Source organism: Kitasatospora sp. NPDC098652 (assembly GCF_044760155.1).
In the GTDB taxonomy this organism is placed as follows: Bacteria; Actinomycetota; Actinomycetes; order Streptomycetales; family Streptomycetaceae; genus Kitasatospora.
The window spans coordinates 165,627-220,378 of record NZ_JBIWAQ010000012.1; the positions used below are offsets into that span (position 1 = coordinate 165,627).

Annotated in this window: 43 protein-coding genes, 1 tRNA gene, 1 other RNA gene, 1 pseudogene and 1 riboswitch (1 of these 47 only partly in view); of the genes and pseudogenes, 10 read left to right on the forward strand and 36 right to left on the reverse strand. The window is 74.0% G+C overall.

Translation table 11 applies throughout. From position 1 onward, the window contains the following. The 4 genes from mycP to ACIQWA_RS25240 form a co-directional block, all read right to left on the reverse strand. Nucleotides 1-55, reverse strand: partial view of a type VII secretion-associated serine protease mycosin gene (mycP, locus tag ACIQWA_RS25225; RefSeq protein WP_402486058.1) — the beginning only. It extends 1,061 nt beyond the left edge of the window; the window shows 55 of its 1,116 coding nt (coding positions 1-55); the start codon lies at nucleotides 53-55; its stop codon lies off the left edge, out of view. Nucleotides 56-221: 166 nt separating this feature from the next. Beyond that, nucleotides 222-1,628, reverse strand: coding sequence for a hypothetical protein (locus ACIQWA_RS25230; RefSeq protein ID WP_402486061.1), 1,407 nt, complete (start codon nucleotides 1,626-1,628; stop codon nucleotides 222-224). Between the two features lie 29 nt (nucleotides 1,629-1,657). After that, entirely contained in the window at nucleotides 1,658-2,098 is a 441-nt protein-coding gene (locus ACIQWA_RS25235; protein WP_402486064.1) for a hypothetical protein, read from the reverse strand. A 96-nt stretch (nucleotides 2,099-2,194) separates the two neighbouring features. Continuing rightward, complete coding sequence (locus tag ACIQWA_RS25240) at nucleotides 2,195-2,893, reverse strand: endonuclease V (RefSeq protein WP_402486067.1); 699 nt, start codon at nucleotides 2,891-2,893, stop codon at nucleotides 2,195-2,197. 202 nt (nucleotides 2,894-3,095) lie between these two features. Here ACIQWA_RS25240 and ACIQWA_RS25245 point away from each other — a divergent pair, with 202 nt between their 5' ends. After that, entirely contained in the window at nucleotides 3,096-3,344 is a 249-nt protein-coding gene (locus ACIQWA_RS25245; protein ID WP_402486069.1) for a hypothetical protein, read from the forward strand. 34 nt (nucleotides 3,345-3,378) lie between these two features. Here the strand turns inward: ACIQWA_RS25245 and ACIQWA_RS25250 are convergent, their stop codons facing one another. Both ACIQWA_RS25250 and ACIQWA_RS25255 read right to left on the reverse strand, forming a co-directional pair. Continuing rightward, nucleotides 3,379-4,086 carry an RDD family protein gene (locus ACIQWA_RS25250; protein WP_402486072.1) on the reverse strand — a complete coding sequence of 236 codons (708 nt, stop codon included), beginning with the start codon at nucleotides 4,084-4,086 and terminating at the stop codon, nucleotides 3,379-3,381. Nucleotides 4,087-4,217: 131 nt separating this feature from the next. Beyond that, entirely contained in the window at nucleotides 4,218-5,687 is a 1,470-nt protein-coding gene (locus tag ACIQWA_RS25255) for an RDD family protein (RefSeq protein ID WP_402486074.1), read from the reverse strand. 486 nt (nucleotides 5,688-6,173) lie between these two features. On the opposite strand from ACIQWA_RS25255, the gene ACIQWA_RS25260 reads away from it, so the two are divergent. After that, nucleotides 6,174-6,590 (forward strand): SsgA family sporulation/cell division regulator, encoded by a 417-nt coding sequence (locus ACIQWA_RS25260; RefSeq protein WP_402486077.1) that lies wholly within the window; start codon nucleotides 6,174-6,176, stop codon nucleotides 6,588-6,590. Between the two features lie 104 nt (nucleotides 6,591-6,694). Here the strand turns inward: ACIQWA_RS25260 and ACIQWA_RS25265 are convergent, their stop codons facing one another. From ACIQWA_RS25265 to ACIQWA_RS25280, 4 genes and pseudogenes are all read right to left on the reverse strand, one after another. Then, nucleotides 6,695-8,095, reverse strand: a complete 1,401-nt coding sequence (locus ACIQWA_RS25265) for a glycosyltransferase 87 family protein (RefSeq protein ID WP_402486080.1) — start codon at nucleotides 8,093-8,095, stop codon at nucleotides 6,695-6,697. 209 nt (nucleotides 8,096-8,304) lie between these two features. Then, the gene (locus ACIQWA_RS25270; RefSeq protein ID WP_402486083.1) at nucleotides 8,305-9,900 is read right to left on the reverse strand and encodes a cellulose binding domain-containing protein; all 1,596 of its coding nucleotides are present in this window, start codon (nucleotides 9,898-9,900) and stop codon (nucleotides 8,305-8,307) included. 366 nt (nucleotides 9,901-10,266) lie between these two features. Further along, complete coding sequence (locus ACIQWA_RS25275; RefSeq protein ID WP_402486086.1) at nucleotides 10,267-11,826, reverse strand: sensor histidine kinase; 1,560 nt, start codon at nucleotides 11,824-11,826, stop codon at nucleotides 10,267-10,269. A 137-nt stretch (nucleotides 11,827-11,963) separates the two neighbouring features. Beyond that, nucleotides 11,964-12,635 (reverse strand): annotated as a pseudogene (locus ACIQWA_RS25280) (response regulator transcription factor); the annotation flags it as partial. Between the two features lie 145 nt (nucleotides 12,636-12,780). On the opposite strand from ACIQWA_RS25280, the gene ACIQWA_RS25285 reads away from it, so the two are divergent. Further along, the gene (locus ACIQWA_RS25285; protein ID WP_402486089.1) at nucleotides 12,781-13,332 is read left to right on the forward strand and encodes a hypothetical protein; all 552 of its coding nucleotides are present in this window, start codon (nucleotides 12,781-12,783) and stop codon (nucleotides 13,330-13,332) included. A 91-nt stretch (nucleotides 13,333-13,423) separates the two neighbouring features. Here the strand turns inward: ACIQWA_RS25285 and ACIQWA_RS25290 are convergent, their stop codons facing one another. After that, nucleotides 13,424-13,966: a VOC family protein gene (locus tag ACIQWA_RS25290; RefSeq protein ID WP_402486092.1), complete on the reverse strand. Its 543-nt coding sequence runs from the start codon at nucleotides 13,964-13,966 to the stop codon at nucleotides 13,424-13,426. 192 nt (nucleotides 13,967-14,158) lie between these two features. Here ACIQWA_RS25290 and ACIQWA_RS25295 point away from each other — a divergent pair, with 192 nt between their 5' ends. After that, the gene (locus tag ACIQWA_RS25295) at nucleotides 14,159-14,725 is read left to right on the forward strand and encodes an Lrp/AsnC family transcriptional regulator (protein ID WP_402486095.1); all 567 of its coding nucleotides are present in this window, start codon (nucleotides 14,159-14,161) and stop codon (nucleotides 14,723-14,725) included. Between the two features lie 114 nt (nucleotides 14,726-14,839). Here ACIQWA_RS25295 and ACIQWA_RS25300 read toward each other — a convergent pair whose 3' ends face one another. The 3 genes from ACIQWA_RS25300 to ACIQWA_RS25310 all read right to left on the reverse strand — a co-directional run bounded on the left by ACIQWA_RS25300 (nucleotide 14,840) and on the right by ACIQWA_RS25310 (nucleotide 18,549). Continuing rightward, entirely contained in the window at nucleotides 14,840-15,646 is an 807-nt protein-coding gene (locus ACIQWA_RS25300) for a S16 family serine protease (protein WP_402486098.1), read from the reverse strand. 38 nt (nucleotides 15,647-15,684) lie between these two features. Then, nucleotides 15,685-16,335: an IclR family transcriptional regulator gene (locus ACIQWA_RS25305; protein WP_030308168.1), complete on the reverse strand. Its 651-nt coding sequence runs from the start codon at nucleotides 16,333-16,335 to the stop codon at nucleotides 15,685-15,687. A 381-nt stretch (nucleotides 16,336-16,716) separates the two neighbouring features. Then, nucleotides 16,717-18,549 (reverse strand): DEAD/DEAH box helicase, encoded by a 1,833-nt coding sequence (locus tag ACIQWA_RS25310; protein WP_402486245.1) that lies wholly within the window; start codon nucleotides 18,547-18,549, stop codon nucleotides 16,717-16,719. A gap of 310 nt (nucleotides 18,550-18,859) precedes the next feature. Here ACIQWA_RS25310 and ACIQWA_RS25315 point away from each other — a divergent pair, with 310 nt between their 5' ends. Beyond that, nucleotides 18,860-19,288, forward strand: a complete 429-nt coding sequence (locus tag ACIQWA_RS25315; protein ID WP_360239052.1) for an SsgA family sporulation/cell division regulator — start codon at nucleotides 18,860-18,862, stop codon at nucleotides 19,286-19,288. Between the two features lie 101 nt (nucleotides 19,289-19,389). On the opposite strand, the gene ACIQWA_RS25320 is transcribed toward ACIQWA_RS25315, so the two are convergent. From ACIQWA_RS25320 to ACIQWA_RS25330, 3 genes are read right to left on the reverse strand one after another with little or no spacing between them, the layout of a single operon-like run. After that, nucleotides 19,390-21,990 (reverse strand): rhomboid family intramembrane serine protease, encoded by a 2,601-nt coding sequence (locus ACIQWA_RS25320; RefSeq protein ID WP_402486102.1) that lies wholly within the window; start codon nucleotides 21,988-21,990, stop codon nucleotides 19,390-19,392. Next, nucleotides 21,957-23,282, reverse strand: a complete 1,326-nt coding sequence (locus tag ACIQWA_RS25325) for an alpha/beta hydrolase-fold protein (RefSeq protein WP_402486105.1) — start codon at nucleotides 23,280-23,282, stop codon at nucleotides 21,957-21,959. Before ACIQWA_RS25325 ends, ACIQWA_RS25320 begins: the two co-directional genes overlap by 34 nt. Continuing rightward, nucleotides 23,279-23,920, reverse strand: coding sequence for a class F sortase (locus ACIQWA_RS25330; RefSeq protein WP_402486108.1), 642 nt, complete (start codon nucleotides 23,918-23,920; stop codon nucleotides 23,279-23,281). The genes ACIQWA_RS25325 and ACIQWA_RS25330 overlap by 4 nt, the downstream gene beginning before the upstream one ends. A gap of 444 nt (nucleotides 23,921-24,364) precedes the next feature. Here ACIQWA_RS25330 and ACIQWA_RS25335 point away from each other — a divergent pair, with 444 nt between their 5' ends. After that, on the forward strand, nucleotides 24,365-25,672 hold the full coding sequence (locus ACIQWA_RS25335; RefSeq protein ID WP_402486111.1) for a hypothetical protein: 1,308 nt from the start codon (nucleotides 24,365-24,367) through the stop codon (nucleotides 25,670-25,672). Nucleotides 25,673-25,679: 7 nt separating this feature from the next. On the opposite strand, the gene ACIQWA_RS25340 is transcribed toward ACIQWA_RS25335, so the two are convergent. Then, complete coding sequence (locus tag ACIQWA_RS25340) at nucleotides 25,680-27,119, reverse strand: MFS transporter (protein ID WP_402486113.1); 1,440 nt, start codon at nucleotides 27,117-27,119, stop codon at nucleotides 25,680-25,682. A gap of 95 nt (nucleotides 27,120-27,214) precedes the next feature. Continuing rightward, nucleotides 27,215-27,529 carry a DMT family transporter gene (locus ACIQWA_RS25345; protein ID WP_402486116.1) on the reverse strand — a complete coding sequence of 105 codons (315 nt, stop codon included), beginning with the start codon at nucleotides 27,527-27,529 and terminating at the stop codon, nucleotides 27,215-27,217. A 44-nt stretch (nucleotides 27,530-27,573) separates the two neighbouring features. After that, nucleotides 27,574-27,640, reverse strand: a riboswitch (guanidine-III (ykkC-III) riboswitch). Nucleotides 27,641-27,723: 83 nt separating this feature from the next. On the opposite strand from ACIQWA_RS25345, the gene ACIQWA_RS25350 reads away from it, so the two are divergent. Next, nucleotides 27,724-27,795: transfer RNA gene (locus ACIQWA_RS25350), tRNA-Cys, on the forward strand. Between the two features lie 126 nt (nucleotides 27,796-27,921). Here the strand turns inward: ACIQWA_RS25350 and ACIQWA_RS25355 are convergent. The 6 genes from ACIQWA_RS25355 to ACIQWA_RS25380 form a co-directional block, all read right to left on the reverse strand. Further along, complete coding sequence (locus tag ACIQWA_RS25355; RefSeq protein ID WP_360239073.1) at nucleotides 27,922-30,252, reverse strand: xanthine dehydrogenase family protein molybdopterin-binding subunit; 2,331 nt, start codon at nucleotides 30,250-30,252, stop codon at nucleotides 27,922-27,924. After that, entirely contained in the window at nucleotides 30,249-31,469 is a 1,221-nt protein-coding gene (locus tag ACIQWA_RS25360) for a (2Fe-2S)-binding protein (RefSeq protein ID WP_402486119.1), read from the reverse strand. The genes ACIQWA_RS25355 and ACIQWA_RS25360 overlap by 4 nt, the downstream gene beginning before the upstream one ends. Next, nucleotides 31,466-32,332 carry an FAD binding domain-containing protein gene (locus tag ACIQWA_RS25365; protein WP_360239122.1) on the reverse strand — a complete coding sequence of 289 codons (867 nt, stop codon included), beginning with the start codon at nucleotides 32,330-32,332 and terminating at the stop codon, nucleotides 31,466-31,468. Before ACIQWA_RS25365 ends, ACIQWA_RS25360 begins: the two co-directional genes overlap by 4 nt. Nucleotides 32,333-32,656: 324 nt before the next feature. Beyond that, a complete protein-coding gene (locus ACIQWA_RS25370) occupies nucleotides 32,657-34,267 on the reverse strand; it encodes a beta-N-acetylhexosaminidase (RefSeq protein WP_402486122.1) in 1,611 nt (536 codons plus the stop codon). A 91-nt stretch (nucleotides 34,268-34,358) separates the two neighbouring features. Continuing rightward, nucleotides 34,359-34,643, reverse strand: a complete 285-nt coding sequence (locus tag ACIQWA_RS25375; protein ID WP_360239079.1) for a DUF3039 domain-containing protein — start codon at nucleotides 34,641-34,643, stop codon at nucleotides 34,359-34,361. 96 nt (nucleotides 34,644-34,739) lie between these two features. Continuing rightward, the gene (locus ACIQWA_RS25380) at nucleotides 34,740-35,333 is read right to left on the reverse strand and encodes a YqgE/AlgH family protein (RefSeq protein WP_402486126.1); all 594 of its coding nucleotides are present in this window, start codon (nucleotides 35,331-35,333) and stop codon (nucleotides 34,740-34,742) included. 299 nt (nucleotides 35,334-35,632) lie between these two features. Between ACIQWA_RS25380 and murA the strand changes: the two genes are divergently transcribed. Then, a complete protein-coding gene (gene murA / locus ACIQWA_RS25385) occupies nucleotides 35,633-36,973 on the forward strand; it encodes a UDP-N-acetylglucosamine 1-carboxyvinyltransferase (protein ID WP_360239085.1) in 1,341 nt (446 codons plus the stop codon). 84 nt (nucleotides 36,974-37,057) lie between these two features. Here the strand turns inward: murA and ACIQWA_RS25390 are convergent, their stop codons facing one another. The 8 genes from ACIQWA_RS25390 to ftsE form a co-directional block, all read right to left on the reverse strand. Next, nucleotides 37,058-37,339: an HU family DNA-binding protein gene (locus tag ACIQWA_RS25390; RefSeq protein WP_188304146.1), complete on the reverse strand. Its 282-nt coding sequence runs from the start codon at nucleotides 37,337-37,339 to the stop codon at nucleotides 37,058-37,060. A 542-nt stretch (nucleotides 37,340-37,881) separates the two neighbouring features. Further along, the gene (locus ACIQWA_RS25395; protein ID WP_360239088.1) at nucleotides 37,882-39,351 is read right to left on the reverse strand and encodes an NAD-dependent malic enzyme; all 1,470 of its coding nucleotides are present in this window, start codon (nucleotides 39,349-39,351) and stop codon (nucleotides 37,882-37,884) included. 348 nt (nucleotides 39,352-39,699) lie between these two features. After that, nucleotides 39,700-42,003, reverse strand: a complete 2,304-nt coding sequence (locus ACIQWA_RS25400; RefSeq protein WP_360239091.1) for a UvrD-helicase domain-containing protein — start codon at nucleotides 42,001-42,003, stop codon at nucleotides 39,700-39,702. Between the two features lie 152 nt (nucleotides 42,004-42,155). Then, nucleotides 42,156-42,537: a transfer-messenger RNA gene (gene ssrA / locus ACIQWA_RS25405) on the reverse strand. Nucleotides 42,538-42,623: 86 nt separating this feature from the next. Further along, a complete protein-coding gene (gene smpB / locus ACIQWA_RS25410) occupies nucleotides 42,624-43,100 on the reverse strand; it encodes an SsrA-binding protein SmpB (protein WP_097237694.1) in 477 nt (158 codons plus the stop codon). A gap of 63 nt (nucleotides 43,101-43,163) precedes the next feature. Next, nucleotides 43,164-44,300: a S41 family peptidase gene (locus ACIQWA_RS25415; RefSeq protein ID WP_402486132.1), complete on the reverse strand. Its 1,137-nt coding sequence runs from the start codon at nucleotides 44,298-44,300 to the stop codon at nucleotides 43,164-43,166. 113 nt (nucleotides 44,301-44,413) lie between these two features. After that, nucleotides 44,414-45,325, reverse strand: coding sequence for a permease-like cell division protein FtsX (ftsX, locus tag ACIQWA_RS25420; RefSeq protein ID WP_350504738.1), 912 nt, complete (start codon nucleotides 45,323-45,325; stop codon nucleotides 44,414-44,416). Nucleotides 45,326-45,403: 78 nt separating this feature from the next. Beyond that, the gene (gene ftsE, locus ACIQWA_RS25425; RefSeq protein ID WP_360239098.1) at nucleotides 45,404-46,093 is read right to left on the reverse strand and encodes a cell division ATP-binding protein FtsE; all 690 of its coding nucleotides are present in this window, start codon (nucleotides 46,091-46,093) and stop codon (nucleotides 45,404-45,406) included. 368 nt (nucleotides 46,094-46,461) lie between these two features. On the opposite strand from ftsE, the gene ACIQWA_RS25430 reads away from it, so the two are divergent. Continuing rightward, on the forward strand, nucleotides 46,462-46,656 hold the full coding sequence (locus ACIQWA_RS25430; RefSeq protein WP_360239101.1) for a hypothetical protein: 195 nt from the start codon (nucleotides 46,462-46,464) through the stop codon (nucleotides 46,654-46,656). Nucleotides 46,657-46,719: 63 nt separating this feature from the next. Here ACIQWA_RS25430 and prfB read toward each other — a convergent pair whose 3' ends face one another. The 3 genes from prfB to ACIQWA_RS25445 all read right to left on the reverse strand — a co-directional run bounded on the left by prfB (nucleotide 46,720) and on the right by ACIQWA_RS25445 (nucleotide 51,311). Next, complete coding sequence (prfB, locus tag ACIQWA_RS25435; RefSeq protein WP_402486137.1) at nucleotides 46,720-47,832, reverse strand: peptide chain release factor 2; 1,113 nt, start codon at nucleotides 47,830-47,832, stop codon at nucleotides 46,720-46,722. 68 nt (nucleotides 47,833-47,900) lie between these two features. Continuing rightward, entirely contained in the window at nucleotides 47,901-49,154 is a 1,254-nt protein-coding gene (locus ACIQWA_RS25440; protein ID WP_402486140.1) for a serine/threonine-protein kinase, read from the reverse strand. A 291-nt stretch (nucleotides 49,155-49,445) separates the two neighbouring features. Further along, nucleotides 49,446-51,311: a protein kinase gene (locus ACIQWA_RS25445; RefSeq protein WP_402486143.1), complete on the reverse strand. Its 1,866-nt coding sequence runs from the start codon at nucleotides 51,309-51,311 to the stop codon at nucleotides 49,446-49,448. A gap of 352 nt (nucleotides 51,312-51,663) precedes the next feature. Here ACIQWA_RS25445 and ACIQWA_RS25450 point away from each other — a divergent pair, with 352 nt between their 5' ends. Then, entirely contained in the window at nucleotides 51,664-54,567 is a 2,904-nt protein-coding gene (locus ACIQWA_RS25450) for an FHA domain-containing protein (protein WP_402486146.1), read from the forward strand. Nucleotides 54,568-54,752 lie beyond the last annotated feature (185 nt).

The window sequence follows — 54,752 nt, forward strand, 5'->3', positions numbered from 1 at the left end:
TGGTGGCTTCGAGAGTCTGTAGCGGCCACTGCTGATCCCTGATCTGATCGGCCAACACTGCCTGTGTCGTAGTGCCCCAGACCAATGCACTGGCGGCAAGGACCACCGTATTTCGCGCCAACCAGCGGCTTGCCACTCCTGGTCACCCCACTCAACGAGGCATCCCGCAGATCACCGACCTGCGGGATGCGATCAGATCACCCGTCCGTTGCGGACCGGCCTCATTTCACCACGTTCGGATTGGCCGGCTTGTCCGACGCCCAGGTCTCCTCGTCCTCAACGAGGTAATCCGGACGCTTGCCGTCCTTTCCGCGGTCCTTCTTCCGGCCATGCGTTTCACCCATCGGGACGCCTGGAGACATAACCCCAGGACTGCGGGCACCAGGTTCAACACCCATTCGGTTTCGAACCCCCAAGCCGGATCCACCTTCTGTGAAGGCCTGCGTACCGCGTGCCCCGAGAATAGGCGGCGCTGTCTCCCGGACCACACCGCCTGGCCGGGCCAGCGACCCACCCGTTGGCTGGGCTCCGGCCCTTCCTCGGCCTCCGGCGCCGATGCCCGGGTGGACCTCGCCACCAATGCCACCAACAACCCGGCCCCCACGGGAACCTGGCCCGTCCGGGGGCATTGTGCCCGCGGGAAATCCCTTGCCCGCGGTACCGGGCCCGATCGGGGCGCCCTGCATCTGGGGGCCCACAGGATTGATCAACGTCTGCCCGCCGCTGGTCGGCCCACCCATGGGACTCGTGGGAGGCGCCATGCCCAGCCCCGACGTCTGCGTCCCTGAGGTGACGGGACTCGGCACGCTCCCGTTCGGACGGGACATCGGAGTGCCCGAAATGCCCTCCCCGGGACCACGGCCTGCCGGAGTTGATGGCTTCGATACAGCCTGTGCCGTGCCTCCCTTGATCCCGGAATCGGTCGGAACGGCCGCACTCCTGGACGGGGATCCGGCCGCAAGCGGAGGCGGCGAGGATTTGGGCCGCTGCGGCGCGGCAGCAGTCGACCGGGGCAGTGTTCCACCAGTCCCGAATGAGGTCCCCGAAACCACTGCGGCAGCCGCGGCCGCCGCCCCGCTCGGGTCATTCGAGGATCCCTTGTCAGGGTCTTCCCACTTGCTCGGCTGCTTGACTCCGGGCAGTGACGGAGCCTTCAAGGCCGGGGTCGCGATGCGGTAGTGCATGGCGAGGGTCTGCATGACGGCCGCCGCTTCGGCCTTCTTCTGGTCCGTGAGCTGGATGTGGTCGTCCTCGCTGCTGAAGAAGTCCCCGACCTTGTCCTTGAACTGGTCCCAGGTGCCCGGCTCCTCGGGCATGGTGCGCTTGGCCGTCGCCATCGCCTCGGACATGTTGTGCAGCGTGTTGGCCGCGTCGTTGGCGTACGCGGCGGCCTCGTTGATGTTGGCGGCGAGGGTCAGCATCGAGGTGTGGAAGGAGTCGCTGGTGGTGCCCTCCCAGGTGGTGGCCGCCTCGGTGCTCACGTTGGTGAGGGTCTTGCGGATCTCCTTGAGCGTGGTCGCCGCCTTGCGCCACGGGTCGCCGGCGGCCATCACCGCGCCCGGGTCGAGGGCCTGTGCCATCTTGCGGAGATCGGCATGGCTGTACTTGGTGAAGTCGGTGTAGGTCACGGGTGGTTCACCTCCGGTCGGGCGGTCGGTCAGATGGTGGCGTTGCCGCGCTGGGACGGGACCTGGTTGGCCTGGTAGGCGACCTCGCTGCTGGCCGAGGGGGCGGCCACGGACCAACCGTCACCGGACAGCTTGAGCTTCTTGCCCACGTGCTGGTCCTGCTCCTCGTAGTTGGTCGCGGTCAGCTCGGCGTTGCGCTGGGCGTCGTTGATGGCGTCCTGGAGCTGGTTCAGCACGTCCCGCAGCGCGTCCCGCATGGTGCTGTAGCGGCCGTGGATCTCGGTCGCCTCCGCGAAGGTGCCGAAGGCGGTCTTGCCGATGCCGCTGCGCCCGTGGGTGGTGCTGCCGTTGGCGTCCTTCTCGAACTCCTTCAACAGCAGCCGCACCTGCCCGGCGAACGTGCGCAGTTGCTCGACCTCGACGCGGTAGCCCTGGTTGGCCCCGCCGGTCGAGCCGGTCCCTGTTCCCATTGCGGCGCCCCCCGTGCGTCCGTTCCTGGCCTTCGGGGCCCGGGCCCCGGTGTCTCATGTCTAACACACCGGGTCGGAACCCCGCCCGGTGCACGGTCAGTTCGAGGGCGTCCTGGTGTGCAGGGCTTCGGCGAGGGCGCGGCGGCAGAGGGAGTCGGCGTGCCGGGTGGTCTCGGGTTGCCGGTAGCGGCGGGCGAGGTCGAGGGTGGTGCGGACGGCGGTGTCGAGGCCGATGCGGTGGCCGACGGAGACGTAGACGGGTTTGACGCCGGGCTGGGTGCGCACCGCGCGGCCGACCTCTTCGCCGGTGGCGGGGTCGGTGAGCGGGGTCCAGGAGCCGCGGGCCGCCTCGGGGTCGTGGTGGTCGAAGGTGAAGGGGGTCTTGGCGACGCCGAGGGTGCGCAGTCCGGTGAGGACGCCGAGGTGGCTGGCGAGGCCGAGGCGGCGGGGGTGGGCGAGGCCGTAGCCGTCGCAGACGACGGTGTCGGGGGTGCGGGTGAGGGCGGCCAGCGCGTCGAGGACGGCGGGGAGTTCGCGGAAGGCGAGCAGTCCGGGGACGTAGGGGAAGGCGATCCGGCCGACGGCGGTGGCTTCCTCGACGACGTCCAGGGTGTCCCGGTCGAGGAGGACGGCCGCGGCGGCGACGAGGTCGTGGTCGTCGTCGTAGGCGACGTCGACTCCGGCGATGAGCCGGCCGGGGGTGCCGTGGTCCTGGGCCCGGACGAGCGGCCGCAGTCGTTCCTGTTCGGCGAGCGCCTGGGCCTCGGTGGTGGGCCAGTCGGCGGGGATGGGCACGGTCGGTTCCCCCGGGTCTGCGTGGTGTCGGACGGGTCCCACCGTACCGAGGGGTGCGGACGACCCCGGGGTGAGCCCGTGCGCCCCCTGTGCCCCCGACCTCGCGGGCTAGCCTGGTCGTGCTGAACTCCCTTGCCGGGTACGACTTCTGGCACCGGCATCATTCCCGCCCGTTTCCCCCGACGTGCGAAGGACCCCCGCCATGCCACGTCCGTCCGCTGCCCAGCTCTGCCTCGGCTCGTTCACCGTCGTCGCCACCACAGTGGCGCTGCTGGCCGTTTCGGGCGCCGCGGGCGTCCTGGAGGTCGCGGTGCTGGTGGGGTTCGCGCTGGCGCTCGGCACCGTGGTGACGGTGCTCTCGATGTCGGTGTCCGCCCGTTCGGCCGCGGTCGGCGACCGGTCCGGGGCCTCCGCGGCCGCCGCCGGGCGCGAGTACGCCCGGCAGCGCTGATCCGCCGCCGGGCGCCGTCCTCCCGCTTTCGCGGTCAGATCTCGGTGGTGACCACCACGGTCTTCGCGGCCTTGTCGTGGAGGCACTGCCGGTAGGGCTTGTCGACGACGCCGAACAGGCCGTCGATGACCCACCACAGGGCGGCGCAGCAGAGCACCGCCGGGAGGATGAAGACGGCGGCCCGGGTCCACGCGGCGGACTGGGTCGGCGAGTTGCCGTCGATCAGCATGGCGACGCGGATCTTCACGGCCTTCTTGCCGAGGGTCTGGCCGTCCCGGCTGAGCATCAGCGCCTCGTAGACGAGGTAGACGGCGCAGCCGAGCCAGAAGGCCTCGGTGGTGCCCTCGCGGGTGCTGAGGTCGACGAAGGGGCCGATGACGAGGACGCCGATGGCCTGCATCAGGACGTAGTCGATGAGGCGGGCGATGATCCGCTTGGGCCAGGTGCCGATCGGCGGCATCCCGGGGACGGGTCCGCCGCTGGGGGTGCCGTACGGGGCGGAGTCGGGGCCGTGGCCGGACGGGGGCTGGTCGTAGGGCTGCCCGCCGTAGGGGTTCTGACCGGGGGTCGGCCCGCCGTAGCTGCCCTGGTAGGCGCCGGGGCCCTCCCCGGGGGCACCGGACGGGGCGGGGCGTGGCGGTTCGCCGTCCGGCGTGCCGCCGCCCGGGGTGGGGGGCTGCTTGTCGAAGGAGGGCTGACCGCCCCCCTCCGGCTGGGGGCCTGAGGGGTCGTGGGTGCTCATCCCCCGAGTAGAACATCGCAGATTCTCGGCTTTTGGGACATTTTGTCCGTTTTGCTGCCGCGCACCCGAGAGTGGACCGGAGGGTGGACCGGAGGGGACCAGCGGGTGGGCCCGGGACCGCAACGGCCGCCTCAGCTGCGGACCACCCGGGTCCGGGCCGCCCGGTCCTGCCAGCCACGCCGGGCCGGGCGGTCGAACACCGGCCAGACCAGGCCGAGCAGCAGCACCGTGCCGAGCTGGCGGACGAGCCACCGCAGCAGCGAGCGGCCGAGGCTCGGTCTGGTCCGTCCACCGGAGGCGCCGGCGTCCACGACCCGGATCCGGGCCAGCCGCTTGCCGAAGGTCTGGCCGGTCCGGGCGATCGGCAGCACCTCGTAGACGAGGCTGACGAACACCAGGATTCCGACCAGGGCGGCGAGCTTGCCCAGCACCACGTCGTCGACCAGCCAGACCTGCACGTGGCGGCGGGCGAGGGAGCTGGCCATCCTGGCCTGGTCGACCTTCTGCTGGAGGTGGTCGGAGACCGAGCTGCCGAGCGGGATCCCGGCCGCGACGGCGACCACCAGCAGCACCGCGGTGTCCACCACCCGGGCCACCAGCCGCCGACCCAGCCCGGCGGGCACCGGTGGTGCCGGGGGTGCCGACCGGCGGCGGACGGCGGACTCCCGGGCCGGCCGCGTCACCGGCAACGCGGCGGCGGCAGGGACAGCAGCGGGGACAGGCACGGGCACCGGGGCGGGAGCCGGCACCGGCACCGGCACCGGCACCGGCACCGCGGACGCCGCCGTACGAACCGGCGCCACCCCGGGCTCGGCGGCCACCTCGGCCGTCACCTGGGCCACCCCCTCGACCGCCACCTCGGCGGTCGGCGCCGTCACCTCGCGGACCGGGCCCGTCACGGCGGGCGCGACGGCCACCGCCGCTTCCACGGCAACCGCAGCGCGCTCCCCCTCCGCGCGCCCCTCTTCCTCCTCGAGCGCCCCCGGAAGCACCCCCCAGGACACCCAACGTGGCGCCCCACCGGTCTCCATCAGGCCCCGCTGCGCACGCGGATCGGCCTGCCAACCCGAGGCACCGGCAGCAGCGGCGGCAGCGGCCTCGGCGGCCCCGCCCACCCCGGGACCCTCCTCCGACGCGGGCTCGACGGTCCGGAACACCGGCCCGCCGATCACCTCGGCGACCCGCGGCCCGACCACGAAGGACGCCCCGCCCGTGGTCTGGTCGAGGTACACCGGCCCGGTGTCCCCCGCCCCCTGAGCCTCCCGCGCGGGCGACACCGGCACAGGCACAGGCACGGACGCCGGCACCGGCACGACCACCGGCACCGGCGACTCCGACCGCGCCAGCGGCACCGGCACCACCGGCGGCGGCACCGCCCGCGCGGCCGCGGTGCCAGGGCCGGGGGCGGGGCCGGGCCGCCGGGTGGCGTACCGGGGCGGCTGCAGCACCTCGCCCTCGACGGGGGCGGGCCGGCTGGTGCCCGGCACCCAGGCCGAGCCGCCCCAGTAACGGACGAACCCGGGGATGGACGGGTCGGGGTAGTAGCCGGGCTCGGGTGCGACGGCCGGGTCGCCGTCGGCGGCGAAGGGGCGGTCCGCCATGGGGGTCTTCTCTCCTGTCGGGCCTTGACGAGGGCCGTTGAGGGGCGGGCCTCGGCAGATCCAAAGTCGGCAGATCCAAAGATCGGAACGTGGTCGGAACCGGGTAGGTCCGAGCACAGGGCCACGCCGCCGCCCGCACACGCCCGCGTACGCCCGGGGGCGTACGGGGCGCTCGGGGCGTGGGGGCACCCCCGAAGGCGGACAGTCGCCGGACAGTCACAAAGGGTAGTACCTCGCCGGAGCCCCGAGGGAAAACCGACGATTCCCCGGACAGTGGAGGCCCGCCCGGGGTAAGGGCCCACCCGGGGCGCGAGCCCGCCCCACCCGCCACACCCCCGCCCGCACGCCCAGCGGCCCCACCGCCCCGCCCCCCAAAACTTCCCGAAGAAATCCCGGAAACGCGTGTAAGACCCGGCGCGAACCGCCCTCTCAAAGGTCACAGGGCCCGGAACCGGGCACGAACCGAAGGCAGAGAGGAAGACGATCATGGACCGCCCCGTCAGCGTCGTGGAGCACGAGCTGGAGCTGAACCTGGTGCTCTCCCCGGAGCACAGCGTCCCCGTCCTGGCCCGGCTGACCTACGGCAGCCACGACCCGTACGCCGTGTACATCACCTTCCACCTGGACACCGGCTCCCCGGTGACCTGGGTGTTCGCCCGCGAGCTGCTGGTCGAGGGCACCTTCCGCCCGTGCGGCCAGGGCGACGTGCGGATCTGGCCGACCCGTTCGGGCCGGCGCAGCGTGCTGTGCATGGCGCTGAGCTCCCCGGCCGGGGACGCGCTGCTGGAGGCGCCGCTGCCGGTCGTCGCGGCCTGGCTGGAGCGGGCGCACCGGCTGGTGCCGCCGGGCAGTGAGCTGGCCGCCCTCGACATGGACGGCTCGCTCGCCGAGCTGCTCGCGTAGGCGTGCGGGAGGTACGGGACGGGCGAGGCGTACGGGTCGTGCGCCGCAGCGTGCACTGGGCCGTCCAGCAGCACCGGCACAGCAGCGACGGCGCCCCCGTCGGCTCAGCGGGCCGCGGGGGCCTGCTGACGACCGCGGGTGGCGTCCGGGCCGCCGCCGTCGCGCTGTCCGGGCAGCCGGACCAGCGGGGCGCCGGCGGAGCGCCGCCGTGCCCTTATCCGGATGGCGGCGGCGAGCAGGAAGCAGAGGCCGACCCACGGATAGATCGAGGTCGGCAGCTGGTTCAGCGGTGACATGTGGAGCACGGCCGCGCCGACCGGCTTGGCGGCCCACATCGCGAAGGACAGGAAGGCCAGCAGGGTGGCCCAGAACGCGGCCCGCCAGCGCAGTCGGCGGACGCCGGCCGGGCGGGCGCGCTCGACGGAGGCCTCGGCGGCGAGCAGGACGAGCACCGGCACGCACCAGACCCAGTGGTGGGTCCAGCTGATCGGCGAGATCAGCACGGCCGTCACGGCGGTGACGCAGAAGCCCCAGGCCTCGGCCCGGGGCAGCCAGCGGCCGCTGCGGACGGCCCAGGCGGCGACGGCGAGGCCGACCACCGCGGCCAGGCCCGCCCCGAGGGTGGCGAGGAAGCCGGGGTCGGCGCTGTGCAGCAGGCGGGCGAAGGCCCCGCGCAGCGACTGGTTGTCGACGATCTCGGTCTTGCCCACCCGGGAGGAGTCGTAGAGGTACTTGGTCCAGAAGCCCCAGGTGGCGTCGGGGAGGAAGAGCGCGCCGATCAGGAAGGTGCCGAGGAAGGTGAGGGCGGCGGTGAAGGCGGCCCGGACCCGGCCGGTGACCAGCAGGTAGACGGCGAACAGGCCGGGAGTGAGCTTGATGCCGGCGGCGATGCCGATCGCGATGCCCTTGCTGCGGTGGGCGTCGGACCGGGTGAGGTCCCAGAGGATCAGGCAGCCGAGCGCGAGGTTGATCTGGCCGTACCGGAGCGTGGTGAAGACGGGTTCGAGCCAGACGCCGAGGCCGGTGATCAGGACCACGCCGATCGGCCGGAGTTCGCGGCGCGGCCAGCCGACCAGCTTGAAGGACAGGTGGGCCATCAGCGCGAGCAGCCCGAGGTTGCCGAGAGTGATCACCACGCGGAGGACGGGGATCGGCAGCCAGGTGGTCGGGACGAACAGCATGGCCGCGAACGGGGGGTACGTCGCGGGGAGGTTCCACTCGGTGACGCGCAGCGCGTAGAGGTCGGTGCCGTTGGCGACGGCGGCGCCCTCGGCCCGGTAGACGATCATGTCGACCATCGAGGTGTGGACGAAGTGGCGGACCACTGCGTACACGACCAGCGACAGCAGTGCCACGGACGAGGCGATCAGCATCGGGCGGCGGGGGGCCTCACGCAGTGCGCGCACGGGGGCACCGAGCGCGACGCGCAGCCGGTCGGACAGGGGAACGGGCGACGGGGCGGGTACCGTCCGCACCGGGCTGCGCTCGTCTTGCACCGCTGTCACTGTCCACTCCGTCCACCGCTCGGCCAACCAGCGACGATACCGGATGCGACCCATCCCGTCCTGGGCGCGATCAACTACTCACAGTGACGAAAGGGCCCCGGCCGACCGTGCTCGGCTGCGGGCTGAGCACGGGCGTCCGGGGCGACTCAGGGGGCCGGACCCGGGCTGGGGCCGGACCCGAGCTGGGGGCCGGACCCGGGCTGGGGGCCTCAGCCGGTGTAGCGGCCGAGGGCCCGGGTGAAGTCCAGCGGCTGCTGGACGATGCTGCTGCAACTGGCGTCCGCGGAGGCCTTGGCGCCGCCGGCGCAGGCCTTGTCCCGGGTGCCGGACCACATGGCCAGCCAGGCGAGGTGCTTGCCGGCCGCGAAGTCGGCCAGCTGCTCGGCGTCGGCCACCGTGAAGACCTCGCTGGCGACGTCGTTGACGCCGATCATCGGGGTGACCGCGACCTTGCGCCAGGCGGCCGCGTCGTCGAGCCCCAGCACGCCCTTGACCTGGGCCTGGGTGGCGGTGGCCGCGGCGATCGCGTACGTGCCCATCCGCCCCTGCGGGTCGGGGGCCACGCCGTCGCCGAAGTCCATGGCCATGATGTTGACGGCACCGACCGCGACACCGGCGGCCTTGGCCCCGGCGACCAGGTCGACGCCGTCCTGGGTCAGGCCGGAGGGCAGTGCGGGCAGGGTGAAGGAGACGTCGAGCGGCCTGCCCTTCGCGGCGGCCTCGCGCTGGAGCTGGGCGACGGCCTGGGCCCGCCGGGTGTTGGCGGCGGTGTCGGCGATCGCGCCACCCTCCACGTCGAAGTCGAGCCGGGTCACGCCGTACGCGTCGACCACCGTGCGGTACGCGGCGGCCAGGTCGGCGGTGGAGCCGCAGGCGAGGGCCAGCTCGCTGCCGTTGGCGCCGCCGAAGGAGACCCGGACGTCCCCGCCGATCGCGCGCAGGGCCCCGATCTGGGCGGCCACCGCGTCGGCGGACAGGTCGCTGACCCCGCCCCACTTGGGTACGCAGCCGCCGCCGGAGACCACGAAGGCGAGGTTGAACCGCTTCACCCCGGTGGCCTTGGCGGTGGCGACCAGGTCGTAGGGCGGGTAGAGCGAGGTGTCGACGTACGGGGCGAAGCCGCCCCCGGCGCCGGCCGGGGGTACCGGCACACCGGTCGCCGTGGGGGTGGCGGTCGGGGTCGCGGTCGGGGTCGGCTTCGCGGTGGCGGTCGGGCTCGGCTTCCCGGTGGCGGTGGCCGGGGCCGAGGCGGTCGCGGTGGGCGAGGCCGGGCCGGTGGGCGAGGGCGTGGGGGTGGGCGAGGGCGTGGGGGTGGTGGTCGGACGCCCGGAGGGGGTGGGCGCGGGGCCCTCGCCGGCCTTGCAGGAGGCGTTGTCGATCAGGCAGTTCCCGGGCTCGGCCTGCGCCGCGCCGGCGCCCTGGGCGACGAAGCCGACCACCACGCTCTTCCCCGGGTCCAGCCGCCTGCTCCAGGCCTCCGGCCGCACGGTGACGTGCTGCCCGGCGGCGGTGAAGGTGGCGTTCCAGAGCGAGTCGATCTTCGCGCCGGCCGGCAGGTCGAAGCTGAGCGTCCAGTCCTCGATCGGGTCGGCGGCCGGGTTGGTGACCAGGTACTGGCCGGTGTAGCCGGCGTCCCAGCTGCTGGTCCGGCTGAACACGGCGCCGAGCGGGGCGGCGCTGGCCGAGGAGGCGAGCACCACGGTCCCGCCCGCGACCAGGACGGCGGCGACCGCCGAGGCCCCGATGATCGTCCCCTTACGGCTTCGCCTGCGGCGGCCGGAACGGCGGGTGGGTCGGGTGGTCATGCGCGTTACCTCCGCGGGTGCCTGCGGTCGGCACCGTTCGCCGGTGCCTGCGGTCGGCACCGTTCGCCGGTGCCTGCGGTCGGCACCGTTCGTCGATGCCTGCGGTCGGCCGCCGTCCGGACGGGCCGCGCACGGGTGCGCGGGGACGTCCCGGGCGGCCGGCCCGGCTCGGTCGGGTGACCGGCGCGACCGACGCTAGCCGCGCCCGGAGGCCGGAAGCCGTGGGCTGAGCGAGGGGTGAAGCTCCCTTAGGCCGCAGTTAAGGAAGAGGCCCGCCCAAGGAAGAGACCCGCCCCAGGAAGAGGCCGGCCGAGCGGCGGACCACAGGGCGCAGCCCGTACGACGACCCTCCCGCCCCACCCACCGTCACTTCGGGAACAGCGCGCCCCGGGTCCGCCGCCGGCCGGCCCGGGTGGTCGGGGCCTCCGTCGGGCGGGTGCGCAGCCGCAGCCTGGTCTCCGCGCCGCCGAGCACGGCGGAGCGGCCGAGTGCCAGGTCCCCGCCGGTGGACTCGGCGAGCTTGCGCACGATGTCCAGCCCGAGGCCGGTGGAGCCCTCGCCGCCGTGGCCCTCGCCGCGCTTGAGGGCGGCGGCCGGGTCGCTGTAGCCGGGCCCGGCGTCGCCGACCAGCACGATCACCGAGGAGTCGGTGGCCAGCACGTCCACCGAGAAGGCGGTGCCGACGGCGGTGTGCCGGAAGACGTTGCCGAGCAGGGCGTCGACCGCGGCGGCCAGGTCGCCGCGCTGGACGGGGACGGGTGCGGCGCGTTCGGCACCGGCCAGTTGCCAGCGACGGCCCTCGTCCTCGGCCAGCGCGGACCAGAAGCCGACCCGTTCGCGGATCACCTCGGCGGCGTCGCAGCCGACCGCGACGGCGGGCGCGTCCTCGGGGGCGCGGCGGGCGGAGCGGATGATCTGGTCGACCTCGCGCTCCAGTTGGGCCACCGCGTGCCGGGTGGCGTCGGCCGCGTCGCCGTCGCCGAGGGAGGCGGCGTTGAGCCGCAGCACGGTCAGCGGGGTGCGCAGCCGGTGCGACAGGTCGGCGGCCAACTCGCGCTCGGCTGCCAGGAGTTGGACGACGCGGTCGGCCATGGCGTTGAACGCGTGGGCGGCCTCGCGGAGTTCCTCCGGGCTGCCGTCGACCTGCTTGCCCGCCACCGGGACGCGCACCGCGAGGTCCCCGGCGCCCAACGAGCGGGCGGCGGCGGCGAGTCGGCGGGCGGAGGCCACGAACCGGCCGCCCATCCGGTCGGCGACCAGCACCGACAGGGCGACCAGGCCGAGCGCGACGGCGGAGAGCACCAGCCAGGCGGTGGAGACGCCCCGGGTGAGGTCGCTCTCGGCGACGAACACCTCGACCACGGCGGTCCGCCCGGTGTCCACCGCGACCGGCTGGAGCAGCGCGTAGCCGCCGGGCACCGCGACGGTGAAGGCCCGGCCCTGGCCACCGGCCGTGGCCACGTCCGCCGCGGCGGCGCGCCCCTCCCCGATGGTCGGCCCGTCGGGCCCACCGGACACCCCGGCCCCACCGGACCCCGCGGGCTCCCGGGCCCCGCCGGACCCCGCAGGCGCCCCGGCTCCACCGGACCCCACAGCCACCCCGGCCCCACCGGCCCCCGCAGCCGCCCCAGCCCCGCCCGGGGCCCAGGACTCCCCCGCGGGCACCGGCAGGTGCACCGCCATCCGGCCCTGGCCCCCCGCATCGGTGCTGGCCAGCGCGCGGTTGATGGCGTCCTGGTCGGTGGTGATCGCCAGGGCCGGCCCGAGCGCCGCGGCCTGCCGCTCGGCTGCCGTGAACGCCCGGTCCCGGGCGGTCTGTTGGACCATCAGGCCGAGCGGGATGAGGAAGGCCAGCGCGACCATGGTGGTCCCGGCCACGGCGGCCTTGATCAGGGCCCAGCGCAGCGAGTGGGTGAACCGCTTCATGTCCGGTGCTCCGCAGTGCCCGCCGGGTCCGCCGGGTCCGCGGTGCCCGCCGGGTCCGCCGTGCCCCCAGCACCGGCGGCGCCCCCAGCACCGGCGTTGCCCGCAGCGCCCTCAGCACCGGCAGTGCCCGCGACCGCCTCCAGCCGGACCCCGACGCCCCGGACGGTGTGCAGGTAGCGGGGGTTGGAGGCGGTCTCGCCGAGCTTGCGGCGCAGCCAGGAGAGGTGGACGTCGATGGTCTGGTCGCCGCCGTAGGTCTGCTGCCAGACCTCGGCGAGGATCTCCTTGCGCGGCACGACCACCCCGGGCCGGGCGGCCAGGAAGGCCAGCAGGTCGAACTCGCGCCGGGTCAGGTCGAGCAGCCGCCCGTCCAGGACGGCCTCGCGCCGCTGGAGGTCGATGGCCAGTCCGCCGACCCGCAGCACCTGGGCGACGGGGGCGGCGCCGCCGCCGAGCCGGCGCAGCACGGCGGCCATCCGGGCACTCAGGTGTTCCCCGGAGAAAGGTTTCACCAGGTAGTCGTCGGCACCGTCGTTGAGCAGTCGGACGATCTCGGCCTCGTCGTCCCGCGCGGTCGAGATGATCACCGGGACGTTGGTCAGTCCCCGGATCATCTTGAGCGCCTCGCTGCCGTCCAGGTCGGGCAGGCCCAGGTCCAGGATCACCAGGTCGCAGCCGACCTGGGCGACCTCCCGCAGCGCCTCCAGGGCCGTGCCCACACTGCGGACCGCGTGACCGGTGTCGGTCAGGTGGCGGATGAGCGCGGAACGTACGAAGGGGTCGTCCTCGACCACGAGCACTGTTGCCATGGCCCTGCACGGTACGCCATCGGCAGGCAGTGGTCTGTACCTCGGGGGCGGCTCCGCACGGCCTCCGTACAGTGTGCAACTCCCCTGCCGAACACCGGGGGTACCCGTCACCACCTGCCCGGAAGTACGGCAGGATGTGCGGACGATGCGGAACGGACTGGTACAGCTCTGCGCCTGGGCGGCGGCCACCGGGGCGGCGGTGGCGCTGTCCTGGCTCGGCGTGCACGCCGTGCTCGGCGGAGCCGCGTCCGAGCGGCCCACCGCACTGCCGCTGCCCTCCCCGAAGGCCGGGAGCACACCGTACGGAGCGAGCGCCACCCCCGGCCGGACGCCGGCCGAGGACGCAGCGTCCTCGCCCGCCTCCCCGCCGGCCTCCCCGACCGCGAGCACGGCCGCCACCGCCGCGCACGCCCCGGTCACCACCGCGGCCGCCCCGCCGACCAGGAAGCCCGTGCCCGCCGCCAGCACCCCGACACCGACGGTGAAGAGCTACCCGGTCCCCGGCGGCCGGGTCGCCCTGGACATCCGCGCCGACCGGGCCTCGCTGGTCTCCGCCACCCCGGACCCGGGCTGGCAGATGCAGGTCTGGAACGGCGACCAGTGGATGCGGGTGGACTTCACCAAGGACAACCAGGCCAACTCGGTCTTCGTCTACTGGAACGGCCACCCGCCGGTCGTGGAGACGGCGGTCCGCTGACCCGCCGCCACACCCACCGCCGCGCCCGCCGCCACACCTGCCACACCCGCCGCCACACCCGCCACCCCTCCGGCCCCGGCGACCGCCCCGGTCACCACCCCGCGAAGGCCTGGTACCCCGGCAGGTACGGCCCCACGTACCCCGAGCGGTCGACCAAGGTGTGCCGGGAGCCGCCCGGCACCGCGATGGTGGCCAGCACCACCGAGCCGTACCGGTCCCGCACCTCGTACGGTTCGGCCAGCGACAGCGCGCCCCGGTCCACGGCGTAGTCGTACGCGTAGGGGACGTCCGGCACGCCGACCGCGAGGTCCAGCACCCCGTCCCCGTAGCGCTCCAGGTGTGCCGCCAGCTCCCGGCCGCGCGGGCCGATCGCCTGCACGGGCGAGGTGAGCACGATCCGCGTCCCGGGCCCGGCCAGCACGTAGGAGACCGCCTCCGGGTCGCCGGTCCCCGGCCCGGCGTACGCCGTACAGCGCAGCCCGAGCGCCGCCTGGTAGCGGCGGGCCGCCCGCTCGGCGTCGCCGACCACGAACACCACCGCGTCGGCGCGGCCGGGCGGCAGCGGGCCGGGGTCCTCCGCTCCCCCGGCCGGGCCCGCGGCGAGCAGGACGGATTCGGCGGCGGTGTCGGTCATGACGGCCCTCCCGGTAGGCGTACGGACCACCCGGCGCCCGGGGTGGGGCCCGGAGCACGGGATCGTGGCTGGAGGGTGGCGCCGGGCCGACCTACGCGCAACTGATCCGTTTCCTCCTGGTCAAGCTGCGCCCCGGAGCGGGAGAATCGGCGGCACCGCTGTACAGAATGCCCACCGGAGGACCGAGCCGCGATGCCCCCCGCCCACTCCCCGAGCGCCCCGGGCTCCCCCGACCCCGACCCGTCCACCCCCCAGGGCCCCGCGACCCCGACCGGTGGTGGCGGCGGCAACGACACCATCGACGCCCTGGACGGCCGGCTGATCCGGCTGCTCGCCGAGGAGCCCCGGATCGGCGTGCTGGAGTGCTCGCGCCGGCTCCAGGTCGCCCGGGGCACCGTGCAGGCCCGGCTGGACCGGCTGCAGGCCAAGGGGGTGATCAGCGGGTTCGGCCCGGAGGTGGACCCGGCCGCGATCGGCTACCCGGTGACGGCCTTCGCCACCCTGGAGATCTCCCAGGGCCAGGGCGCGGACGTGCGGGCGCACCTGGCGCGGGTGCCGGAGGTGCTGGAGCTGCACACGATCACCGGGATCGGCGACATGCTGGTGCGGATCGTGGCCCGCTCCAACGCGGACCTCCAGCGGGTGATCGACCGGGTGGTGGGCTTCGACGGGATCGTCCGCTCCTCCACCGCGATCGTGCTGGAGAACCCGGTGCCGTACCGGATCCTGCCCCTGGTGGACCAGGCGGCCGCCGAGTAGACCGAGGCCCGCCCAGCAGCCGGGAACGCCCAGCGCTTGGGCCCGGTCAGCACTTGGGCCCGCCCAGCAGCCGAAAGCGCCCAACAGCTGGGCCCGGTCAGCGGCCGGGAACGCTCAGCAGCTGGGAACGCTGCCGCCGCTCTTCAACGCCTCCAGCGCCTGCACCGACTCGGCGAGCGTGCCCACCGGCACCAGCCGCAGCGTCTTGGGGGTGTTCACCTTGGCGTCCGTGCACTCCTCCTTGGGCAGCAGGAACACCGTAGCGCCGTCCCGGGCCGCCGCCTGGGTCTTCAACGGGACGCCGCCGACCGGGCCGACGGTGCCGTCGTCGGCGATGGTGCCGGTGCCCGCGATCCTGAGCCCACCGGTGAGGTCGCCGCCCTTGCCGTCACCGGCGAGCTTGTCGACGATGCCCAGCGCCAGCATCTGTCCGGCGCTGGGGCCGCCCACGTCGCCCAGGTCGACCTTGACCTTCACCTGGGCCGGCGAGAGGTGGAGGTAGCCCAGCGCGGCCGCGGTGGCGCTGTCCTGGGACTCGGCCATCTGCTGGGCGGTCACCTGCTCCGCCTTGGCGGGGTCGCTCTGCGGGTACACCGTCTCGGTCGGCCGGACGGCCTCGTCCTGGTCGAACCAGGCCCGCAGCCCCCGCCAGAACGTGGTCCGCTGCCCCGGGTTGGTGGCCGAGATGGTGACCATCCGCAGCTCGCCGTCGGTGCTGCGCAGCGGCGCCCCGGTGATGGTGAGCACCGGCCGGCCCTGGTAGGTGCCCAGGGTGTCCGCGGTCAGGCCCGGCCAGGTGACGGTGTACGGCAGCGGGACGAAGGCCGCCACGCCGAACAGCGCGGCGACCAGCACCCCGCAGAGCGCGAGCGCGCGGGTCCGCGGGGACGAAAGGGCCTTGGGCAGCTTGGTGTCGGACACAAGGGGAATCCAAACACACCCGACACCCCGCGCGAGCGCTACCGCAGGGCGTCGGCCACCTCGGTGGCCGCCTCCACCACCCGGGGGCCGACCCGTTCGGGCACCAGCCCGTTGAGCATCACCACGCCGACGCTGCCCTCGATGCCGCTCAGCCCGAGCAGCGCGGCGGCGGCCCCGCTGGCCCCGGACTGCTCCTCCGCACGGGTGATGACGAAGCCCTGTTCGGGCCGGCGCTGGCTGGGGAAGGTGCGGGCCTCCAGGATCGCCCGGCCGGCCGCGCTCTCGCCGAGCGGGTGGCGCAGGCCGGTGCGGTAGGCGACGTGGAAGTCGGTCCAGCTGGGCTCGACGACGGCGACGGCCAGGGCCTCGTTGCCGTCCACCAGGGTCAGGTGGGCGGTGGCGCCGAGGTCCTCGGCGAGGCTGCGCAGGGCGGGCAGTGCGGCCTCGCGCAGCAGCGGGTGCACCCGGTGGGCCAGCCGCAGCACGCCGAGGCCGACCCGGGCCCGGCCGCCGATGTCGCGGCGGACCAGGCCGTGCTGCTCCAGGGTGGCGAGGAGCCGGTAGACCACGGTGCGGTTGACGGCCAGCCGGGCGGCCAGCTCGGTGACGGTGAGCCCGCGCTCGGAGTCGGCGAGGAGCTTGAGGACGCGGACGCCGCGGTCCAAGGTCTGGGAGGTCTCTGCTGTCACGACGGGCAGTCCTTTCCGCGGCGCTCGCGGGGCGTGCGGCGCCGGGCCAGAAGGTCGGTGTCGCGCGCAGGTGGGGGTGGCCGCGCTCGGGCCGTGCGGCGTCGTCCCTGACGACCGCACGGTCCTGCGGAGCCCGTCCCGCGGGGGTTGCCCGGCGGAAGAGCGTGGGGGAAAGGTAGTGAAGTAATTCCCGCGGCGGAAGTGGTTGTCCAAAATTCGGTCGTGATCGGCATCACCGCCGCTGGGAATTCCGGACAAATCATGCCGATCCACCGGCCCGACCAGGGCGCCAGTTCGACCCCGGTCCGATGTCCGGACACCCCGGGGGGCGGCGGTCCGGGCCCAGGACCGCCCTGGCGGCCCGGATCGCCTGCCGGACCGTTACTTCGCCCACTCCCGAATCTTGGCGATCCGCGCCTTCAACTGGTTGGCGGTGGCCTGCGCGGTCAGCGGCCCGCCGCACTGGCGGCGCAGTTCGTTGTGGACGGTGCCGTGCGGCTGGTTGGTGCGGTGGTGCCAGGCGGCGACCAGCGCGTTCAGCTCCTTGCGCAGCTCGCGCAGCTCCTGGTGGGTGACCACCGGCCGCTGCTCGGCCGGGAGCTCCAGCAGGTCGGCCTCCTCGGCGGGCTTGGTCTTGCTGCGCTGGATCTGCCGGTGCTGGCGCTTCTGCAGCAGCATCTGCACCTGGTCCGGCTCCAGCAGGCCCGGGATGCCGAGGTAGTCCTCCTCCTCCTCGCTCCCCGGGTGGGCCTGCATGCCGAACTCCATGGCGTTGTACAGCACCCGGTCGAAGACCGCCTCGGAGCCCAGCGCCTCGTAGGAGAACTCCTCGCCGCCCGCGCCGTCCGGCCCGTCGTTGGCGCGCTCGGCCTCGGCGAGCAGCCGGTCCTCCTCGTCGAAGAGGCCGTCGCCCTCCTTCTTCGGCCGGTCCAGCACGTGGTCGCGCTGGAGCTCCATCTCGTTGGCGAAGCCCAGCAGCATCGGGATGGTCGGCAGGAACACCGAGGCGGTCTCGCCGCGCTTGCGGGCGCGCACGAAGCGGCCGACGGCCTGGGCGAAGAACAGCGGGGTGGAGATCGAGGTGGCGTACACCCCGACGCACAGCCGGGGCACGTCGACGCCCTCGGACACCATGCGGACCGCGACCATCCAGCGCGAGGTGCCCGCCGCGAAGTCGGAGATCCGCTGCGAGGCCTCGGCCTCGTCGGAGAGCACCAGGGTGACCTTCTCGCCGCTGATCTCGCGCAGCATCTTGGCGTAGGCGCGGGCCACGTTCTGGTCGGTGGCGATCACCAGTCCGCCGGCGTCCGGGATCGCCTTGCGGACCTCGGTGAGCCGGCGGTCGGCGGCCTGGAGGACGGAGGGGATCCACTCGCCCTGCGGGGACAGCGCGGTGCGCCAGGCCTGGGCGATCAGGTCCTTGGTCATCGGCTCGCCGAGCCGGGCCTCCAGCTCGTCCCCGGACTTGGTGCGCCAGCGCATGTTGCCGCTGTAGCTGAGGAAGATCACCGGGCGGACGACGTGGTCGGCGAGCGCGTGCCCGTAGCCGTAGGTGTAGTCGGCGATGGACTTGCGGATGCCGTCGCTGCCCGCGTCGTAGGCCACGAAGGGGATCGGGTTGGTGTCCGAGCGGAACGGCGTCCCGGTCAGCGCCAGTCGGCGGGTGGCCGGCTCGAAGGCCTCGAAGCAGGCCTCGCCCCAGGACTTGGAGTCACCGGCGTGGTGGATCTCGTCCATGATCACGAGGGTCTTGCGGGCCTCGGTCCGGTTCCGGTGCAGCATCGGGTTGACCCCGACGCCCGCGTAGGTGACCACGATGCCGTGGTAGTCCCGGGAGAGCGGGCCGGAGGAGTACGCCGGGTCCAGCCGGATGCCTATCCGCGCGGCGGCCTCGGCCCACTGCTTCTTCAGGTGCTCGGTCGGGGCGACGACGGTCACCTGCTGCACCAGGTGGTTGTGCAGCAGGTACGAGGCCAGGGTGAGGGCGAAGGTGGTCTTGCCGGCGCCCGGGGTGGCGACCGCGAGGAAGTCCCGCGGCTGGGTCTCGATGTACTTGTCCAGCGCACCCTGCTGCCAGGCCCGCAGCTTGCCCGCGGTGCCCCAGGGGGCACGACCGGGGAAGGCCGGGGAGAGGTGGTGCGAGGCGGCGGGCGCGGCATGGCCGACGACCCGGGCGGGCTCCTGCTGCTCCGGTGCGTCGGAGAACAGCGGCATCGAGGAGGCGGCGGCAGTACTCACGGTCTCCGAGGGGGGATCATCGCAGGTCAGAGGCGGTTTTGCGGCCCCGTCCCGCGGTCGGGCGGCGATCGGACAACCCGCCCAGCCTACCGGCCCGGCGTCGCTCGGACCTCCAGGACGGGCTCCGCGCCGGGCCCGGACGGCCGGAAATCGATGTGACGCAGGTCACGTCGATTCACCCGTGGAACCGGGTAATCCCCACCGTCCCCGGCACTCTCACCAGGGTGAGGCCGCCCCAACCCCACCTGCCGTCGGGCGGCCCGCGCCGAACGAAGGGACCCACCCCTTGTACTCCGCCGTCGAAGAGACCGTCCAGGCCCGTCTGATCCTCTCCCCGCAGCGTTCCGCCCGGCTGCGCGTGGTCCTGTCGTACCTGCCGGAGGACCCGTACGCGGTCCGGATGGCCTTCCCGGCCGAGTTCTCGCTGGACGGGCCCGCGGACGAGCGGGCCGGCGAGGACATCGTCTGGGTGTTCGCCCGTCAGCTGCTCTCGGCCGGCCTGGAGCTGCCAGCCGGCGTCGGCGACGTCCACGTCCGCCCCACCCTCGACCGGCGCACCATGGTCGAGCTGCGGGCCCCGGAGGGCACCGCGCTGCTCCGGTTCGACACCGGGGACCTGCGCCGGTTCCTGTGGCGCAGCCGCCTGCTCGTCCCGGAGGGCGAGGAGCACCTGCACCTGGACGCCGACCGCGCCCTCGCCCAGCTGCTCGGCTGACGGCCGTTCGCCCGCTCGCCTCCGGGGCGGGTGGTTCAGCCGTTCAGCCGGACACCTTGCGCATCACCCGGTCCAGCCGGGCACCTTGCGCATCACCCGGTTCAGCCGGACAGCTTGCGCATCAGCCGGACCCCCTGCGCCGCCGTGAGGTGCGGCAGATAGGCCTTGCCGATCGCCCTGGTGATGCCGGGCAGCGCGGCCGGGTCGGGGTACGCCATGTACATCGGACGGTACTCCGGCTGGAACTTCGCCTTGAACGCCAGCAGCGAGCGGAAGCCGTACACCGGCTCCAGCACCCGGCCCATCCAGTCCAGCATCCGCTGCAGACCGGCGGGCTCCTCGTCCTGCCGGGCGCGGGCCAGCGGTGCCCCCGACAGCGAGAGGAAGCGGGCGCCCTCGCCCTTGAAGCCGAGCGCGGCCGAGGCGATCAGGAACTCGCTCACGCCGCGGAAGCCGTCCGAGCGCCGCCGCATGAAGTCGAGCGTCCAGCCGACCGGCACGCCGTCCTCGTACACCGGCATCCAGCTGGTGAGCCCGTGCACCACCCGGTCCTGGTCCACCGCGACCAGCACCCGCACGTCCGGGTCGTCCAGCTCCTCCAGCCCGCCGAGCGTGAAGCCCATCTCGGGCAGGCCCTTCTCGGAGACCCACTCCTCGGAGATGGCCCGGATCTGGTCGCGCAGCGCGAGCGGCGCCTCCTGGTAGGTCCACCACTCCGCGGTGATGCCCTGCTTGCCGGCCTTGTTGAGGGCGGTGCGGATGTCCTGCCACTTGCGGCCGGTGAAGGCCAGCTCCGGCAGCGGCACCACGGTGTCCTCGGCGACCTGCACCGAGCGCCAGCCCAGCTGCGCGGCCGCCGCCCTGGTCTCGGCGCAGACGCTGTAGAAGCACGGCGTCCAGCCGCGGGCGTCGCAGTAGCGGGCGAATCCGGCCACCGCCCGGGCCCGCTCCTCCGGGGCGCCGAACGGGTCGCCGGTGGTCAGCGCCACGGTGCCGACCACCCGGTAGGCGACGGCCGCGCGGCCCCCCTCGTCGAACCAGTAGTGGTTGCCCTCCCAGGTGGTGATGAAGGACAGCGTCCCGCCGCCGTGCTCGGCGAGCAGCGCCCGGGCCCGGGCGGCCGCCGCCGTGTCGGTGCGCAGCACCGGACGGCGGAACGCCGACAGCAGCGCGAGCAGCGCGACCACCCAGAACGCAAGCCCGCAGTACGTCTCCAGGAACAGCGCCATCGGGCCGACGGCTATCGGGTAGTCCGGCAGCAGGTCGTTGTACGCGGGCGGCAGGAACTGGGCGGGCAGCCCGTTCACCAGCCCGCGCACGCCCGCCCCCGGCTCGAACTGCCCGGCCACCAGCCGCCCGAGGCCCACGTACGCGGCCGCCGCCACCAGCGCGGCCCCGCCGACCACGGCGGCCAGTCGGCGCACCGCCCGGCCGGCCAGCCGCAGCCGGAACCGCTGCCGGGTGGCCAGCAGCAGGACGGTGGTCAGCAGCGGCAGCAGCATCGCCTCGACGAAGTACTGCACCGCGTCCCCGTCGACCGGCCCGGCCTCGAAGTACAGCCAGGCCAGCAGCGCGGCCCAGAGCACCTCGGTGACGACGCTGATCCGCCAGGCGAACCGCAGGCCCCGGCGCAGCCCCTCGGCGAGCACCAGCAGCAGGGCCGGGAAGAGCGCGGCCATCAGCCGGGCGGGGGTGTCGAAGATCCGCTCGACGGCGTGCGCCCGGGCGCAGTCGTGCGCCGAGGCGGCGCAGAAGTCGGCCACCTCCTCGGGGCTGAGCCGGTGCGAGAGGTACAGCTCGGAGAAGGTGTTGAACGGCCCGCTGGCGTTGTCGTACAGCGAGGCGATCAGGGGCCCGCAGGCGGCGGCGACCAGGCAGAGCGCGACCAGTACCCGGGTCTCGCCGTGCGAGGAGCGGTGGGCGCGCAGGTACGGCCGGCCGCGGCTGAGCAGGGCGCCCAGGCCGAGGCCGAACAGCGCGCCGGCGCAGCGCTGGACGCTCTGCAGGTGCCCCACGTACAGGGTCATGACCAGCGGGACGAGCAGCACCAGCAGGTGCAGCCGGCGGCGCCAGAGCACGGTGAGCCGGTAGCCGAGCACCCCGGCCACGGCGAACAGGCCGACGGCGGGCCCGACCGAGGTCTGGTCGGCCACCGAGGCGGTCCACTGCTCCCCGGCCGAGGAGCCGAAGGCGACCAGCCCGGTGCCCAGCAGGGTGCCGGCCACCTGCCCGCCGACCAGCAGCGCGAGGGTGCGCAGCCGGCCGAACCGGCGCTCGGCGGCCGGGCCGACCAGGAGCAGCAGCAGGCTGGTGAAGACGTACGAGCCGATGCCCGTGGAGAAGAGGAGCGAGCTGACCGGCGTCCACCAGCGGCCCTCGCCGAGGGTGGGCAGGCCGACGCCGACCCGGGCGAGCAGCCGCCCGGACGGCCCGCCGGACAGGCTGCCGGTCGCCGCGCCGAGGGCCCAGAGCCCGGCCAGCAGCGCCAGGGTCAGCGGCGCCGAGCGCAGCCGGTCGCCGAGCACCCGTACGGCCCGGCGGATCCGCTGCGGCCCGGCCTCCGGTGTCGGGGTGACCGGGGCCAGGTGGGCGTCCTGCGGCTGCGCGCCCTGCGCGTCCCGCCCCTCCGCGCGCTCCCGCCCCCTGGCGATGCGCGCCGCCGTCCCGATCACCGGGTCAGGCCGGTCTGCTGGGCCAGCCACGGTATCTGCCGGACGATGCCCGGGCGGAAGACGACCCAGCCGTGACCTCCCGGCATGAGCTCGAACTTCGCCTTCATACCGGCCTCCTGGGCGCGCTGGTAGACCTTCTCCATCTGCGGTCTGAACTCCCCGTCGTGTTCGCCGACGACCAGCGCGATGCTGGTGTCCGGGAACTTCCGGCGGGCCATCACATGGGCGGGGTCGACCGCCTCGAACTTCTTCCCGTCGCCGCCGAAGGCTGCCTTGACGGTCTCCTCGCGGGTGCCCAGGGTGGGCTCCTCCTGCCCGGACATGTCCAGCACGGTGCCGTACACGTCGGGCGCGTTGACCCCGAGCTGGAGGGCGCAGGTGCCGCCCATCGAGGCGCCGCCGATCGCCCAGGCCTTCGGGCCGGTGGCGGCCTGGAGGTTCTGCTGGACCCACCGGGGGACGTCCACCGCGAGGTAGGTCTGCACCTTGGCGATCTTCGAGTCCAGGCAGAGCGTGTTGGCCCAGGTCGAGCCGAGCTGGTCGGGCATCACGACGATCGGCGCCAGGCCGTGGTGCTCGGCCGCGAACGCGTCCATCGCCGCGTTGATCTGCCCGGAGAGCACCCAGTCCCCGGGCTGCCCGGGCTGGCCGGGGAGCATCACGACCACGGGCAGCAGCGGCCGCGGGGTGGCCTGGTAGGCGGGCGGGAGGTAGACGTACGCGTCCCGGGCCTTGAAGCCGGACCGCAGGCCCGGGATCGGGACCACCGAGACGGTGCCCTTGTCGGGCAGGTTCGCCGGGGGCTGCCAGACCTCCTCCAGCACCTGCTGCGGCTGGGCGGAGACGGTCTGCGCCACCTTGGCGGCGACCAGGCCCTCGGTCCGTGTCAGCCACGGCGCGAGCATCACCCGCCCGTTGGGGAACTGGCCGAAGCCGGTGTTCACCTCGGAGGCGGCCATCAGCAGGACCAGCCCGCTGAGGCCGAGCGCCAGGCCCCGGCGCGGCCAGGACAGCCGGCGCATCCGGTACCCCGCCAGGCAGAAGCCCAGCAGGGCGACGGCTATCCACCAGGTGACGTACCGGGGGGTGCCCTCCGGGAAGGGGTGCCACCAGCCGTCGACGAGGACCTCCAGCAGCAGGCTGAGCGCCGCCGCGGTGATCAGCGCGGCGGGCAGCCGGACCCGCCACCAGCTGCGGCCGCGGCCGACGGCGAGCGCGAACAGCGCGGCCCAGCCGGCCAGCAGGACGGCTTGCGGGATGGGGCCGTGGGTGAGCGGCCAGTCGATCGGGTTCCAGCGGCTGGCGAGGGTGAGCGTGGTCATGCGGCTTTGCCCGGCGGTGTGGTGTCGGCCAGGAATCCGTAGGCGACGACGTTTCCCTCGTAGCCGTGTTCCTCGCTGTACGCGCCGCCGCAGGTGATCACCCGCAGCTGAGCGTCGGCGGCCTGGCGGTAGACCCGGTCGTCCGGGAAGTCCTTTCGGTCGTGCACTTCGATGGCGTACAGCTGGTAGACGGCGGTGGCGCCGTCGGCGCGGGCGATCTCGATCCGGTCGCCCCGGTGGAGTGCTCCCAGGTGGTAGAAGACGGCCGGTCCGGCCTTGTTGTCGACGTGCCCGGCCAGGATGGCGGTGCCGCGCTGGCCGGGGCTGGCGCCGCCGCGGTACCAGCCCGCGAGGTTGCGGTCGGCCGCGGGCGGGGCCTGGAGGTGCCCGTCGGGGTCCAGTCCCAGCTCGGTGACGGGGGCGTCCAGACGGACGGCCGGGATGCGGATCCGGGTCGGGGCGGACGGGCCGAGCGGGGGGACGACGGAGACCGGGGCGAAGCCCGACAGCGACTGTCCGCTCGGCGCGGGCGGCAGTACGGGCGAGCCGCCGCCGTTCAGCAGCCAGGCGCCGAGCACCAGGGCGGCGCCGGCCGCCAGGGTGCCCGGCCAGGGGCTGCTGCTCTGCCGGTCGCCCACGGGTGCTCCCTTCTGCCGGCCCGGATCCCATTCCTGAGAGTTTGCTGGGAACTCATTCAATCGGATCGGACCCTGGGGCACGTCCTCACGACGGCCCGATCCGCACCCGCCGATCGGCAGGGATGACGGCTCCGGACCTGCACGGAGTGGGTGTGCGGCCACGGAAGGTGACCTTCCGCTTCCGCGTCCGGATGCGGCACCCCCACCCGGCCCCCACCCGTACGAACACCTTCGACGTTTCGGTCCGCCGTTTCGGTTGCGTCAATCGGGCGATCGATTGCGACCGTTCGCTGCGCCTCTACGACCGTTCCGGTCCACATGCCATCCTGACCCGGTCACGGGCTCCACCCCCTCCGGGCCGACCGGACCCCCCGCGCGCCGCACGCACCCCGCACGCCTGCCGGACTCCGCCCGCCCGTCGAACACCTCACGAACGGAGTGACCATGGACGCGCTCTCCCGCCGAACCCTGCTGGCCGCCGGAGCGGCCACCGCCGCCACCCTGGCGGCGGGCTGCGGCAGCGACCGGGCCGGCGGGGGCGGGGAGCACGCGGCCGACGGCGCCGCCCCGGCCACCGCGGCGTCCGAGGGACAGAGCGCCACCCCGGCCGCGGTCCCGCAGAAGCCGCAGACCGTCCTGCTCGGCGACGGCTCCACCTCCGACACCGGCCCCCAGCCCCGCCAGCCCGTCCCGGACCGGCTCCAGCCCGGCCAGCGCCCCCCGCAGTTCGTGGTCTTCTCCTGGGACGGCGCCGGCGAGCTCGACAACGGGCTGTTCGCCCGCTTCCGCCGGCTGGCCCAGGAGCACAACGCCTCGATGACCTTCTTCCTCAGCGGCCTCTACCTGCTGCCGGAGTCCAAGAAGGACCTGTACCGCCCGCCGCAGCACAAGGTCGGCGCCTCCGAGATCGGCTACCTGAGCGACCAGCACATCCACGACACCCTGGAGAACGTGCACGCCGCCTGGCTGGAGGGCCACGAGATCGGCACCCACTTCAACGGCCACTTCTGCGGCCCCACCGGCGTCGGCGCGTGGTCCCCGGAGGAGTGGGAGAGCGAGATCCAGCAGGCGATGGAGTTCGTGACGAGCTGGCGCACCAACACCGGCTTCACCGACCTGCCGGCCCTGCCCTTCGACTACCGCAAGGAGCTGATCGGCAGCCGCACCCCCTGCCTGGAGGGCCAGCGCAACCTGCTGCCCACCGCCGTCAAGCGCGGCTGGCGCTACGACAGCAGCGGCAACGGCACCCAGGTCTGGCCGCAGAAGATCCAGGGCGGCGCGCTCTGGGACCTCCCGCTGCAGGCCATCCCCTTCCCCGGGCACACCTTCCAGGTGCTGTCGATGGACTACAACATCATGTTCAACCAGTGCGGCCCCAACACCAAGGCCGACCCGGCGCTCTACCCGGGCTTCCAGGCCCAGGCCCGGGACTCCTACCTGATGGGCTTCGACCGCACCTACAACAGCAACCGGGCGCCGTACATCATCGGCAACCACTTCGAGGAGTGGAACGGCGGCATCTACATGAACGCCGTCGAGGACGTGCTCAAGTCGATCGCGGGCAAGCCGGAGGTCCGGCTGGTCTCCTTCCGCCAACTGGTCGACTGGCTGGACGCCCAGGACCCGGCGGTGCTGCGCAAGCTCCAGAGCCTCGGCCCGGGCCAGTCCCCGGCCGGCGGCTGGGAGGCCTTCCTCGGTACCCCGGCCGCGCCGCCGGCCGCCTCCCCCACCGCCACCGCCACCGCGTCCTGACCTCCGGTCAGGCCCGGACCCGTACCCGCCCGGCGAGCAGCGCCCCCAGCGCCGCCACCGCGGCCATCACCAGCAGGATCACCGCGAAGGCACCGGGCGAGCCGTCGGCCCCGGTGCCTTCGTGCGCCGCGACCGGCGAGCCGCCGCCCAGCGCCGCGAACAGCACCCCGGCCAGACCGGTCAGCAGCACGTTGCCCAGCGCGTCGCTCATCTGCAGCGCGGCCGAGTTCGCCCCCGCGTCCTCGGGCGCGGAGAGCTTCATCATCAGCACGCTGACGCTCGCGACCGTCAGCCCCATCCCGATGCCGCCGACGCCCCAGGCCACCGAGGCCACCCAGGCCGGCACCGCCGGGACCAGCACCAGCGCGGCGGCCGCGATCGCCACCGCCGTCAGCACGAAGCCGCCCCGGATCATCGCCTCGCGGTACCGCTCGGCCCCCGGGCGGCCCTGCAACCAGGAGCCCAGCGCCCAGGTCAGCCCGCCGCTGGTCAGGGTGAGCCCGGACAGCGTCGGCGAGAGGTCGCGCTGGGTGGTCATCATCAGCGGCACGAAGGCCTCGGCCCCGAGGAACGCCCCCGCCGCCAGCCCGCGCAGCAGGATCACCGTCGGCAGCCCGCGCCCGGCCCGCAGGGTCCGCCTCGGCAGCAGCCCCAGCACGGCCGGGGCCAGCAGCGCCGCCCCCGCGACGCCGGGGAGCAGCCCGACCAGGTCCCGGCGCTGGCCGGCGTACTGCAGCAGGCCCGCGCCGACGGCCGCCATCGCGGCCAGCAGGGTGCGGCGGCGGTCGAAGTCGGCACCCTTGGGCACCGGGTGCTCCCGCTCGGAGCGGGCCAGCGCCGGGCCCATCACTGCCAGCGGCAGCAGGATCAGCACCGGCACCGCCAGGAAGACCCAGCGCCAGCCGAGGTGCTGGGTGACGGCCCCGGAGACCAGCGGCCCGACGATCGAGGGCAGCACCCAGGCCGAGGAGAAGGCGGCGAACACCGCCGGCCGCAGCCGCTCCGGGTAGGCCCGGCCGACCACCACGTACAGCGCGACGATCACCAGCCCGCCGCCCAGCCCCTGGATCGCCCGCCCGGCCACGAACACCCACATGCCCGGCGCCGTCCCGGCCACCACCAGGCCCGCGCCGAAGACCGCGATGCCGGTGAACAGCGGCCGGAGCGGGCCGCGCCGGTCGCACCACTGGCCGGAGACGACCAGGGCGAACAGCGTGGTGGTGAAGTAGCCGGAGAAGGCGAAGGCGTACAGCCCCAGGCCGTCCAGCTCCCGGGCCGCGGTCGGCATCGCGGTGTTGACGGCGGTCGCCTCGAAGGCGATCACCAGCACCACCGACACGATGCCGAGCGTCAGGGCCCGGAAGCGGCCACTCATGACCCCGCCCCCGGGGTCGGCTCCGGAGGGTGTCGAGGGCGAGTCGACCGAGGTGGGGGAGGCAGTGGTCATGAGTGACATCGTAAGAGCCGTCCGCGTGCTTGACTCCTGACCGGAGTCCCTGGCGGGATCCGTCGAAGGGCCTAGGACCGGCCCCGGAACAGGCGTCAGTGCAGCACCTTGAGCCCCACCACACCGCAGACGATCAGCAGCAGGCAGCCGATCCGGGCCAGGGTCACCGCGTCGCCCAGGACGGCCATGCCGTAGAGCGCGGTGCCGACCGCGCCGATGCCGACCCAGACTGCGTAGCCGGTGCCGATCGGGATGGTGCGCATCGCGTACGCCAGCCCGCCCATGCTGAACAGCAGCGCGACGCCGAACACGAGGCTGGGGGTGAGGCGGGAGAAGCCCTTGGACGATTCCAGGGCCACCGCCCAGACGGTCTCCAGGAGACCCGAGACGATCAGAACGAGCCAAGCCATGACGGCCGTACCTCCGCAGTCCACAGCGGCCGGATTGCCGCTGAACTGCGCCGTCTTGTCGTCACCGGGTACGACGCGCTCGTCCGGGGTGGCGGGGGAATCAACCACCTGTTCCGACGGTAGCACACATTGCCACACAGAATTTACAGAACGTCATTGACCCCATTCGGCCGGTACGCCATCCTGAATTCACTGGCCGTGTGCCCGAGTGGCTCAGGGAATCGTCTGCAAAGCGATGTACGCGGGTTCAATTCCCGCCACGGCCTCGGAAACGGAATTGCCGGTCGACCGGAAGTCGACCGGCAATTCCGCATTTCCCGTTCCGTTTCCGGCCGCCGCGGGAGCCCGGCACGACGGCCGCCGCACCGGGCGCGGCGGCCGGGGGCACCGGCTCAGGCCGTGACGGCGTCCTCCGGGCGGATCGGCAGCCGCCCCACCGGCAGCCCGGTGGCGGCCCGGACGGCGGCGGCGACCGCCGAGGGGGCGACCACCGCGGGCACGGCGCTGACCGCCTTGGCCCCGAAGGTGGCGACCACGTCCCGCTCCTCCAGCAGCGCGGCGATCCGCACCTCCGGGGTGTCCAGCGAGGTCGGCAGCCGGTAGCCGGTGAGCGAGGGGTTGGCCATCACCCCGCCCGAGGTCTGGAGGTCCTCCATCAGCGCCAGTCCCACCCCGTGGGCCACGCCCGCCTCGATCCGGTCCTCGATCTGGCGCGGGTTCAGCGCCCGGCCGACGTCCTGGGCGACGGTCATCTCGACCACCCGGACGGACCCCAGCTCGATGTCCACGTCCACCACCGCGCGCATCGCGCAGAAGGAGATGGAGACGAAGGCGTCGCCGTGCCCGGACTCGTCCAGCGGCTCGGTCGGGTGCGGGCGGCACTGCGCGGTGGCCCAGAGCTCCTTGCCCTCCAGCGCCTCCGCGACCGGCATGCCGAGCACCCCGTCGTAGGAGGTGATCTTGCCGTCGGCGATCTGCAGCAGTTCCACCGACATCCCGAAGTCGGCCGCGATCGGCTGCAGCAACTGGTGGCGGACCATCAGCGCGGCCCGCTCGACCGCCCCGCCGGAGACCCAGGTGTGCCGGCCCCGGGCGGAGGGCCCGGCGATCGACTGGTCGCTGTCGGCCGGCGCGATGTAGACCTCGCTGACGCCCAGCACGGTCTGCACGATCTGCCGGGCCAGCGTGGCGAAGCCCTGCCCGGCGTCGACGGCCGCGCAGATCACCGTGGCGTGGTCCCCGCTGACCCGCACGGTGGCGGTGGAGACCTCGTCCTCGCCCTCGGCGCCCAGCATGTGCACCATGCCGACGGCGTAGCCGATCCCGCGCCGCACCGCGGCCGGGTCCCCGGCCCCGCCGGGACCACCCGGCAGCAGCCACTCGGCGTCCGGGTCGTCCACCGGCAGGGCCGGCAGCGGCTCGGCGGCCACCGCGTCCAGCAGCGCCTTCACCGGGGCCGGGCAGGTGACGGCCTGTCCGGTGGGCAGCGGGTCGCCGGTCGACATCGCGTTGCGGCGGCGGATCTCCACCGGGTCCACGCCCACCCGGGCGGCCAGCTGGTCCAGCTGGGACTCGTACGCGAAGCAGGCCTGGAGCGCGCCCTCGCCGCGCATCCGCCCGGCCGGCGGGTTGTTGGTGCGCACCGCCCAGGCGTCCACGAACACGTTCGGGCAGACGTACGGGCCGACCGAGAAGGCCGTCGCGGCGGCCAGCGCCTCGGCGGAGACGTCGGCGTAGGCGCCGCCGTCCAGCAGGATCTGCGCCTCCACCTTCACCAGGGTGCCGTCGGCGTCGGCGTGGTGGCGGTAGCGCAGCAGCGCGGGGTGGCGCGAGGCGTGGGTGTGGAAGGACTCCTCGCGGGTGAGGGTCATCTTCACCGGGCGGCCGGTGCGCAGCGCCAGCAGCGCCAGGGTGACCTGGAAGGAGAGGTCCTCGCGGTCGGTGGTGGCGCCGGGCACTCCGGTGACCACCAGGCGAACCCGGTCCGGCTCCAGGCCCAGGCAGGCGGCGGTGCGGTCGCGGTCGCCGTGCGGGTCGGTGGAGGACAGGTGCAGCTCGACGCCGCCGTCCGGGCGCGGCACGGCCAGGCCGGCCTCGGCGCCGAGCGGGGCCGGGTCCTGCCGGCCGACCTGGTAGAGGCCCTCGACGATGATCTCGCCGGCCGCGTCCGGGTCCCCGGTGCGCAGCGGCAGGTGGCGGAACAGGTTGCCGTCCGGGTGCAGCGCCGGCGCGGTGAAGGCCTGCTCGGGGTCGGTGACCGCTTCCAGCGGCTCGTAGTCGACCGCGATCAGGCCGACGGCCAGCCGGGCGGTGTCGGGGTGGTCGGCGGCGACCGCGGCGATCGGCTCGCCGTGGTGGCGCACCACGCCGGCGGCCAGCACCGGGCGGTCGGAGACGATCGGGCCGGCCGGGGCGCCGTCCGGCAGGCCGTCCGGGCCGGGCGGCAGGTCGGCCGCGGTGACCACGGCGTGCACCCCGGGCAGGGCGAGCGCGGCCGAGGTGTCGATGCCGCGGATCCGGGCGTGCGGGTGCGGCGAGCGCAGCACCGCGCCCCACAGCAGCCCCTCGGCCCAGAGGTCGGCCGCGTACGGGTAGATGCCGAGTGCCTTGGGCAGCGCGTCGCTGCGCAGCGGGGAGCTGCCCAGGCCGAAGGGCTCCGGTGCGGCGCCGCCCTCGCCGCCGTCCTGCTGGAGTGCTGCGCCGATGTCGGTAGGCGACGTCATGATGCGTGGTCGTCCTCGGGGAGCCGGATGCCGTGGGCGGGGGTGGCGCCGTAGGGGACGCCGGTGGTCGGGACGCCGGCCTCGGCCGGGGTGCCGTGCGGGTCCGCGTACGGGGTGCCGTGCGGGGGCGTGCCGTCGTGGACGGCGCCGGGCAGCGGGGTGCCGTGCGCGGGGGTGGGCTCGTAGACCGGGGCGTCGTAGCCGGTGTCGTAGCCGGTGTCGTAGCCGGTGTGCTGCTGGTGGCCGTCCGGGTAGCCGGCCGGCACGTAGGTGCCGTGCGCGGGGGTGGCCTGGTACGCCTGCTCGGGGTAGCCCTGGGGGTAGTACACCTGGTCGCCGACGGCCTGGGCGGGGATGCCGGGCCGCATCCCGGTCAGCGCGGAGGTGTCGTACACGCCGGTGTCGTAGCCGCCGTCACCGTACGGCTGCTCGGCGGGGGCCGGGGCCGGCAGCGGGGCCTGGGCCTCGGCGGGCACCGGGGCGGGGGCCGGCTCGACGGGCGGCTGCGGGACGTGCTCGATCCAGGCCTCGGAGTCGGCGTAGACGGGCGGTTCGACGACCGGCTCCGGCTCGGCGGCGGCCGGGGCGCCGGTCTCCGCGGCCGGGGCCGCGGTGTTCCCCTCGGCGGCCGAGGAGGCCGCGGCGGCGGCCTCCTCGGCCTCCTCGACCTCCAGGGCGCGGGCGTCCGCGACGGTCTGGACGGCGGCCAGCACCCCGCGGTAGCCGGTGCAGCGGCACAGGTTGCCGCACAGCGCCTGCCGGGCCTCGACCTCGGTGGGCCGGTGGTTGCGCTGGAGCAGGTCGTGCACGGCCATCGCCATGCCGGGGGTGCAGTAGCCGCACTGCACGGCGCCGGAGGCGGCCAGCGCCTGCTGGACGTCGCTCGCGCCGCCGCCGGCCGACAGGCCCTCGACGGTGTTGATCTCGCTGTCGGCGGCCAGCGCGGCGGGCACCAGGCAGCCGGCCACCAGCTGGCCGTCCACCTGCACCGAGCAGGCCCCGCACTCGCCCTGCTCGCAGCCGTCCTTGGCACCGGCCAGGCCGAGCCGCTCGCGCAGCACGTAGAGCAGGCTCTCACCGATCCAGGCGTCGGTGACGGGCCGTTCGAAACCGTTGACCCGCAGCGTGTAGGAGGCGCACGGGCGCAGCTCCCGGCTGACCTGCGGGGTGGAGCCGAGCGGGTCGGCGTCGAGGGTCTCGATGGGGTCTGTGGTCACTTCAGCGCCCTTCCCAGTGCCCGTCGGGCCAGCACCGATACGGTACGCCGCAGCCGGACGGCGGCCGCGGTCGGCCCCTCGGTCACGGCCTCCCAGGCCCCCTCGGCACCGTAGTTGTCGGGGACGCAGGCGGCGGCCACGTACTCGCCGAAGGCGGCGCCCGCGGCCGGGTCGATCTCCCGGCTGCCGTCCCAGTCGATGCAGCCGGCCACCCAGGCCTCGGCCTCCAGCGGGCGCAGCGGCACCGGGGCGACGGCCCCGACGGCGCAGCGCACGGCGCGCCGGGCCGGGTCGAGGACGAGCGCGACGGAGGCGGTGGCGCGGGCCGGGCCGCTGCGGCCGGTGGCCTTGAGGAAGACCTGCGGCGCGTGCAGCAGCGGGACCCGCACCCAGGTGAGCAGTTCGCCGGGGCGCACCGGGTCGAGTCCGGTGAGCAGGTGACTGACCGGCACCTCGCGGCTGCCGCCGGCCCGGGCGAGGGTGACGGTGGCCTCCAGGGCGGCGAGCACCGGGAGGGTGTCGCCGGCCGGGGCGGCGGTGACGACGTTGCCGCCGAGGGTGCCGACGTTGCGGACCTGCGGCGGGCCGGCGGTGCGGGCGGCGTCGGCGAGGGCGGGGATGAGGGCGGCGAAGTCGGGGCGGTCCATCCGGGCGTGGGTGAGTCCGGCGCCGAGCACCGCGGTGCCGCCGTCCTCGTAGCGCCAGCCGCGCAGTTCGGTGATCCGGCCGAGGCCGACCAGGGCGGCGGGGCGCAGCCGTCCGGCGTTGACGGCTTCCATGAGGTCGGTGGCTCCGGCCACCGGTACCGCGGCCGGGGCGGCGGCCAACGCGTCGACGGCCTCGTCGAGCGAGGCCGGCAGCATGATCGTCCGGTTCACCTGGGTCCCACCGTGCTCCACTTGCTCATCGATCGTCTGCCGCCCACGGCCGTGGCCGCACTGCACTGTCCGCGTCAGCAGCCCGGCCTGGCCGTAGGGTACGGGCGATCGGGCCGGGTTGGGCAACTCTGGCACACAATGCTCGATGATCATTTCGGGACCGGTGACCGGGACTGCCCGATTGGGACGGATACCGGGCGGTATCTGCCCCGGTCCGAACGGGACCGGGGCAGATGTTCATCTCTTCTTGACGTCAGATGACCGTCCATAAGTTCCCGACGGACACATCAGCGCACCGCGCGCACGACCTCAGCGCACCGGCGGCGGCCCCTCGATCGGCCGCCCCGCCACCCCGGGCCGGCGCTGCCAGGGGTGCGGCCCGTCGGCCGGGCGGTACTCGACGCCCAGCGCGTCCAGCACCGCCAGGTGGCCCCGCAGCCGCCGCTCGAAGCCGGCGTAGTCGCGCTCGGCGGGTACGGCGGGCAGCGCGGACCAGGCGACCTCGGCGAAGGCGACCAGCCGGGGGAAGGCCCGGTAGTCGATGTCCCGGGCGCTGTCCATGAACTCGCTCCACAGGTTGGCCTGGGTGCCGATCACGTGCCGGGCGGCCTCCCCGTCCAGCTGCTCGGGGACGGGCTCGAAGCGGTAGACGTCCTCCAGCGTGCGCACGAAGCCGACCGGGATCGGCTCGTCCGGCCCGTCCGCCTGCCGGTGGTCGAAGTAGACGTGCTGCTCGGGGCACATCACCACGTCGTGCCCGGCCTTCGCGGCCGCGATCCCGCCGCCGAAGCCGCGCCACGAGGAGACGGCGGCGCCGGGGGCCAGCCCGCCCTCCAGGATCTCGTCCCAGCCGATCAGCCGGCGGCCGCGCTCGGCCAGCCAGCGGTCGAAGTGCCGGATGAGGTGGCTCTGCAGCTCGTCCTCGTTGGCCAGGCCCAGCTCGCGGATCCGGGACTGGGCGGCGGGGCTCTCCTTCCACTGCTCCTTGGGGCACTCGTCGCCGCCGAGGTGGACGAACTCGGACGGGAACAGCTCCAGGACCTCCTCCAGCACCCCCTCGAAGAAGCGCAGGGTCTCCTCGGAGGCGTTGAGCACGTGGTGGCTCACCCCCCAGTCGGTCCAGACGCCGAGCGCGGCGGTGTCCACCACGTCGGTGTTGCCCAGCTCGGGGTAGGCGGCGACGGCGGCCTGGGTGTGGCCGGGCAGGTCGATCTCCGGGACGACGGTGACCCCGCGCGCGGCCGCGTAGGCGACGATCTCGCGCAGGTCGTCCTGGGTGTAGTAGCCGCCGTGCGGGCGGTCGTCCCGGCGCTGCCCGGTCCGGTAGCCGACCATCGAGCGCTCCCGCCAGGCGCCGCGCTCCGTCAGCCGCGGGTAGCGCTTGATCTCCACCCGCCAGCCCTGGTCGTCGGTCAGGTGCAGGTGCAGCACGTTGAGCTTGTGCGCGGCCAGCAGGTCGACGAAGCGCAGCAGGTCGGACTTGGGCAGGAAGTGCCGGGCGACGTCCAGCAGCGCGCCGCGCCAGCCGAACCGGGGCTCGTCCGCGATGTCCGCGCCGGGCAGCACCCAGCCCCCGGCCCGCAGCGGGGAGCGGCGGTAGGCGTCCGGCCCGAGCAGCTGCCGCAGGGTCTGGGCCGCCCACAGGGCGCCGGCCGGGCCGCCGGCGGTGAGCAGGGCGTGGCCGGGGCGCACCGCGATCCGGTACGCCTCGGCGGCCAGCATGTCGTCCAGGACCAGCTCGATGCCCGTGCCCGGCCGGCCCGGACCGAGCGGCAGCCCGGTGGCGGCGGACAGCGTGCCGCGCAGCCAGCGCTCGGCGTCGGCCAGTGCGGGCGGTGCGGTCAGCGTGGTGGCGGCGTCGAGCGGGAAGTCCCCGTCCGGGCGCCGGACGGCACTCGAAGGTGCGGGAATGAGGTCCATCCCGACATCCTGCCCAGGCCCGGAACGATTGGCACAGACCACCTCGGAAACGCGGTGCTATGCAAAACGGCGTCCTGCGGACGGCGGCGGACTACTTGCCGCCGTTGTCCCCGTCGCCGCCCTGCGGCTTGCCGATGCCGTCGTAGATCTCCTTGCACATCGGGCAGACCGGGTACTTCTTCGGGTCGCGCCCGGGCACCCACACCTTGCCGCACAGCGCCACCACCGGGGACCCGGAGAGCGCGCTCTCCATGATCTTGTCCTTCTGGACGTAGTGCGCGAAGCGCTCGTGGTCGCCGTCCCCGTGGGACACCTGCGGGACGGGCTCGACCAGGGTGCCGGTGCCGAGGCCGCGCTCGGGCTCAAGAGTGCTCATGGGTGCCAAGTCTATGGGCGCCCCGGGAAACCGGGCCAGTGTCACGCGGCGGGCCGGGTTCCACGGGCGTCGACACCGGGCCGGTCAAGACACGCCTTAGTTCATCGTCGGGTCGTCCGGGTACGTCGCCAGCAGGGCCAGCGGGCCGCGCTGGCGGCGCAGCACCGAGCGCCACAGCCGTTCCGGCTCCGGGCTGGACACGTCCCCGGGCTCGCAGTCCACCAGGTACCAGGCGCCGCTCCCCAGCTCCGACTCCAGCTGGCCGGGCGACCAGCCCGCGTACCCGGCGAAGATCCGCAGGCTGCCCAGCTCCCCGGCCAGCACCTCCGGCGGCGCCTCCAGGTCGACCAGGCCGATCGCGCCGTGCACCCGGCGCCAGCCGAGCGGCTCCCCGGTGCCCGGCTCCCCCGGCGCGACGGCCAGGCCGAGCGCCGAGTCCAGCGCCACCGGCCCGCCCTGGAACACCACCGCGGGCTGCCCGACGAGTCTGCCCCAGCCGTCCAGCACACTGCCCACCTCGACCGGCGTCGGCCGGTTGAGCACCACGCCGAGCGCCCCCTCGGCGTCGTGGTCGAGGAGCAGCACCACCGCCCGGGCGAAGTTCGGGTCGGTGAGCATGGGCGTCGCGACGAGCAGACGGCCGGTGTGCGACCGGCCTCCGTACGAATGGGCCGCCGTCATGCCACACATGATCCCGCAGAACGCCACCGGTCGGACACCGCAACACCCGAAACCCCGCCACGCCGGACGAACACCCGTACGGCCGAACCGGCGGGCGGGAGCGGGGCCGGAGAGAGCACCATCACGGGAGAGGCTCACGGGAACCACCGGGACGCCCACTACCATCTACGGATGGTGGACGCCCCTCTACGGTGCCGACTCGGATTCTCCGGGGGCCCGAACGCGCCCGTACGCCCGTACCACCGGTCCACCAGCGGTTCCGCACCGGAGCCGTTCCCACTCCTCTGGCACCCCGGATTGCGAGAACGATGACCGACGACGTCCTGCTGGTCCACGGCGGAAACCCGCTCGAAGGCGAGATCCGCGTCCGCGGTGCGAAGAACCTGGTCCCCAAGGCCATGGTCGCCGCCCTCCTCGGCCAGGGCCCCAGCAGACTGCGCAACGTCCCGGACATCCGCGACGTCAAGGTGGTCCGCGGCCTGCTGCAGCTGCACGGCGTGACCGTGCGCGCCGGCGACGAGGACGGCGAGCTGATCCTCGACCCCTCGCACGTCGAGAGCGCCAACGTCGCCGACATCGACGCCCACGCGGGCTCCTCGCGGATCCCGATCCTGTTCTGCGGCCCGCTGCTGCACCGCCTCGGCCACGCCTTCATCCCGGGCCTGGGCGGCTGCGACATCGGCGGCCGCCCGGTCGACTTCCACTTCGAGGTGCTGCGCCAGTTCGGCGCCACCATCGAGAAGCACCCGCAGGGCACCTACCTGGTCGCCCCGCAGCGGCTGCGCGGCACCAAGATCGAGCTGCCCTACCCCTCGGTCGGTGCGACCGAGCAGGTGCTGCTCACCGCCGTCCTCGCCGAGGGCGTCACCGAGCTGCGCAACGCGGCCATCGAGCCGGAGATCGTCGACCTGATCTGCGTGCTGCAGAAGATGGGCGCGATCATCACCCTGGGCACCGACCGCACCATCCTGATCACCGGTGTGGACGAGCTGAACGGCTACAACCACCGGGCCCTGCCGGACCGGCTGGAGGCCGCCTCCTGGGCCTGCGCGGCGCTGGCGACCAAGGGCGACATCTACGTCCGCGGCGCCCGCCAGCTGGAGATGATGACCTTCCTCAACACCTTCCGGAAGGTCGGCGGCGCCTTCGAGGTGGACGACGAGGGCATCCGCTTCTGGCACCCGGGCGGCGAGCTCAAGGCGATCGCCCTGGAGACCGACGTGCACCCGGGCTTCCAGACCGACTGGCAGCAGCCGCTGGTGGTCGCGCTGACCCAGGCCACCGGCCTGTCCATCGTCCACGAGACGGTGTACGAGTCGCGGCTGGGCTTCACCGGCGCACTCAACCAGATGGGCGCACACATCCAGCTCTACCGCGAGTGCCTGGGCGGCACCCCCTGCCGCTTCGGCGCGCGCAACTTCCTGCACTCCGCGGTGGTGTCCGGCCCGTCCAAGCTGATGGGCGCCGAGCTGGTCATCCCGGACCTGCGCGGCGGCTTCTCGTACCTGATCGCGGCGCTGGCGGCCGAGGGCACCTCGACCGTGCACGGCATCGACCTGATCAACCGCGGCTACGAGAACTTCATGGAGAAGCTGCGGGACCTCGGCGCCCACGTCGAGCTGCCCAGCGAGCAGCTGGTCGACGCGTAGGGACATTCACCGAGTGACCGCACGCACGGCGAGAGGCCGGGCTCCCCGCGGGGAGCCCGGCCTCTCGGGCGTTCAAGGGGTGGTTCAGACGCCCTTGGCGGCTTCCTTGAGCTTGGAGCCGGCGCTCACCTTGGCGCTGTAGCCGGCCGCGATCTGGATCGGCTCGCCGGTCTGCGGGTTGCGGGCGGTGCGGGCAGCGCGGTGGGTGCGCTCGAAGGTCAGGAAACCGGGGATGGTGACCTTCTCGTCGCCCTTGGCGACGACCTCGCCGACGATCTCGGCGAAGGCGGCCAGAACGGCGTCGGCGTCCTTGCGGGTCACCTCGGCGCGCTCGGACAGCGCGGCCACCAGCTCACTGCGGTTCATGTGTACTCCTGTGGTCTGTTCGCTTGCGGTGTACGGGGGCCCATCGGTGCTCCCACCGGGGGGCACCCGGATAGGCCGCAGGTCCGCACACTGTGCTCATGCAGGCAATGCGTGGTCGCAGGCCGGGTCCGTACCCGTATGCCGCGCGCCGGAGCCGTGAAGAGGCCCGCCGCCTGCCTGGGAACGAATCCTGCCCCGACCGGCCCCGAGAAAGCCAATCGGGCCCCGGCCGAGCCACCCGAACATCGCCCGCCCGTTGGAGGTGTGACGCTCCGTCGGCTCCGGCGGACCGGGCGCGGACGGCGGTCGGGACGACACGCCGGAAGACCAGGGGGACGTTCCGTACTTGTCGGACACGCCTGCCCCGTGCAGGGCTACCGTACGCCCTAGGCACGACAAGCCCAAACACGCCCCTCGCCCTTGTGTCGCAAGGGTTCGGGGCGCGCTTGGGCGGGTATGGCCGCTAATCGGACATTTGACCGACCGACGACCGGTCGACGACCGGCCCACGAGTCGGGCCGTCAGGCGCCCGGCCGGGGCCGTCAGAGCTTGACGGTGGGGAAGGCCGAGGTGTCCAGGGTGCCGACGATGCCGGGGGTCGGACGGGCCGGCGCGGCCTCCTGGGCGTCCGCCAGGGCCGCCTCCCGCACCGCCGCGGCGACGGTCTTGGCGACGTCCTTGTGGAAGACGCTCGGGATGATGTAGTTGGCGTTCAGCTCGTCGTCGGCGACGGTGGTGGCCAGCGCGCGGGCCGCGGCGATCATCATCTCGGTGTTGACCGTGCGGCTCTGGGCGTCCAGCAGGCCGCGGAAGACACCCGGGAAGACCAGTACGTTGTTGATCTGGTTCGGGAAGTCGCTGCGGCCGGTGGCCACCACGGCGGCGGTCTGCCGGGCCACCGCCGGGTCGACCTCCGGGTCCGGGTTGGCCAGCGCGAAGACGATCGAGCGCTCCGCCATGGTGGCCAGGTCGTCGCCGTCCAGGACGTTCGGGGCCGAGACGCCGATGAACACGTCGGCGCCCGCCACGGCCTCCTTGAGGCTGCCGGTGCGGCCCGAGCGGTTGGTGTGCTCGGCGATCCAGCGCAGGCTGTCGTTGAGGTCCTCACGGCCCAGGTGGACCACACCGTGCACGTCGGCGACGGTGGCGTGCTCGACACCGGCGGCCAGCAGCAGCTTGAGGATGGCGGTGCCGGCCGCGCCGGCGCCCGACATCACCACGCGGATGTCGCCGATCTCCTTGCCGACCACCTTCAGCGCGTTGGTGAGGGCGGCCAGCACCACGATCGCGGTGCCGTGCTGGTCGTCGTGGAAGACCGGGATGTCCAGGGCCTCGCGCAGCCGGGCCTCGATCTCGAAGCAGCGCGGCGCGGAGATGTCCTCCAGGTTGATCCCGGCGAAGCCCGGGGCGATCGCCTTGACGATGGCGACGATCTCGTCGGTGTCCTGGGTGTCCAGGCAGATCGGCCAGGCGTCGATCCCGGCGAAGCGCTTGAACAGGGCCGCCTTGCCCTCCATGACGGGCAGCGCGGCCGCCGGGCCGATGTTGCCCAGGCCCAGCACCGCCGAGCCGTCGGTGACCACGGCGACGCTGTTGCGCTTGATGGTCAGGCGGCGGGCGTCCTCGGGGTTCTCGGCGATCGCCATGCAGACCCGGGCCACGCCCGGGGTGTAGATCATGCTGAGGTCGTCACGGTTGCGGATCGGCAGCTTCGAGGACATCTCGATCTTGCCGCCGAGGTGCATCAGGAAGGTGCGGTCCGAGACCTTGCCGATCGACACGCCGTCGATCGCCCGGAGCTTCTCGACGATCTCCTCGCCGTGCGCCACCGAGGAGGCCGCGACCGTCACGTCGATCCGCAGCGCCTCCAGACCGGAGGCGGTGACGTCGAGACCGGTCACCGATCCGCCGGAGGACTCCACTGCGGTGGTGATCGCGCTGACCGCGTTGCCGCGGGCCGGGACCTCCATCCGCACGGTGATCGAGTTGGAGACACTGGGCACCGTCGCCATCGACGCTTCCTTCTTCCGTCTGTCCCGCAGGCTCAACATTTTGTTGAAGGCATCGCCTGCGCATGCTAGACCTCGATCGTCGCACCTTCCAAGGGCTTGCCAGAAATAACGTTCATTGAGTGTGCGGATCCGACAAGCCGACCGGGTCGCCCACAGTCTCCGGGCGCACACTCCTTGCCTCTCCCGGCCGATGCGTTACATTGGACGGGACACCGGCTCGATCCAAGCCCCCGGGCCCAACCTTCGTCCCTCAGAGGGACCACTTGCCGCGAGGCGAGCATGGCGGGTCGGTGTCATCAACGTCCGAAGGCCCCTCACCAGCGGTGAGGGGCCTTCGTCGTGGGGGCGTCAGCCGTGCAGCAGCGCGGGCACGCCGGCCGCGTCCGGCAGGTCGTCGGGGCCGGACAGCACCGTCAGCCGCTGGGTCGCCCGGGTGAGCGCCACGTAGAGCACCCGCAGGCCCGCCTCCGACTCGCCGGCGATGCCGGTCGGGTCGGCGACCACCGTCGCGTCGTACTCCAGGCCCTTGGCCTCCAGGCTGCCCAGCACCACCGCGCGCTCGCCCAGGCCCTCGGCCCAGCCGGCCGCCTCGGCCCGGCGGTCCATCGGCACCACGATCGCCACGGTGCCGTCCACCTCGCCCAGCAGTCGCTCCAGCTCGGCCCGGGCGGCCTTGCCGAAGGCCTCCGGCGCGGGGTCGGTGACGGCCGCGAAGCGCGGCTCCACCCCGACGTGGCGCACCGCACTCGGCGAGGGCGTGCCCGGCGCGGCCAGCGCCAGCACCTTCGCCGCGACCTCGGCGATCTCGGCCGGGTTGCGGTAGTTGACGGTCAGCGTGAAGCGGCGGCGCGGCTTGCCCGCCAGCACCTCGTCCAGCGCGGCCTGGGCCTCCTGGGGGAACGGCCAGGAGGACTGCGCCGGGTCGCCGACGATGGTCCAGGTGGCCATCCGGGCGCGCCGGCCGATCATCCGCCACTGCATCGGGGTGAGGTCCTGGGCCTCGTCCACGATCACGTGCGCGTACTCCTTGCGCTCCACCGGCTGACGCTCGCGCTGACGGGAGTTGCGGTCGGCGAAGGTGGTGACCTCCTCCAGGCCGCTCAGCAGGTCCACCGCGTCCACCTCGCGGACCTTCGGACGGGCCGGCTCGCCGAGCAGCACCTGCAGCTCGTCCACCAGCGCCACGTCGTGCGCGGACAGCTCGCCCTCGCCCTGCGGCGACAGGTGGCGCCAGGAGGCGGCCAGCAGCCTGGCCTCGTCCGGGGTGACGGCACGGCGGGCGATCCGGTTGGTGTGCCGGGTCTGCTTGAGCGTGCCGAGCACCCGGCGCGGGGTCAGCGCGGGCCACCAGGCGTCCAGGAACTCCAGGAAGGACGACTCGTCCGAGACGTAGTCGTCGAAGGACTCCTTCTCCTCCTGGCGCTGCTCCCGGGCGTAGTGGTCGGTCGGCCTGGGCAGGTGCCTGGTGGCCTCCTGCCACAGGGCGTCCAGCAGCAGCCGGCGGGCGCGCGGGCGCAGCAGGTTCAGCGGGGTGCCGCCGGAGCCCACCACGTTGCCGCGGACGGCCTTGAGCCGGCCCGCGTCCAGTCGCAGCACCTCGCCGCGGGCGACCACCTTGAGCTCCTGCGGGGCGCCCAGCTCCAGCGCCGCCCGGGCCGCCCGGCGCAGCAGCTGCACCATCCGGGCCGAACCCTTGACCCGGGCCGCCTCCGGGGCGTCGTAGGTGGCGGCCTCGATGCCGTCCACCAGCGAGCCGACCGCGCGAATCGCGACCTGGCCCTCCTCGCCGAGCGAGGGCAGCACGCCCTCGGTGTAGGAGACCAGCAGCGCGGTGGGCGAGACCACCAGGATGCCCCCGGCGTAGCGGCGGCGGTCCTGGTAGAGCAGGTAGGCGGCGCGGTGCAGGGCGACGGCGGTCTTGCCGGTGCCGGGGCCGCCGGTGACGAGGGTGGCCCCGGCCGCGGCGGCCCGGATCACCTCGTCCTGCTCCTTCTGGATCGAGGAGACGATGTCGCGCATGGAGTGGCTGCGGGCGCGGCCCAGCGAGGCCATCAGCGCGCCGTCGCCGACCACGGCCAGTTCCCGGCCGTCCAGGGTCGGGGTGAGGTCGGGGCGCAGCAGGTCGTCCTCGACGCCGATCACCTTGCGGCCCTTGGAGCGGATCACCCGGCGGCGGATCACCCGGCCGGGCTCCACCGGGGTGGCACGGTAGAACGGCGCGGCGGCCGGGGCCCGCCAGTCGATCACCAGCGGGCCGTACTCGGCGTCCAGCACGCCCAGGCGGCCGATGTGCAGGGTCTCGGCGACGGCCGGGTCGGCCGGGTCGAGCGGGGTGTTCGAGGGGATGCCGTGCTCCTCCGGCGCGTCGGCCTGCTGGAGGTCGATCCGGCCGAAGAGGAAGTCCTCGAACTCGTTGTTGAGCCGCTGGAGGTGCGCGCCGGCCCGGTAGACCTGGGCGTCGCGCTCGGCGAGGGCGCCGGGAGTGCCGACCTGGACCCGCTTGGCGGCGTCCTCCAGGATGTACTCCGCCTCGGCGAGCTTCTCCTCCAGCCGGTGGTAGACGGTGTCGAGGTGCTGCTGTTCACCGGCGATCTCACGCTCGCGGACGGTCTCGTGATCGGTGGTGGGGGTGGTGTCCGTGTTGCTCTGCATGGCCTCGGGGGTTGCGACGGAATCCGGCTCCGGAAAACGAGCGGACGGATGATCCTACGCCGCGACCCCCCGCACGCGCTGCTCCGGAACGTACAAAAACCGAAGGCCGCCCTCCGCATCAGCGGTGGACGGCCTTCGGTGTCAACATGGGGTGGTGGAGATGCCGGGAATCGAACCCGGGTCCAGTGGAGTTAATTCAGGGCTTCTCCGAGCGCAGTCCGCTGTGCTTTTCTCGGCCCTGGCGGTCACACGGACAAGCCGCCAACAGGCCCAGCTGCTGTTTGATTTCCCATCCACCCCCGCAGCCCGGGCGGACGGTTGAGTTCCCTAGATTATGCCAGGGTCCGGGTCGGGAACTCCCCGGTCTGACACCCAAGCGCTATCGGTGCTTATTAGGCAGCGAGAGCGAACTGCTGGGAATCGCGCTTAGAGTTGGCGATTATTTTTTTGCGACACGTGGTTAACGAGATCATTGCCGCGTTCCTCGGCTCGCTTCCCCTGTTTCAACATCCCCTGTCGAAACCGATCATCCCCATGTTTTGTTGAGAAACAGCTCGGACGGTGACCGTCCGTGTTGCTTGCGCCATAGTACGCGAGGCGACGGGCAAGGGTCCAGCGGATTAACCCTGACGCCGCCGGGCCGCCGCCACCGCACGGGCCGTCTCGCGGGTGTCCTGCTTCTCCCGCAGCGTCTGGCGCTTGTCGTACAGCTTCTTGCCGACCGCCAGTGCGAGTTCGAGCTTGACCCGGCCGTCCTTGAAGTACAGGGACAGCGGGATCAGGGTGTGGCCCGCGTCGCGGACCTTGGTCTCGATCTTGCGGATCTCCAGCTTGTGCAGCAGCAGCTTGCGCTTGCGCCGGGCCGCGTGGTTGGTCCACGTCCCCTGGGTGTACTCGGGGATGAAGACGTTGTCGATCCAGGCCTCGTGGTTCTGGATGTAGGCGTAGCCGTCGACCAGGTTGGCCCTCCCCTCACGCAGCGACTTGACCTCGGTGCCGGTGAGCACGAGGCCGCACTCGTAGGTGTCGAGGATCGTGTACTCGTGTCGCGCCTTCTTGTTCTGCGCGATCAGCTTCTGTCCGGTTTCCTTTGCCATAGCGCGGCCATTCTCGCACTTCGACGCCGGTTCGGGCAGCCGCTTTACCGCCCGGCGACCGGGTCAGGACTGGGTGCCGAGGCCGGCCAGGACCCGCAGGGCGAGCGCGTCGGCGTCCTCGCCCGCGGCGGCCGGGACGTCCGGGGTCAGGCCGGTGCCGTCCAGGGAGCGCCCGGCCGGGGTGTAGTAGCGGCCCACGGTCAGCTCCAGCACCGCGCCGTCGGCGAGCCGGCTGGGCTGCTGGACGGTTCCCTTGCCGAAGGTCCGGGAGCCCACCACCACGGCGCGGCTGCGGTCCTGGAGGGCCCCGGCGAGCAGTTCGGCGGCGCTCATCGTGCCGCCGTCCACCAGCACCACCAGCGGGCTGCGCCGGTCGCCGCCGGGCGGGGCGGTCAACTCCCGCTTCTCGCCGCGCTCCTGGTAGGAGCCGACGGCGCCGCCGTCCAGGAAGCTCCCGGCGGTGCCGACCGCCTCCTCCAGCAGCCCGCCGGAGTTGCCGCGCAGGTCGAGCACCACACCGGCGTGCGGGGCGCGCAGCGCGGCGCGCACCTGCTCGGCCACGCCGCTGGTGAAGGCCCGGACGGTGATCCGCAGCACGCCCTTGTCCAGGTGCTCCGCGGTGACCTGCCGGCTGTCCAGCAGCACCCGCCGCAGCCGCAGTTCGCGCACCTCGCCGCCGTCGCGCTGGACGGCCAGGGTGACCTCGGAGCCGGCCCGGCGCTCGTCGCCCTGCCCGCGCAGCCGGGCGACCACCTCGGTGACCGGCAGCCGGTCGGCCTGGTCCCGGTCGATCCGCAGCAGCCGGTCGCCGGGGGCGATCCCGGCCTCGGCGGCCGGTCCGGCCGGGGTGACCTGGGAGACCTCGGTGACGCCGTCGTCGCCGCGGCCGACCGACAGCCCGACCCCGGGGTAGCGGCCGTCCAGGCCCTGGCTGAACTCGGCGTACTCCTGGGCGCTGTAGTACGCGCCCCAGCGGTCGCCGCCGGCCGCCAGCAGGCGCTCGGCCTGCTGCTCGGACAGCGCGGCGCCCGCCGGGTCCGTCGGGAGTCCGGCGGCGGCCGGGGCCGCGTCGGCGGAGGCCCGGCGCGGCGGGTGGCCCGGGCCGCCCCAGGCCCCGGTGGCGGCGCCGCCCAGCAGCACGGCACCGAACACCAGGCTGAGGGCGGCCACCTGACGTGCCCTGCGCGGAGTTTGCAGCATGGCAACGGAGTGTAGACACCGCACCGCGCGCGGCGGGCCGGAACGACCGAGCGCGGAACGGCGACGGCCCCGTACGGCGCAGTGCCGTACGGGGCCGAAGCAACCTCAGGGGGTCAGACCTTGAGGTACTTGCGCAGGGTGAAGAACGCCGCGATGCCGGCCATCCCCATGCCGACCACGACCAGCAGCGGGATCACCGCCAGCACCGAGCCGAGGCCGATGAAGTGGATGAACTGCACCCGGTCCGCCAGCCAGCCCTGGACGAAGAAGTGCCCGCCGACCAGCAGGCCGGAGGCCAGCGCCGCACCGAGCAGCGCGGAGAACGCGGCCTCGGCGATGAACGGCATCTGGACGTAGAAGTTCGAGGCGCCGACCAGGCGCATGATGCCGGTCTCGCGCCGCCTGCTGTACGCCGACACCCGGACGGTGTTGACGATCAGCAGCAAGGCGACGAACAGCATCAGCACCATGATCACGAACGCCGCCGTCTGCAGGCCGTTGAGCAGACCGAACAGGTTTTCCAGGATCTTCCGCTGGTCCTCGACCGACTTGACGCCGGGCTTGCCCGCGAAGGCGCTCTGGATGACGTCGTACTTGGTCGGGTCGTTGAGCTTGACCCGCCAGGACTGCGGCATGGCGTCCGGGCCCAGGACGGAGATGAGCGGGTTGTCCGGGTTCATGTCCTTCCAGTGCTTGTACGCCTCCGCGGAGCTCTCGTACGTGGACGACTGGACCACCGAACTCATCTTGTCCAGCTGGTCCTTGATGTCCTGGACCTGCTGGTCGGTGGCCGCACCCTTGTCGCACTGGGGCGAGTTGCGGGCATCCGCCTTGGTGCAGAAGTAGATGCTTACCTCGACCTTGTCGTACCAGTACCCCTTCATGGAGTTCACCTGGTCGCGGACCAGGAGCGAGGAACCGGCGAGGGCGAGGGAGAGCGCGACGCTGACCACGACCGCGATGGTCATGGTCAGATTGCGTCGGAGACCCACACCGATCTCCGACAGGACGAACTGGGCACGCATGCGGGAAACAACTCCAGGGTCGGTACTGCGCGGTCTGGCGGGCCGGGCCGGCGGGCCCCACGGGTCAGCGCTGGTCGGTCAGTGCTGGTATCCGTAGACGCCGCGGGCCTGGTCGCGGACGAGCAGCCCCTTGTCGAGCTCGATGACGCGCTTGCGCATCTGGTCGACGATGGCCTGGTCGTGGGTGGCCATCAGCACCGTGGTGCCGGTGCGGTTGATCCGGTCGAGCAGCTTCATGATGCCGACCGAGTTCTGCGGGTCCAGGTTGCCGGTGGGCTCGTCCGCGATGAGCAGCATCGGGCGGTTCACGAAGGCACGGGCGATCGCGACGCGCTGCTGCTCACCACCGGACAGCTCGCCGGGCATCCGGTCCTCCTTGCCGCCGAGGCCGACCAGCTCCAGCACCTCGGGCACCACCTTGTTGATGGCGCTCTTGGGCTTGCCGATCACCTCCAGCGCGAAGGCGACGTTCTGCGCGACCGTCTTGTTCGGCAGCAGGCGGAAGTCCTGGAAGACGGTGCCCAGCTGGCGGCGCATGTGCGGCACCTTCCAGTTGGACAGCTTGCCGAGGTCCTTGCCCAGCACGTGCACCGAGCCCGTGGAGGGACGCTCCTCCCGCAGGCACAGCCGCAGGAAGGTGGACTTGCCCGAGCCGGACGAGCCGACCAGGAAGACGAACTCACCCTTCTCGATCTCCAGCGAGACGTTGTCCAGGGCGGGACGGTTCTGCTTGGGATAGGTCTTGGAGACGTTGTCGAATCTGATCACGGCTGCATCACGGAGGCCATCCTAGGCGGCGCCAGTCCTCGGTCGGTCCGCCCCGGAGGCCCGGTCCGGGGGCGGGCGATGGGAGCGCGGACGGCCGCTCCCGGTCTGGGACCATACGCGAAGCTGTGGCCGGCCCGCAGGGACGGCCCAGGACGGACTCCGGAATCTGGGGGAGAATGTCCGGTTGTGCCCCGATAATTGCGAGCCATCTCACAGCCCGGGAGCCGGAACGGCCAGAACCTGGCAGAGTGGAGGGGGCAACCGTGTCCGGTCGCTCCCCCGTACGGGGCAGACTCCCCCGTACAGGTAGGAACAGGGAACCAAAGCCCCGTCCGGTGCGTTGGCTGTAGCAGCGAGGAGGAGATCGCATGACCTGCGACCATCTGGTGTGCGCCAACTGCAACGGCCGCGTCAGCGACGGGCGTTGCCCGGTGTGCCGCGCCAACCGGGCCCGGCTGCAGGAGCAGCAGGGGCCGTTCGCCGCGCTCTCCCCCGCGATACTGCTGGCCCTGCTGGCCGGGCTGCTCGCGGTGGCGCTGATCGCGCGGCAGGCACTGGCCTGACGATCCTGCGTACGACGAAGGGCCCCGACCGCTGCGGTCGGGGCCCTTCGCGTGTGCCTGCGGTTACTCGGCGCTGGTCTCGCGCTGCTTGCGCCAGCGGATTCCGGCCTCGATGAAGCCGTCGATGTCGCCGTCCAGGACCGCCTGCGGGTTGCCCGCCTCGTACGCGGTGCGGACGTCCTTGACCATCTGGTACGGGTGCAGCACGTAGGAGCGCATCTGGTTGCCCCAGGAGCTGCCGCTGTCCTTGAGCGCGTCCATCGCGGCCTTCTCCTCCTGGCGGCGCCGCTCCAGCAGCTTGGCCTGGAGGACGTTCATCGCGGAGGCCTTGTTCTGGATCTGCGAGCGCTCGTTCTGGCAGGAGACCACGATGCCGGTCGGGAGGTGGGTGATGCGCACCGCCGAGTCGGTGGTGTTGACGCCCTGGCCGCCGGGGCCGGAGGCGCGGTAGACGTCCACCCGCAGCTCGCCCTCGTCGATCTCGACGTGGTCGGACTGCTCGACGACCGGGAGCACCTCGACACCGGCGAAGGAGGTCTGCCGGCGGCCCTGGTTGTCGAAGGGCGAGATGCGGACCAGGCGGTGGGTGCCCTGCTCGACCGAGAGGGTGCCGTACGCGTAGGGCGCCTTCACGGTGAAGGTCGCCGACTTGATGCCGGCCTCTTCGGCGTACGAGGTGTCGTACACCTCGGTCGGGTAGCCGTGCCGCTCGGCCCAGCGCAGGTACATGCGCATCAGCTGCTCGGCGAAGTCGGCGGCGTCCACGCCACCGGCCTCGGCGCGGATGTTGATCAGCGCCTCGCGGGCGTCGTACTCGCCGGAGAGGAGGGTGCGGACCTCCAGCTCCTCGACGGCCTTCTGGAGCGAGACCAGCTCGGCCTCGGCCTCGGTGCGGGTGTCCGCGTCGTCCTCGGCCTCGGCGAGTTCGAACAGCACGCCCAGATCGTCGATGCGGCTGCGGAGCCCCTCGACGCGGCGGAGTTCGCCCTGGAGGAAGGAGAGCCGGCTGGTCACCTTCTGCGCGTTCGCGACGTCGTCCCACAGGGTGGGGGCGGCTGCCTCCTCCTCCAGGACCGCGATGTCGGCCCGGATCTTGTCCAGGTCGAGGACGGCCTCGATCGACCCCATGGTCGTATCGAGGTTCTTGAGCTCTTCGGAAGGATCGACGGCTGCCACGCCCCCAGCGTAATGGTTCCGGGGGTGGTCATGACGACACCCCCGGTTCCGCTGCCGTTCTCCGGGGGCTACGGAGCCCGCGGGGCGGTGCCGTGCACGGCCGGGCGGGCCGGGTGGCCGCCGCCCGGTTCGGTGGCCGCGAAGGCCGTCCAGGCCGCGGCGGCGCCCGCCAGCAGCAGCACGGTGGCCAGCAGGACGGCCAGCAGCCGGCGCCGGCGCAGCAGGGCCGCGCGGTCCCGGCGGTGCCCCGGCGCGGCACGCTGGGCGCGGGACTCGGCGGCGTACGCGGCCAGCTCGTCGGCCGAGGGGCGGCGCAGGCTGGTGTGGGTGTCCCGGGTGGAGTCCGGGGCGACGCCCGGCACCAGCGGGACGGCCGGGCCGCGGCGGCGCTTGTGGGTGCCCGGGCCGGCGTCCACCTCGGCGTAGACCGCCTCGCCCGGGGTCAGCTGCTCCTCGGCCGGGGCGCGGCCCTGGGAGGGCACGGCCAGCACCGGCAGACCGGCCAGCGAGGGCAGCTGCTCGCGCAGCCGGGCGGCCAGCTCGGCGGCGCGCAGCCGGGAGGCCGGGGCCTTGGCCAGGCACTCGGAGATGATCCGCCACAGCCCGTCCGGCAGGCCGGGGATCGGCGGCACCTGCTCGGTGACGTGCCGGCGCAGCACCGCGCCGGTGTGGCCGCCGCCGAACGGGGTGAAGCCGGCCAGCAGCTCGTACAGCACGGTGGCGAGGGCGTAGATGTCGACGGCGGCGCGCGGCTCCAGGCCCTCGATGATCTCGGGGGCGAGGTAGTCGGGGGTGCCGATGATCCGGGTGGCCCGGGTCCGCCGTGGGGCGTCGACCAGGCGGGCCACGCCGAAGTCGGTGAGCTTGGCGCGCGGGGCGCCGCCGGGGCCGGGGGCGGCCGCGAGGTCCAGCAGGACGTTCTCCGGCTTGACGTCGCGGTGCACGATCCCGGCCGCGTGCGCGGCCGCCAGGCCGTCCGCGACGTCGGCGATGATCGAGGCGGCGGCCTGCGGCGGGAGGGCGCCGTCCCGCTCCAGCCGGGAGCGCAGGTCGGTGCCCTGGACGAGTTCCATCACCAGGGCGAGGTCGCTGCCGTCCACGACCATGTCGCGCACGCCGACCACCCGGGGGTGGTCGAGGCTGGTCAGCGCGGTGCGCTCCTGGACGAAACGGCCGACCAGCACCTGGTCGGCGGCGAGGTCCTCGCGCAGCAGCTTGACCGCCACCGGGCCGTCGGGCCCCTCACCGAGCCAGACCGTCCCGGCCGAACCCCGGCCGATCACCTGGTGGACGGTGTACCGGCTGCCGATCTTGCGTGCCAATGCTGCTCCGTGGGCGGCGCGGGAGCGCTCCGGGGGTCCGGGCGCGCTCGGTGGGGCGGGACAACAGCGACCAACCTACGCGCCCGGACCCCCCGTGCGGGGCGCCTGGGGGCCGTGGAGCGGCACTCGGGGGCGAGAAATCTCGGGGATTGTCGACAAAGCGTCAATCCTGGCTTCCGGGCCGGGTCCGGACGTCCGGTCACCTCCGGTCACGTCCGGTCGGTCGCCGGGGCGGCCGGCCGTCCCGGCCCGTACCCCGGCCTTCACCCCGGCGCGCCGTTCGGGCCCGCGTCAGTTGCCGGAGCTGCCGAAGACGTTGTTCACCCAGTCCCGGGCGGTGTCGAACCAGCCCACGACGTTGTCCCAGTAGTGCGGCAGCGGCGTGAAGTTCCACAGCGCCAGCGCGGCCACCGCCAGCACCAGCAGCACCATCAGGCAGCCCTTGAGGCAGCCCAGCCCCGGGATGTACATCCGGTTGCGGCTGCGCGGGCGCCGCTCGCGCGGCGGCGCGCTCTCCCGGCGGGACGGCTCGCGCGGCTCCTCCCGCGGCGGCCGGGGCTCCCGGTGCTGCGGCGCGGGCGGCTCGGCCCGGCGCGGCACCGGGGCGGGCGGGGGCGGGTAGCCGCCCGGCGTCCGGCCCTGGCCGGACGGGGCCTGCCGGTAGCCGCCGGGCGGCTGCGGACGGCCGCCGCCCTCGCCGCCCTGGGGCCCCTGGGGCCCCTGGTTGACCTGGTAGGGCGGCGGGGCGACCGGCGGGCGCTGGGCGTAGCCGGGCGGCGGCGCCTGGCGGCGCTGGTCCGGGCGGTAGCCGGCCGGCGGCTGCGGCTGGTGCCCGGGCACGCCCTGGCCGCCCTGGCCCCGCTGATCGGCCTGGTAGGGCGGCGGGGCGACCTGCGGGTCCTCGAAGTCCTCCGGCCCGAAGTAGCCGACCTGGGTCTGCTGGTTGCGGTCGCGCGCCGCCCGCAGCTGGGTCTGCCAGGGGTGCGGCGCCTCCTCCAGCGGACCGGCCGGCGCGACCGGCGGGGGCGGCGGCACGGCGGTGGGCGGCATCACCTGGGTGCGGTCCTGGGTGCCGTACGGGGGCGCGGGCGGCGGCTGGGTGCCCATCACCCGGGTCGCCGCGGCCGGGTCGTACTGCGGGGCGCCCGGGGCCGGGGGCAGCACCTGGGTGCGGTCCTCGGCACCGTACGGGCCGACGGGCGAGGCGGCCGCGGCCGGCGCGCTGCCGGGCACCGCGGTCGGCTGCGGGTCCGGCAACAGCAGGGCGCCGACCGCCAGCGCCTCGTCCACCGCCACCGGCGAGGCGTGCACGCCGACCCCGGCCGCGACCACCCGCAGCGCCCGGGCCAGCGCGGTGGCGCTCGGGCGCTGCGCCGGGTCCTTGCGCAGGCAGCGCTCGATCACCGTCCAGAGCGGCTCGGGCATGGTGCTGGGCCGCTGCGGCTCCTGCGCCAGGTGGGCCTGGAGCACCGCCAGGGCGCTGTCGCCCTGGAACGGCTGGCGGCCGGTGACCAGCTCGTACAGCATGATCCCGGCGCCGTAGACGTCCACCGCGGAGGTCTGCGGGCGGCCCTCGGCGGACTCCGGCGCGACGTACGCGGGGGTGCCGACGAACTCGTGGGTACGGGTGACGCCCGGGGAGTCGGCCAGCCGGGCGATGCCGAAGTCGGTGAGCAGCGGGTGCATCTGCTCGGTGCCCTGCACCACGATGGAGGCGAGCAGCACGTTGGCCGGCTTGAGGTCGCGGTGGACGATGCCGTCCGCGTGGCTGGCCGCCAGCGCGTCCGCGACCTGGGCCATCAGCAGGGAGCCGGCGATCGGGCTGAACGGGCCGTTGGCGCGCAGGTAGCGGGCCAGGTCGGGGCCCTCCACCAAGTCCATCACCAGCGCCAGCAGCTCGCCCTCGACGACCAGGTCGCGGACCCGGACGATGTTCGGGTGGCTCAGCCGCAGCAGCAGCGAACGCTCGCGCAGGAAGCGCATCACCACGTCCGGGTCGGCCGCCAGTTCCTCGCGCAGCACCTTGATGGCCACCTGCTGCCCGGGCTCGCTGCCCGGCGCCTGGACGTCCTGGCGCACCAGACCGCGCCAGACCGTCCCGGTGGCACCCCGCCCCAGGGTCTCCTCAAGCAGATACTTGCTGCCGACTGGCCGCACCTGTCGCACTCCTCGCCGTGCCGCCCGCGGGGCGCTCCCCCGCCGGTTCGCGGTGAGCCTGCCGGGCCCGTGTTTGCGGCCACTCTAACGGTGTCCGTACCGGTTCCCGAGGTGACCGGCTGGCGGTCGGAGCAGGGTTGGGGGACATCCCCTAGGGAACCACCCGGAGGCGGTCGCCGGGCCCCTCGGCCGGGCGGCCGGGGCGACGGTTGACCTGACCCTCCGTCGCCTCCACCATGGCGATGATCGCAAGATCGTCAAATCCGGTACGGTGCGCGGACCGTCCGTGCCGGATGGCAGGATGGACACTCGCCACTCGTGTGGCCCAAGGGTCGCCGCGACCGCCCCGCGCGTGCGTGACGACACCGGGCAGCGGTACCAGGCATCACACCAGCAGAAGGGACCCGCGGGCGAGATGCAGATCCGGCTGACCGTCCTCCGACCGCGCAGCGGCCCGACCGCCGCCGGCTCCGCCATCCCCTACGTGGACGTGCTGGTCACCGCGCCCGTGGGCACCGCGCTCGGCGCCGTCGCGGGCGCACTCGCGGGCGCCGTCGGCGTGCGCGGACCACGGGCCGCCACCCATGTACACCTCTACGCCGGGGCGCACCGGGTGGACGAGCACACCCTCCTCGGCCACCCCCCGCTGCTCGACGGCGCCGTGCTCAGCCTCAACGAGCCCGACCCCACCGCCGACGACCCCGACGACACCCGCGCCGCGGCCGAACTGCGCGTGGTCGGCGGCCCGGACGCCGGCGGCGTGCACCGGCTGCACGGCCGGGAGATCCGGATCGGCCGCTCCGGCGAGGCCGACGTCCCGCTCGACGACCCGGACGTCTCCCGACTGCACCTCGCCCTGCACCTCGGCGACGACGGCCGGGCCACCGTCCGCGACCTCGGCTCCACCAACGGCACCACCCTGGACGGCCGGATCGTCCCGCCGCTGCCGCCCGAGGCCGCCGTCCCGCTGGAACACGGCGCGCTGCTGCGGATCGGCGAGTCCACCCTCCAGGTCCTCGAACCGCTCGGCGAGCCGGCCCGCGCCGCCCTGCCCGACGGCAACGGCCACCTCCAGCTCGCCGCCCCCGGCCCGGTCCGGCCCGCGCCGCCCGTACTCGAACCGCCCACCGCCCCCGAACCGGCCCCGGGCCGCGGCCGCGGCCTCTTCTCCCTGCTGCCCGGCCGCGCCGCCGAGCCGCCCGGCCAGGAGAGCGCCGAACGCCACCACACCGCCGTACGGCTGCGCCAGGCCGCCGCCCAGCGGGAGCGCTGGCCCGACCTCGCCACCGTGCTGCTCAACGCCGTCGGCCCCGGCCCCCGGCTCTGGGAGCGCGGCCCCGGCCACCCCGACGCGCTCACCCTGCGGCTGGGCACCGCCGACCGCCCCGGCGGCGCCGGCACCACCCCCGGCACCATGCTGCCCGCCGTCCCCGTCACCCTCGACCTCCAGACCGCCGGCAGCCTCGGCCTCAGTGGCCCGCGCGAACGCCTGGACGCGCTCACCCGCGCCGTCGTCGCCCAGCTCGCCGCACTGCACCCGCCGACCGGGCTCAGCCTCGTCGTGGTCGACGCCGACCCGGCCCGCAGCCCCGAGGACCGCGTCGACACCTGGGCCTGGGCGCTCTGGCTGCCCCACCTGCGCCCCGCCGACGGCCAGGACTGCCGACTGCTGGTCGGCTTCGACGACGACCAGGCCACCGCCCGGCTCACCGAACTCACCGCCCGGCTCAGCGGCCCGACCGGCCCCGGCGGCCACCCCGCCACCGTGGTCGTGGTGGACGGCCGCCCCGCCACCGAGGCCGCCCGGCACGCGCTCGACCTGCTGCTGCGCCAGGGCCCGGCGGTCGGCATCTTCCCGGTCTGCCTCGCCGAACAGCCCGAGCTGCTGCCCCGCGGCCTCGGCGCCACCGCCCTGATCACCGGCGAGGTCGGCACCCAGCTCTCCCTGGACCGCCCGGTCGCCCGCGGCCGGGAAACCCTGCACGAGGTCTCGCTGGACGCCGTCTCCGACGCCTGGGCCGAACGGCTGGCCCGCGTCCTCGCCCCGCTGCGCGAGGCCGCCCCGGTCTCCCGCGGCCCGCTGCCGGACGCACTGCGGCTGCTCGACCTGCTCCAGCTCGACACCGTCACCCCGGCCAAGCTGTCCGCCCGCTGGGCCGCCCACGCCGGCGGCATCGGCGCCGCCACCGCGCTGCTCGGCACCACCCGGGACGAGCTGTGCACCCTCGACCTGGCCGACCCCGAACTCACCCTGCCCTCCCCGGACCCGGGCGGCCCGCACCTGCTGATCGGCGGTGCCCGCGGCTCCGGCAAGACCGAGCTGCTGCGCACCCTGGTCGCCTCGCTCGCCGTCTCCGAGCGGCCCGAGCGCCTCGCCGTCACCATCATCGAGGGCCGGGCCACCGACGACGGCCAGGACGGACTGGACGGCTGCACCGAACTGCCGCACGTCACCGGCCGGGTGAACGCCGTCGCCGACCCGCGCGCCGCTCTCCTCGCCGCCGAGGCGCTGGAGGACGAACTCGCCCTGCGGGAGCGGCTGTTCGACGGACTGGACTTCGCCTCCTGGCACGCCACCCGCATCTTGGACGGGCACAGCTTGGACGGGCACAGCCTGGACGGGCACGGCGCGAACTCCGTACCGGTGCCCGCCGCCGTCGGTGCCGCCGGCCCGGCTCCGGCCCCCCGGGCCATCCCGTCCGCGCGCAGCGCCTCCGACCCCCGCCCGACCGGCTCCCCCGCCTCCCCCGTCCCGGCCCGGCTGGTCGTCGTCGTCGACGACTACGACGCACTGCTCTCCCCCACCTCCCCGGTCGGCCGCCCGCTGGCCCGCGCGCTCGCCGCAGTCGCCCGCCGCGGCGGGCCGCTCGGCGTCCACCTCGCGGTCGCCACCGGCCGCCCGGAGGCGAGCGCCGGCACCGAGGTGGACGAGGCCGCCCTGCTGCGGATCGCGCTGCGCACCGAGGACCCGGCCGAGTCCGACCTGCTGATCCACCTCGGCGACGCGGCCGCCCTCCCGGAGGACACCCCCGGCCGCGGCTACCTGCGCCGCCCGGACGGCGGCGTCACCGCCTTCCAGACCGCCCGCATCAGCGGCCGCATCCCCCGCACCGCCACCCTGCGCCCCACCGTGGTCGCGATAGACCCTCTCCAACTCGGCGCCCCACCCGCCCGCCGCCCGGTCCGCGAACTCGGCAACGGCCCCACCGACCTCGCCCTCCTCGCCAGCGCCCTCCAACGCGCCGCCTCCCGCTGAACCCGCGCGGAGCGCTCTGCGGAGGTGCTCAGCAACAGACCCGGTGGGTGAAACCTCTTCGGCGCGGGCCCGTGTCACCGGACACGGGCCCGCCCCGAACACCCCGCCCCGTTCCCTTGATCGCCTCGTGGGGGGGGGGGGCCCCCCCCCCCGCCCCCCCCCCCCCGCCCGGCCCCGGGGCCCCC

Excerpts from the sequence above, each read along its gene's own strand:
- ACIQWA_RS25235 (WP_402486064.1), bottom strand. The coding sequence starts at position 2,098 with ATGGGAACAGGGACCGGCTCGACCGGCGGGGCCAACCAGGGCTACCGC.
- ACIQWA_RS25245 (WP_402486069.1), top strand. The coding sequence starts at position 3,096 with ATGCCACGTCCGTCCGCTGCCCAGCTCTGCCTCGGCTCGTTCACCGTC.
- ACIQWA_RS25250 (WP_402486072.1), bottom strand. The coding sequence starts at position 4,086 with ATGAGCACCCACGACCCCTCAGGCCCCCAGCCGGAGGGGGGCGGTCAG.
- ACIQWA_RS25255 (WP_402486074.1), bottom strand. The coding sequence starts at position 5,687 with ATGGCGGACCGCCCCTTCGCCGCCGACGGCGACCCGGCCGTCGCACCC.
- ACIQWA_RS25260 (WP_402486077.1), top strand. The coding sequence starts at position 6,174 with ATGGACCGCCCCGTCAGCGTCGTGGAGCACGAGCTGGAGCTGAACCTG.
- ACIQWA_RS25270 (WP_402486083.1), bottom strand. The coding sequence starts at position 9,900 with ATGACCACCCGACCCACCCGCCGTTCCGGCCGCCGCAGGCGAAGCCGT.
- ACIQWA_RS25275 (WP_402486086.1), bottom strand. The coding sequence starts at position 11,826 with ATGAAGCGGTTCACCCACTCGCTGCGCTGGGCCCTGATCAAGGCCGCC.
- ACIQWA_RS25285 (WP_402486089.1), top strand. The coding sequence starts at position 12,781 with ATGCGGAACGGACTGGTACAGCTCTGCGCCTGGGCGGCGGCCACCGGG.
- ACIQWA_RS25290 (WP_402486092.1), bottom strand. The coding sequence starts at position 13,966 with ATGACCGACACCGCCGCCGAATCCGTCCTGCTCGCCGCGGGCCCGGCC.
- ACIQWA_RS25295 (WP_402486095.1), top strand. The coding sequence starts at position 14,159 with ATGCCCCCCGCCCACTCCCCGAGCGCCCCGGGCTCCCCCGACCCCGAC.
- ACIQWA_RS25310 (WP_402486245.1), bottom strand. The coding sequence starts at position 18,549 with ATGCCGCTGTTCTCCGACGCACCGGAGCAGCAGGAGCCCGCCCGGGTC.
- ACIQWA_RS25325 (WP_402486105.1), bottom strand. The coding sequence starts at position 23,282 with ATGACCACGCTCACCCTCGCCAGCCGCTGGAACCCGATCGACTGGCCG.
- ACIQWA_RS25335 (WP_402486111.1), top strand. The coding sequence starts at position 24,365 with ATGGACGCGCTCTCCCGCCGAACCCTGCTGGCCGCCGGAGCGGCCACC.
- ACIQWA_RS25340 (WP_402486113.1), bottom strand. The coding sequence starts at position 27,119 with ATGACCACTGCCTCCCCCACCTCGGTCGACTCGCCCTCGACACCCTCC.
- ACIQWA_RS25345 (WP_402486116.1), bottom strand. The coding sequence starts at position 27,529 with ATGGCTTGGCTCGTTCTGATCGTCTCGGGTCTCCTGGAGACCGTCTGG.
- ACIQWA_RS25355 (WP_360239073.1), bottom strand. The coding sequence starts at position 30,252 with ATGACGTCGCCTACCGACATCGGCGCAGCACTCCAGCAGGACGGCGGC.
- ACIQWA_RS25365 (WP_360239122.1), bottom strand. The coding sequence starts at position 32,332 with ATGCTGCCGGCCTCGCTCGACGAGGCCGTCGACGCGTTGGCCGCCGCC.
- ACIQWA_RS25370 (WP_402486122.1), bottom strand. The coding sequence starts at position 34,267 with ATGGACCTCATTCCCGCACCTTCGAGTGCCGTCCGGCGCCCGGACGGG.
- ACIQWA_RS25375 (WP_360239079.1), bottom strand. The coding sequence starts at position 34,643 with ATGAGCACTCTTGAGCCCGAGCGCGGCCTCGGCACCGGCACCCTGGTC.
- ACIQWA_RS25380 (WP_402486126.1), bottom strand. The coding sequence starts at position 35,333 with ATGTGTGGCATGACGGCGGCCCATTCGTACGGAGGCCGGTCGCACACC.
- murA (WP_360239085.1), top strand. The coding sequence starts at position 35,633 with ATGACCGACGACGTCCTGCTGGTCCACGGCGGAAACCCGCTCGAAGGC.
- ACIQWA_RS25390 (WP_188304146.1), bottom strand. The coding sequence starts at position 37,339 with ATGAACCGCAGTGAGCTGGTGGCCGCGCTGTCCGAGCGCGCCGAGGTG.
- ACIQWA_RS25395 (WP_360239088.1), bottom strand. The coding sequence starts at position 39,351 with ATGGCGACGGTGCCCAGTGTCTCCAACTCGATCACCGTGCGGATGGAG.
- ACIQWA_RS25400 (WP_360239091.1), bottom strand. The coding sequence starts at position 42,003 with ATGCAGAGCAACACGGACACCACCCCCACCACCGATCACGAGACCGTC.
- smpB (WP_097237694.1), bottom strand. The coding sequence starts at position 43,100 with ATGGCAAAGGAAACCGGACAGAAGCTGATCGCGCAGAACAAGAAGGCG.
- ACIQWA_RS25415 (WP_402486132.1), bottom strand. The coding sequence starts at position 44,300 with ATGCTGCAAACTCCGCGCAGGGCACGTCAGGTGGCCGCCCTCAGCCTG.
- ftsX (WP_350504738.1), bottom strand. The coding sequence starts at position 45,325 with ATGCGTGCCCAGTTCGTCCTGTCGGAGATCGGTGTGGGTCTCCGACGC.
- ACIQWA_RS25430 (WP_360239101.1), top strand. The coding sequence starts at position 46,462 with ATGACCTGCGACCATCTGGTGTGCGCCAACTGCAACGGCCGCGTCAGC.